This window comes from Peribacillus acanthi (assembly GCF_003073175.1).
GTDB classification, from domain to species: domain Bacteria; phylum Bacillota; class Bacilli; order Bacillales; family DSM-1321; genus Bacillus_BN; species Bacillus_BN acanthi.
In genome coordinates this window covers 183,048-225,827 of sequence record NZ_QBBX01000007.1, presented here as the reverse complement: position 1 = coordinate 225,827, position 42,780 = coordinate 183,048, and the positions used below count along the sequence as shown (strand labels likewise).

The following is a 42,780-nucleotide window of genomic DNA, read 5'->3' as shown; positions in this document are numbered from 1 at the left end:
ACTTGCTCATAAAATGTCTTATTTAAAAGACTTAAATTTAAACGTTGACGTATTGTTTTGTTTAGTTTTCAAAGAGCAATTTTATCGTTTCGCCCGTAAGCGACTTTATTAATATAACATTTACTCTAACTTATAGTCAACACTTTTTTTAAAAGTTTTAACTAACAACCTTCAATAAATGTTATCTTTTTTATCACTTGTATCAGCGACGTTTATTAATATATCACCTTTTCCAACTAAAGGTCAACCCTTAAATTGATTTTTCAGGATAATAATTTTATTATTCTTTATTTACTTTATAATATCTATGGAAAACTTCATGACCTTTCGTTTCCTCTTTTACAACCGTAACTAGTTTCTTTTCGATTAGATATTCTAAAAGAACACCTAAATCTATTGAATAATATTTTAACTCTTCCTCATTTATTAAATCATGTATTGTCCATTTCTCTTTTTTTGTTTCTAAAACGTCCCTAAAATGTTGGGTTCCGCTATCCGTTCTTGAGAAGATTAAAAATTCACTTGCAAGGAACAACAATTCCAATCTTTTTTCGAGTGTTTCATCACTAGTTATGAGTTCTTCATACAACTTAAAGATTTGAGGTTCTATATGTTTTACTTGATTCCAAACTGTTACTTCCGGGAAAAAACCTTGTTCAATGATTTCCAATCTAGCTAAGTGGTGCAAAGAATGTACTATATGATTATAGGCATCTAAAAAATGACCATTTTCAAAAAATGCCTTACCATCCACATATCTTCGAATAAGCTTAGCGAATTCCATCCCCATTTTTATTTTACGCCCATAAAAAGGGAATTCTCTTAGTTCTTGTTTTAATTCAGAAAGATATTCATTTCGATCAAACAATACTTTCCCATTATAAATCCATTCAATAATTTTTCTATTTGTGCCTAGCAGGAGCCATTCCTGCAATTGCTCTTCTTCTACTATATGAAGCGCGGCTTTTTTATCTTTGTATGTATAATGTTTAATAAACACTGGTTGATTTGCATCCTTTGTAATTACAAGTAACACGTAATCAAAGGTATCTGTTAAAGTGCTTGGCTTTGCACCCTTTTCAATTAAAAGAATTCCGAGTGTGGAAGGTGAGCTTGCTCGTTCTTGATAAATTGGACGTAGAATATCTTCCATTTTAATTCCTCCAAATCGTCGTTGTGCTATAACTTTCGACATTAAGTTTATTTTTCCTTCTAATACAGGCAACAATTTTCGACATTGTTCCTCCCATATTATATATTTATTTTGATGTTTAATGTTATTATATAGTTAGAATCAGGAGGTAGGACATGGCTAAATACTCAAATAAAATTAATAAAATACGTACTTTTGCTCTAAGTTTGATATTTATCGGATTCCTTGTTATGTATGGAGGTATCTTCTTTAGAAGTTCCCCTATTCTTATGACAATCTTCATGGTATTAGGTCTTTTATGTATTCTTGCTAGTACAGGGGTTTATTTCTGGATTGGAATGCTATCCACTAAAACCGTCCAAGTAGTTTGTCCGAATTGCGGAAAGTCAACAAAAATACTTGGTCGAGTTGATATGTGCATGCACTGTAACGAACCTCTTACACTTGACAAAGATCTTGAAGGTAAAGAATTCGACGAAAAATATAATAAGAAAGCAAAAAATTAAAAGCCTTGCCTCCGCAAGGTTTTTTTCTATGAAAATTTGATTTTCGCCAAGTCTAAGCTGCACCCTCTGCTCATTTGGCATTACAGTTTATCCCTAAAGTTTGCCACTACGTCAATTCGTATCCTTACTACCAATTTTTACTCTCTTAAAACACAAAAAACTGGTTTATATCAACCAGTTTTAATGAGCAGCTTTAGCTACGCAGGATGGACATTCTCCGTATACTTCCATCCGGTGTTGATGGACTTTGAATCCAGTAACATGTGAAGCTAGGTGTTCGACTTCATCTAGGCCAGGATAATGGAAGTCAACGATCGCCCCACATTTTTGGCAAATCACGTGATAATGGTCAGTCGTGACATAATCAAATCGACTAGATGAGTCTCCGTATGTCAATTCTTTTACTAGACCTACTTCCTTGAAGACCCTTAAGTTATTGTACACTGTGGCCACGCTCATATTTGGAAATTTACCTTCCAAAGCTTTATATATTTCATCAGCAGTTGGATGAGACATTGCATTAATTAGGTATTCCAAAATTGCATGACGTTGCGGTGTAATTCTCACTCCTGTTTCTTTAAGGGAATCTAAAGCCTCTTTAAGCTGATCATGAGCCACCGTCATGCACCTCTTTTCCAATTATTATTTAGAATGAATTATTACTTTATAATATTTATAAATAGTGTAAGCTGTACACTATTTATTTGTCAATTAAGTATCATTTATTCACGTATTAGGAATGAAGATTTTTTTCTGGCACACCACTTAGATGATTAATGTATCTTGCAGCAACAAACAGAAAATCTGATAGACGGTTTAAATAAGATAAAACTAAAGGATTTACTTCATCTACCATTTCACTTGCGCATCTTTCCGCTCTACGGACAATAGTACGTGCAGTATGGAGAGCAGCACCAGCTGGATGTCCGCCTGGTAAAATGAAATTAGTAAGAGGAGGAAGGTGTTTTTCCCATTGATCGATCGTCTCTTCCAACACGGTTACATCCTCCGGTTTGACCTTCCATTTAACTTCCTTACCAGAAGGAGTAGCTAATTCTGCTCCAACATGAAATAGTTCTGTTTGTATTTTATGAAAAATGTGATCGATAGATTCCTTTTCTTTCAAGTCGTTGTTTATGTAACTCAATGCTAAACCAATCATAGAATTTGCTTCATCACATGTACCATAAGCTTCTACTCTAATATCAGACTTCTTAACTCGTTGTCCGTATATAAGGGAAGTCGTACCCTTGTCCCCTGTTTTTGTATAAATTTTCATATTAATACCCCCTGATCACATCAATTAAGTTGATAAAATCCTTTTCCTTTTTTATATAGGTATGAAGATTATGAGAAAAAATTTCAATTGACTTTGGTAGGTAATTTTTTGTCACACTTGAAGTATGTGGTGTTATTGTTATATTTTTCATCTTCCAGAAAGGATGATTCATTGGTAATGGCTCCTTATGGAAAACATCAAGAATCGCATGTGCGATTTGTCCTTCTTCTAACGCATTCAGTAAAACAGAATCCTTAAATAAATCCCCTCTACCAATATTCATGAAAACAGCAGAAGACTTCATCAACTGAAAATGTTCGTTATTTAAAAGGTTTTTCGTATCTTTCGTACTAGGTAGGATTGAGACAATATAATCAGCAGTCGGCAGGACAGCATTTAATTCATTAAGTTTATGCATGCTATCAAAGTACTGAACGTCATTTCCAGATGTATTAACCCCAAATGTCCTCATTCCAAATGCTTTTGATAGGCGCGCGATTTCACTACCAATGGCACCTGCACCTAAAATGATTATCTCCTTTCCATTCAGTTCACCCATTTTTATTCTTCGATCCCAAGTTGAATTCTTTGCATTTTCATAAAACTGGATAAGATTCTTTTCATACTGAAGAAGCATCCCTATCGAATATTCAGCCATAGGAATTTTATGTATACCCTTAGCGTTTGTGAGCAAAATGCCTTTTTCTCCAATTAGCTCTAATGGCATTTTCTCCAAACCCGCTGAAACAACCATAATCCATTTTAAAGATTTAGATGCGTAGATGATTTCCTCGGTTACATCTTCCCCGTATGTGACTAGTATTTCCGCTGTCATTAATTCACTTTCTTCAATATGTATCCCTTTACGATAACTAAATCGAATGGACGGAAACTCATTAGATAACTGATCTTGCAGTTCAGTTGATGGTACAAATGAAAAATACGCCTCCATATTACGAACCCCTCTTTCGGTGCTTTGTCCTAAAACCATCATACCATCACCGTTCAATAATTTACATGAAAATGGATATCCTTTCATGATGATACCGGGTAAAGACACCCTTAAAATACTCCCCTTCAAATAACCTAAAGATTAGAAAACTCGGCTTGGCAACTCCCCAGTTCTACATAAACTTTATTTCTAAAATTGGACACTACTTCTTTACTGCCAATCCTTTCTTAAAATGCAAAAAAATACGGGTATCCATTTCTGGTTACCCGCTTCCATTTCGGAAAACATCTGAGGAGGTATTCTCTATATAATAGTATTCAAAACGTCAATTTCTGAATTGGACAAAAGCCTTTTAGTTCTAAAATAGGCTTATTCTTCAAGGCAATTTAGTTCTAAATTATGACAATTCTTCTTTAATATAAGTAAGTGCTTCTTCTACATGACCTTTGACTTTTACTTTTCTCCATACTTTCACTAGATTACCTTCTTTATCAATAATAAAAGTAGAGCGCTCAATCCCCATATATTCCTTACCAAAGTTCTTTTTTAAGGTCCACACCCCATATGCCTCTGCCACTTGATGGTCTTCATCTGTTAAAAGTAAGAATGGCAAACCATATTTCTCAATAAATTTCCCGTGACGTTCAAGCGGATCAGGACTAACCCCCAGGATAACAGCATCAAGCTCAGCAAAGGATTCATGAAATTCCTTGAAATCACACGCTTGAGTCGTACATCCCGGTGTCATATCTTTTGGGTAAAAGTAAAGAACTACATGCTTTCCTTTAAAGTCAGTCAAACTAACATTTTTCCCATTGCTTGCTGGTAAAGTAAAATCAGGTGCTTTCGAGCCTGTTACTGCATTCATTGAAAATCCTCCATTCTAAAAAGTCATATGGTAAGCGTACCCAAAACTCTTTTGTAATACAACTTTTTAGAAATTCACTTTATTTCTGAATTTGATCGTAATCAATGACTGTTCTTACTACAAATGCCGCTGGCAATGTGTAACCTATGAAAGCCTGAATGGCGGAGATTGGCCTACCTATTCCTATTGGAACTAAATCTCCATATCCAACAGAAAACATGGTCATTCCACTGAAATATAAAGTTGATTCTAGCTTATAAGAAAAGGAACCTTGGAGTCTCTGTCCATTTTCTAACACTACTGTGATGTCCTTTAATTCAAACAGAAGGTATAACGCACCAAAGCCAACACAAATGGTACCGTACAAAAAGGCAAGCCAAAGTAAATCGTTTAATGAGATTTTTTGATTCGTCATGTCAGAGGGAGCAAAAAGAGCTCTAATACTCATAAACATGCAGAAAATAATCGCTGCAACTAATAGATAAAATCCCATTCCACACCTTCTCCTTTATGACTACTTCTACCAATGTACTCCTTGTCCTTGGGGCTTATGAATAGTTTTTAAACTCTTCATTGGTGAGGTCTGAAAAACAGAAAAGGTATTCAAAAGGTTTGTGAACACAAAACCCTTTGAATACCTATTTGTTTTTATTTTTTATGCACCCTTGTGCGGTCACCCGAGAGCTTTTTCCACTTTGATTTTTCCTCTAATTGGCTACGTTTATTATTCTTTCGTTCTAAGAAAGCTAGTTCCTTTTGAAATTTGACATAATTATCATAGCGCTTTTGATCCAACGCTCCTTCTTCAATAGCAAGTTTCACTTGGCAAGAAGGCTCATTTTTATGTTGACAATCATTAAATAAACACTGCTGTGCCAATTCTTCAATATCTGAGAAACTATGGCCCATACCCCCATCAACTTCCCAAAGTTGTAACTCTCTCATTCCAGGAGTATCAATCAAAATCCCCCCACCTGGCATTAACATTAATTCACGATGAGTGGTAGTATGTTTTCCTTTATCATCACCTTCACGCACTTCTTTCACCTGCTGTTTCACTTGGCCGAGCAGCGTATTGCACAGAGTGGATTTTCCCGCACCAGACGAACCGAGTAGAGCAACGGTTTGACCTTCAGATAGATATTTATCAAGTTGATTCATACCTATTCCTTTTGTGGCACTAATTGCATAGATTGGTACTCCAAATGCCACAGATTCAACCTCTGCCATTTTACCTGGGATATCATCACATAGATCACATTTACTCAATATGACGACTGGATTTGCCCCACTATCCCAAGCTGTTACTAAATATCTTTCTATTCGTCTAACATTAAAATCATTATTTAAACCAGTTACTAGAAATACCGTATTTATATTAGTAGCAACTAGTTGTTCTTCTGTTACTACACCTGCCGAGTTTCGGGAAAATTTACTGAATCGAGGCAATACTTTATGAATAGTCGCTTTTTTCTCAGCTAACCTCGCAGAAATGACCACCCAATCTCCCACCGCAGGATATTGGCTTTTCCCAAATGATTCATGTCTAAACTTTCCAGATACTTCACCTAACAATTCGCCTTCTTCTGTTAGAACACGGTACATATGCTTATGTTCTAAGGCGATTCTTCCCACTGAATAACCACTTTCTTTATATGGAGCAAATTCTTCTTCTAAGTGATTATTCCAACCTAATTGTACTAGATTCAATCAATCTTCCTCCTATTGAATACAATCAAAAACGAAATTTAAAGGATTCATATTTTTGAATAAGAACCCTACTAATATTTTAACAGAAAATTTAGAAAAGTATACAAAACCATGACTTTATAAATAAAGGAGGATATTAAAAATTGCCTAATTATAAAAAACACCTCTCAATTCAAAAAATTGAAAGGTGTATCTTATTGGTATAACTTATGCTGTAGCTTTCGTTTTAAATAATTTAATTCCCATTGCGATAAATACGATTCCAGTAAGCTTATTTAATATATATTGAATATGATTACTATCTCTTAATCCTTTTGTCGCTAAAGAAGAAAAAATGGCGATCATTACACACCACAATCCTCCTGTCATGGTAAAAGTAAGGCCTAAAATAAGAAATGGAATCGGACTTGAACTACCTGTATTGATAAATTGTGGGATGAAAGCTAGGAAAAATAAAGCTACTTTTGGATTCGTAACATTTGTAATTAATCCTTGCAAGAATATTTTTTTTTTAGACAGTTTATCCAAGTTATCTTGATGACGTACTGTGTTTTTCTTTTCTAATAGCATTCTAATCCCTAAATAAATTAGATATCCAGCACCAACTATTTTAATTACAGTAAAGAGCCAGACCGACTTCATTAGAATCACCGACAAACCAAATGCAGCTAGTATTGTGTGAACTAATGCCCCTGAACTGATGCCAAGCGCTGAGTAAATACCAGCTCTTCTTCCTTGAGAAACGCTTCTACTTACAATGTACATTGTGTCCGCACCAGGTGTGATATTCAGTAAGATACTAGAAATTAAAAACCATTCAAAATTAGTTATTCCAAGCATTCCAAGCTTCTCCCCTTCCATTATCTACCTATTTTATTACGACTAAATGAATCTGTACATAAAAAAATTTACGCATAAACAGACTTTAAACGCATTTACTCAAAGGTTTCTTATAACTCCTATGAAAGCTATTCAACCATGATAAACATTCATACATTAGAAAATATGGGAGTAAAAGAATGTCTATACTTTAATCTTTAAATAGGTAACTACGTCGACTTTTAATCCCACCACCAAATTACACCAAACACAAAAAACCTCTTGAACTAATCAAGAGGTTAAAACTTTTAGTTTCCTGCCCCACGGTATTTCTTAACCCCCTGGTTCCAAAGCCAAACTGCTAAAGAAAAAAATACAATGCCTACAACCGGAGTAGCAAAAGAATACGAATACCATTCTGTTTTACCTAGAAAGTATGCTGAGGGATACACACCAACAAATGCGAATGGAAGTACCCAAGTTAGAACAAAACGGATAGCTTTATTATAAATGTCGACTGGGTATCTCCCATAGTTACCTATGTTATACATCATCGGCATTATGGAAGTACGGGAATCCGAGAAAAAACCTATGGTGGCTAATCCTATGAAAATAGATGCGTACACCAAGGCTCCCCCAATTGAAAATAGGATAAATAATATTGGATCATACCATGCTATATCTAGATTCAAACGACTCCCTGAGTAATAAATAATAATAAATCCTGTAATCAAACCAAGCAGCGATTCTAACTCCATACGTTCTAAAATTATTTGAAACAGGCTATGAATCGGTCGAGTTAATATACGGTCCATTTCACCATTCACGATGTATTGTTCGTTAAAGTTCCAAATATTAAAGAAAGCAGAAAACAAGGTAAATGGTATCATGAAGAATCCATAAATAAAGATGATTTCTTCTCGATTCCACCCATTCAGTAAGTCCGTATGACCGAATACCAATAGGATGAAAATCAAATTTACCGCTTGAAATAACAAATCTGATAGGAATTTCACTAGTAGGTCTGTCCGGTATTGCAAACGTGTTTTTAAATATTGACTAACATATTGAAAAAACATGGATACATAAAACATAGTTAACCTCCCTGGATGACAAGCTGTTTTTTTGCATAAATCCAGAGCACTTGTATCGGAATCCAGAGCACGACTGTCCATATCCCTTGTTGAAGTAAAGCTTGAGTCATTTCGTTCCCAGAAAACCCCTCCGTAAAAATCATGCTTGGAATATAGGAAATCCCTTGGAATGGAAGGTATTTCATGATGTCTTGAGCCCATAAGGGAAACAGACTAAGTGGCAATAATAGACCTGAAAACAAATCTATTAATACACGCTTTGCACGTATGATGCCATCGTTATTAAAAAAGAAGAATGTTGTTATTCCCATTAGTAAGTTGATTTCTGTATTAATCAAAAAGCTTAATGTAATAGATATCGCGAATAATCCCCAAGTAGAAGGATTGGCTGAAATCTGCACAGGAAATAACAATGACACGATCACCATACCAGGAACCGAGAAGAATAATAATCGGAAAATCCCTTCGCCTAAACCTTGCATCGTTTTCATACCTAAATAGCTATAAGGTCTAATTAATTCAATAGCGACCTTTCCTTGCTTAATTTCAGCCGCCATTTCTCGGTCTATATTGTTAAAGTAAAAGGCACGTGCCATCCAACCGAGCGCTACATAGGTAGTCATTTGTACAGCCGTCAATCCTTGAATCGTTTCTTTCCCCCCATAAATGGCATTCCAAAGAAAATAATATGCCCCAATATTTATGCTATAAATGAGGATGCCAGTGTAATAATTTGTCCGATATGCCAGCATCATCAAAAAACGAATCCGGACCATTTCCATATATTTATCCATCTTCTAACTCATCCCTTTTTCATAGATGTTACGAATAATTTCTTCAGTAGCTGTTTCCTGAATCTTGATATCCTTTATTTTATGAGCAGCAACAAGTGCAGAAATGAATGTTGAAATTTGGTCTTCCTGATCAGCCATATAAGCAATAAAACCTTGATTCTTTTCATCTACTTCCCAACGGACCTTAAAGGGAAGAGAAATGTTTTGAAGCTGTTGAATAGTGGTAGTTTTAATAAATTGCACGTGTATTTCCTTTTCATCAGCCCAATGGCTTTTAAGACTTTGTAGGCTGCCATCATAGATAATTTTCCCTTCATCCAGCATGATTACACGCTCACATAAAGCCTCAATGTCCCCTAAATCATGAGTAGTCAAAAGGATGGTTGTCTGATATTTCTCATTGATTTCCTTTAAGAATTGTCGAATTTTCATTTTCACCAATACATCGAGACCTATTGTCGGCTCATCCAAAAATAACAATGGAGGATTATGAATTAAAGCAGCAGCTAACTCACAGCGCATTCTTTGACCTAGCGAAAGCTTCCGAACAGGCTTGTCCAAAAGTGGTGCAAGGTCTAGTGTGTCAATAATATAGTTCATATGCTCCTCATATTGTTCATCCGGTACTTTATAAACTTTTTTTAGTAGCCTAAAAGATTCTTGTACCGCAATATCCCACCATAACTGAGAACGTTGACCAAACACTACTCCAATGGTATTGGTGAATTTTTCTCGTTCCTTATGGGGGTTCATTCCATTCACCACGACATGACCTTCAGTTGGAGTTAGAATTCCTGTAAGCATTTTTATAGTAGTTGATTTACCAGCTCCATTTTCTCCGATATAAGCAACCATCTCACCTTTTTTTACTGTAAAGCTAATATCATTAACAGCGGGAACGATTTTATAGTTACGAGTAAACAAGTCACGAAATGCACCTTTTAGTCCAGATCGGCTTGAAAACGCCTTAAATTCTTTCTTCAGATGTTGAACTTCTATTGCAGTTGTTTCCAAGTAATAACCCCTCTTTCTCTAAACTGTCCAAACAAATAGTGTATCCTTTCCATTCCATCAAAACAACAGAAAAGGCATCTACCTTTAACTCTGATATTCCCGGAAATGTACAAGCCGATAGCATTTTAGTTAGTTTGCATGATTTGTGAACAATCTATTTCTTTCTAGACTACCCTTTTATATTTTTTAGTTTTAGTGGTTTAATGCTAGAATAGATGCAGTTAAAGCAACACATTTTAGGAGGCAATTACATATGAACTTTTCTAAATCAGAAGCTTTGCACACAGAAGCTCTTGAACATATTGTCGGTGGCGTGAACAGCCCTTCGCGTTCTTATAAAGCAGTAGGTGGTGGCGCTCCTGTTACGATGGAACGTGCGAAAGGAGCATATTTCTGGGATGTTGATGGCAATAAATACATAGACTATCTAGCCGCATACGGTCCAATCATCACAGGACATGCTCATCCACACATTACGGAAGCGATCACAACGGCTGCCGAAAACGGAGTTCTTTATGGAACTCCTACTCCACACGAAGTGAAATTTGCCAAAATGTTAAAAGAGGCCATTCACTCATTAGATAAAGTTCGATTCGTCAATTCAGGAACAGAAGCAGTTATGACAACCATTCGTGTTGCACGTGCCTATACAGGACGTGACAAAATCATCAAGTTCGCAGGATGCTACCATGGTCATTCTGATTTAGTGTTAGTAGCTGCGGGATCTGGTCCTTCTACACTTGGTATTCCTGATTCTGCAGGTGTTCCAAAGAGCATTGCAAATGAAGTGATTACCGTTCCATTTAATGACATTGAGCCTTTTAAAGAAGCATTAGAAAAATGGGGCCATGAGGTCGCAGCTGTTCTAGTGGAACCTATTGTCGGGAACTTCGGAATCGTTGAACCAAAGCCTGGTTTCCTTGAAGCAATCAATGAATTAACGCATCAAGCGGGAGCATTAGTCATTTACGATGAGGTTATCACAGCGTTCCGTTTTATGTATGGCGGTGCTCAAGATTTACTCGGCGTCACTCCTGATTTGACCGCCCTAGGAAAAATCATCGGTGGCGGACTACCGATTGGGGCATACGGCGGAAAAAAAGAAATCATGGAAAAAGTGGCACCGCTTGGTCCTGCCTATCAGGCTGGAACAATGGCAGGAAACCCTGCATCGATTTTATCCGGCATTGCGTGCCTGGAGGTATTGAAACAAGAAGGAGTTTATGAGGAACTCAATCGTTTAGGTGCTATTCTAGAAAAAGGGATTCTTGAATCGGCTAAGAAATACAATATGCCAATATCGATCAATCGCTTAAAAGGTGCATTAACCCTTTATTTCACGACAGAGAAAGTCGAAAACTATGAACAAGCTGAAAATACAGATGGTGAAATGTTCGCTAAGTTCTTTAAATTGATGCTTCATCAAGGGATAAATTTAGCTCCTTCCAAATACGAAGCATGGTTTTTAACGGTTTCTCATACCGAAGAGGATATCAAGGAAACTCTAACAGCTGTAGATTTTGCTTTTTCACAACTTCAAAAATAGTATTTTTATACATTTTCCATTCACTCCCGAGATCAATTTTCGGGGGTTTTTCTTTATATAATCGCATAAAAACGCTTTCAATAAAGCTTTTTAACTCATTCACATCTGGTTCTTTTTATCCATATTACCGTATAAATAATTGATTTCTGAATTTTTTGATGATAATATAAATTCATTAGTCAAATAATTATAATTATTTCAATTTGTCCACCCCTTTTTTATTTTTAGGGATTCTTATATCCTTACCCTTTATTTCTTCACAGCGTTACTATGTTGCACGATACATGAGTTGCCTATCTCACTCCCAATGACGACTCTTAAATTATTTTAAAATCCACATTAGAATTAGAAAACTTGGCTAGCGCCAAGCCTAAGAGCAGGCGATTTCCTAGCTGCACTCATACTTTATTCCTGAAATTGGCCACTTCGTCGAGTTATATCATCGCTGCCAATTTATTCTTGCTTAAAGTACAAGTAATATTTTCATTTCTTCATAATGATATTTTCCTAGGAGGTGAAGGCAGTTATAGGTTTATTCCTATCATGCCGAAACAATGAGTCCACAATGGAGTCCAAGTCTATTTAAAGAGTTCCACAGACAAGAACATGATGCTTGCGGCATTGTCGCTTGCATTGAAAAGAAGAAAATACCTACTCGTGAAAACATTTATTCCTGCATTGATGCCCTTGTGAAGATGAACCATCGCGCAGGTTTCATTAATGGTGAGGGAGATGGAGTTGGAATTCATATTGATATACCAAGAAATCTGTGGAAAAAGAAACTACATGAAAAAGGGATCAATCCTGAACAAGCAGAGCATTCACAATTTGTCGTTGGCCATTTTTTCTTAAGTAAAAAAGAGGAGCCTGAGAAGTTACAAACTTACATTAAAGACATTCTTCAGCAAAATGGATTCTCACTAATTTACGAAAACGACTCTGTTCATCAATCAACGGCACTTGGTCCAATAGCATTTCAAGAGAATCCTCTATTCTGGCAAATCGCCTTTTTAGGTAATGAACCAAGTCAAGGTTCCTTGTCAAAAAGAGTTTTTGAGTCGCTCCATAAAATTGAAGAAAATGACTATATCCATGTTGCTTCTTTAAGCCAACACCATGCTGTTTACAAAGTTATGGGTGCAGGTGATATTTTACCTAAATACTATCAGGACCTTGCTGATCCACTTGTGGCTTCTACCATGACACTTGGTCATAATCGTTATTCAACGAATACCCTTTCTTCTTTTTTCCGTGTTCAACCATTTAGTGTTCTTGGACATAATGGAGAAATTAACACTATTTCAAAACTACGGGATGAAGCAAAGTTAATTGGGGTACCTCTTGTAAAAGACGGAAGTGACTCTCAGGATTTAAGCAGAACTATTGAAACATTAATATGCCGACATGGATTTTCACTTTTCGAGGCAATGGATGTGGTTTTTCCACCTATTATTAATGAAATAAAGCTTTATCCAAATCACTTAAAAGATGTTTATACTTTGATTCGTGAAGCTTGGGGCCATTTCTCTCAAGGTCCTGCTGGTATCGTTTCACGGTTTGGGGAAGAGGCAGTATTTTCTGTCGATGCCTTGGGCCTGCGTCCATTATGGAAATTAGACATTGAAACGTCCTATATATTCTCCTCCGAACCGGGCATCATCCCTTCCTCTGAATATACTGGAGATCCAAAACCACTTGGTCCTGGAGAAAAAATAGGATTGAAATGGAACGGAGATGAAATTGAACTATACGATTATCATCAATACCAAGAAATAGTTTATAGCCGTTTTAATGATCGATTTGATCTTGAGCAAATCCATAACAGATTAAATCCACTTACGTTAGAAAAAATGATTACCGTCACCCATCCTGCTAAGATACACACCGGTCAATATAAAGCATTCGGTTGGGAAAGAGACCATGTTCAACTAGTGGAGCAAATGGCTGAAAAAGGGATTGAGCCTATTCGCTCCCTTGGACATGATGCTCCGCTTGCGGCACTGAATCCAGAACGAAAGAACATTGCCGATTTCATAAAAGAAAGTGTAGCAGTCGTTACGAATCCAGCAATCGATCGCGATCGAGAAACCGAACATTTTTCAACAAGGGTCATCATCGGAAAAAGACCATCGCTTATACAAAGAGAAAAACATTCGGTAGTGACCGAACTTTTATCACCGATATTAGTAGAAGGTCAGGTTGGGTATGAGTGTTCGAAATCTCTGAATCAAGTAAGCTATGACCAACTTATTCATCATTATCAAGAAAAACAGTTAGTTCATTTTATTGATACAACATTTAGAGATGAGGAAACTATCAAGGATGCACTTGCAAGATTATCAATTGAAGCAGTAAATGCTATCCAAAAAGGCAAAACCCTACTTGTTCTTGATGATGCAAAGGCTCATCAAGATAACCACCTTTGGTTAGATCCACATGTAGTTGTATCTTCAATCGATCAAGCTTTAGTAGAAGCCGGAGTACGTCGTGAAGGCTCCCTCCTACTTCGTTCAGCAGCCATTCGTTCATTGCACGATTTCATTACGGCCTATGGCCTTGGTGCAGATATAATCAGTCCATATTATATGTTTTTATCTGTATCGGACAAATCTATCAGTCCCGTTCTAAATCTTTATAACGCCTTAACTAAAGGATTAGAAAAAGTCATATCGACAATCGGGATACATGAATTAAGAGGTTATGGGCGATTATTTTCCAGCATCGGATTGAACGAAGAAGTTGCATCCTATTTAAAAATTGTGAATTTCTTCGGTTCAGAAAAATTAGCAAATGGGTTTGACGCAATGAAGGAAGATGCCAAACAACGTGCTATAGATTTTTATAATGAACAGGAACGCGTCGGAAAGACATTTCATCTGTTTCCACGCATTTGGAAAGCCATTGGTGAAGTCGCTACAACTGGAGACTACACTGCCTATAAAGATAAAATTTCAGAGCAGGAACAAGCTAATCCAACAACAATTCGTCATTTAACTTCATTGAAAACAGCAAACCATCCTCTTTCACCTAATGATGTTTCTATTGGTGTTGGCGAGCACGACCTTCCATTCGTTATCGCTTCCATGTCTTTTGGATCACAGAACGAAATAGCATTTCGGGCATATGCAGAGGCAGCTGATCAGTTGAATATGATAAGCCTAAATGGAGAAGGTGGAGAAATCAAAGATATGCTCGGAAAGTACCCCCGCACTCGAGGACAACAGGTGGCTTCCGGACGTTTCGGGGTGAACGCTGAGCTATTGAATTCTTCTAATCTATTAGAAATCAAAATTGGCCAAGGAGCAAAACCAGGAGAAGGTGGACATTTACCAGGATCTAAAGTAACTGCCAAAATAGCAGAGGCTCGTAACGCTACGAAAGGCTCTGACTTAATTTCTCCTTCAAATAATCATGATATCTATTCAATAGAAGATTTAGCTCAAATGATTCATGAGCTAAAGACAGCAAATGACAAAGCTAAAGTAGCGGTAAAAGTTCCAATCGTTCCGAATATTGGAACGATTGCAGTTGGAATCGCTAAAGCAGGCGCTGACATGATCACACTATCCGGTTTTGACGGAGGCACTGGTGCTGCTAGAATACATGCTCTGCAACATGTAGGACTTCCTGCAGAAATAGGTGTGAAAGCAGCCCACAATGCATTACTTGAAGCTGGTCTTCGTGATGGAGTAGAATTATGGGCTGACGGTGGGATCAAGAGTGCCCTCGATGTCATGAAGATTATGCTATTAGGAGCCAATCGAGTTGGATTCGGTACATTATCCATGATTGCTGTCGGCTGTACAACTTGTCGCGGCTGTCATTTAGATACTTGTCATGTCGGAATTGCTACCCAAATCGAAACAGAAGCACAAGCAAAAGAACATGGACTGCGCCGTTTTGTTCCTAGGAAATTCGATTCTGCCGTGCTAGGACTTAAAAATCTATTTACATCTTTCGGGAATGAACTAAAAGCCTTAACTGCATCATTAGGGGCAAAGAATTTGCAAGATTTAGTTGGCCGATCTGATTTACTTCAGCAAGTAAAAGGCAAAGATCAGCTAGATTTAACCTACTTGCTCAAAACCTTAGAAATTGGACAATTCACTCATAAAGAAGCCGCAGCAACCCTGGATAACACTTCCTTGCAAGTTGCAGTTGGTGCCGAGTATTTAGATTCCAGAGTGGATGAACTACAATCGTCAAGGGAATATAGCTCCATCACTTCAGAACAGCGAGTGCTTGGAAGTCGAGTGTCGTGCCATAGGGTAAGAGGACGTCTTGATGGTTCTTATACCTCTCTTGCCCCTGTTAAGCTAACTTATAAGAATGGCTCAATCCCTGGTAATGGGTTGGGGGCATATAATAGTAGCGGTATTGATATTGAAGTAAATGGCGGAGCTCAGGATGGAATCGGAAAAACTTCCTTTGGTGGGCAAATCCTGATTTTAAAATCAAAAGGGAAAGATGGGCATTTTTATAACGGCTCTGTAGGGAAAGGTTTCGGATATGGTGCACAAAAGGGATTACTCGTTGCACAAGGAGATGCAGATGCACGTGCCGGTATACGATTATCTGGTGCGGATATGATTATTGGCGGAAAACTGAAACGCCCTATTCCTAAAACAGAACCTGGAAATCTAGGTATCCAATCTAATATTAAAGGGTTTGCTTTTGAATATATGACAAATGGAAGAGGGTTGGTACTTGGAGATATCGGACCTTGGGCATGCGCAGGAATGACTGGCGGCGTTATCTATGTGCGTCAACAACCCGAACTCGGATACACGAAAGAAGCCATCATTAAACGCATAGCAAAGGGTGCAAAGGTTTCTGTCCAGCCACTATCTGAACAAGGAATACACGATGTTCAAGAGCTTCTAGGAAAGTATACAGAACTATTAAAGGTGCAGCAAAAAGAGGAAGCAATGGAACTCGAAGCTCTCTTAAGTAATGTAAAAGAACATTTTGTTCAAATTGTTCCAGTTAAAGAACAAGCTGATCCAGCTGTTTCTACAGAATAATCTAAAGCGAAAACCATTTTTAAAAAGAAGAATCATTCAATTCTCGAGAAAGGGTAACTCAATTTGAACATTGAGTTACCCTTTTTTCGTGCTATTGTAAAAAGATAAAAACAGCAAAATAGTATGCAATCATAACAAATAGTCCAAATGGGACACCAATGAATGCCCATTCTTTACTTGTGATTCGTAATTTACCAGCTGCTATTATATTCGGGATATTTCCAGGTATCAACATCCCGCCACTAATCAGCAATCCTAAAAGAATAGAACGAATCGTAAAATTATCCATAATCGGGCTTATCTCTGCCGAAGCAAGTGTGGCATTGTCCAGTATTGCTGAAATGATATTAATCCAGTATAAAAATGAAGGTGATAATCCAAGAAAATATAGGTTAATTACCGGTTCAAATGCCCCCCCTAGAAATGTTAATCCCATTACGAAGAAATATATCTTTAAAGCTCTGACTAGTATGTCTTCATAACTTTCACTGCTTGTCTCTTTAAGGATGACCTCTTTTCCACGGTTGGGGTGTTTTACAAGTATTGCTGCAAAAAAACCAAAAATAATTAGAGCTATCATTACTTCTTTGCCAATTAACCTCAATAGATAGAAAAAGTCTTTATCCAGTTTACTTATCGCAATTGTCGAAAGTGGTTCCCCTATTGGAGTTAACGCCGCTCCAAGTCCAATTGAAAAGCAGGTTAAAACTACAAAACGGATCTCAGATATTCGATCCAATTTTAGAGCTGAAACCACGACTACTAAAACAAGCGCTGCAATAATTGCCGTTATCAAACTAGAAATTAACCCTATAAACATGACAGTAAAGGCAATAAATAATTTAAAAGGTATAACTCTACTAAAACCCGTAATCGTTCTCTCCAATGGGTCCTGCAACCATTTAAACAATAGTCCTGCCACAAATACAGCGACCGTAATTTTAATAGGATCAATTGCAGCTCTAACAAATAATGAACTGCTAAACACCCCACTTATCACAGCTGCAAATAATCCCATTACAAACAAGAACAATTCAAGATTTCTCTCTACCACTCTTACTGTCAATGGCAATATTAAGACAAGAATAAAGATTACCAATAAACCTATTATCATTTTTACCTGCCCCAAATTATTTTTATTCAGCAATGACTTGATAGATTTATATATATGCTGATGAATAGACAATCTTGCATGGAATATTTGCAAAAAATGGATGAACGATTAATAGCCGAGTTTCATAGTCTAATTGTGGCATTTCAGAATTAGATTTAGAGATTACCTTGCACTAACTTCATAAACCATGTATATTACAATATTGTTTAACAAAAAACGGAATGGTGTAAATTAAACTAAATGCAAAAACTTTTTATTCAGAAAGGACTTATTTTCTCATGAAGCTTGGTGCCCGCATATTAAAAACGGGAATCGCCATTATATTGGCTTTATTTTTATCGCAACTGTTGAACTTACCTGCCCCAGTTTTTGCAGGGATTGCAGCAATATTTGCTATTCAACCTACCATTTATCGCTCTTACCTTTCCATTCTGGAGCAATTACAAGCAAACTTGATTGGAGCAGCGGTCGCAATTATATTTGTGCTAGTGTTTGGCAATCAGATTTTCATCGTCGGTCTTGCGGCTGTAATTGTTATTATTATTAATCTAAAGCTGAATTCAGGAAACACTATAATCCTATCATTAGTAACCGTCATAGCGATTATGGAGAACCAGGATGGTGAATTTCTGCAATTCGCCTTAATTAGATTTTTCACCATTATGTTAGGGATACTGTCTGCATTTATCGTTAATTTGGTATTTCTACCTCCAAAATACGAAACCAAGCTATATCATAAAATCTCTACAGTCGCTGAAGATGTTTTTAAATGGATTCGCATCAGCACGCGCCATGCATCTGACCATTCTTTATTGAAAAATGATGTGATTCGACTTAAAGAACAAGTCATTAAACTAGAACAACTATATTTAATGTTTAAAGAAGAACGAGAGTACTTTAAGAAGGACAGCTATGCAAAATCCAGAAAACTGGTTGTATATCGCCAAATGATTTCCACTTTAAAGCGATCATTGGATGTTTTAAGACGATTGAATCGATTCGAAAACGAATTTCATCTTATGCCTTCGGAGTTTCAAATGCAAATACAAGAACAGTTGGATTGTCTCGTATTTCAACATGAACAATTATTACTAAAGTTTATCGGAAAAATAAAAACAACTGTCGACTATCACGAGAGCACTACTGTAAGTAAAAAAGAATTGTTAGATATGTTCTTAAAACAACAAGATTGTTTAAACGAAGAACATGAAGCCTGCTTGTATCATATGATGCCTTTAGTTGCCGCAATTATAGAGTATGAGGAGGATATAGAGCATTTATATAAACTTGTAAATAGCTTCCAAAACTATCATAAAGACGAAAATGAGGTATCCATTCCTACATCTAGGGTGGATGAATAATAAAGAAAGGTTCAATTCAGTAATGAATTGAACCTTTCTTTACATAAAAAAACAGCTGAATCAGCTGTTTTTTTTTTAACTCTTCATACGTGGGTCTAATGCATCGCGTAATCCGTCTCCCATTAAGTTGAAACCAAGTACTGTTAGCATAATGGCTAGACCAGGAAATACCATTGTCCAAGGAGCTTGAATCAAGAATTGTTTCGCATCGGAAAGCATTTTACCCCATTCTGGGAATGGTACCTCTGCGCCGAGACCCAAGAAACCAAGTGCAGCACATTCAATGATTGCAGTAGCAATCGCTAATGTCCCTTGAACTATAATCGGTGCCATACTATTTGGTAAAACATGGTGGAAAAGTATCCTAGCATTACTCATCCCAATTGCTTTTGCAGCAACGATATATTCTTCCTCTTTAATACTCAAAACACGCGAACGTATTAAGCGCCCGAAGGTTGGTATATTGATGATGGCGATTGCGATCAAAGCATTTTTTAAGGAAGGTCCTAATACAGCAACAATGGCGATTGCAAGCAAAATACTTGGAAATGCAAGCATGATGTCAAATACACGAGAAATTAGTGCATCTGCCCATTTTCCATAATAACCGGCAATTATCCCTAATAAACATCCGACTACAATAGAACCAACTACGGAGAATGTCCCTACCCATAATGAAATTCTAGCTCCATAAATGATACGTGACAATACATCACGACCAAAATCGTCCGTTCCAAACCAATGCTGACTAGATGGCGGTTGTAATATTTTGTCTGGTTGATTCATTTTTTGATCATTCATTCCTTCTGGAGCAATCACTGGTGCAAAGACCGCTAATAGAACGAAAAATAACACGATAAGTGTACCTACTAGGGCCAACTTATTTTTCCGAAAGCTTCTCCAAGCCTCTACCCATGGAGAAACCACTTTTTCTTCTTTTTCTATAATCGGAGCTTGAAATTTAGGATTTGTTGATAATTCCATAGTTTGAAAGACCTCCTTTCCTAACGGTATTTAATTCTTGGATCAATGGCTGCATACAGTAAATCCACTACTAGATTGATCAAAACAAATATGAGAGCAATAATGAGAACTCCTGATTGGATTACAGGATAATCGCGATAATTGATAGCTTCATAAATGTAGCGACCGATTCCTGGCCAACTGAATATTGTTTCAGTCAAAATCGCTCCACCAAGCAGTAGACCCATTTGCAAACCGATTACCGTTAATACAGGAATGACTGCATTTTTTAATGAGTGTTTATATACTACCCAGAACATTCTTAATCCTTTTGCGCGAGCTGTACGAATAAAATCAGAGCGCATAACTTCTAACATCGTAGAACGTGTAATACGAGCGATGATCGCCATCGGAATAGTCGCTAAAGCTACACTTGGTAAGACCAGATGTTTTACGACTTCCCAAAATTGATCCATTCTACCTTGTAATAACGTATCGATAATGTAAAGATTTGTGATCGCCTCTACTGGATTCCTAACTTCATCACGTCCAGATGTCGGCAGCCAATCAAGGTTAATGGCAAAAATCCACTGCTCCATTAGTCCAAGCCAAAAGATTGGCATAGATACCCCAACTAACGCAAAAATCATTGCAACGTAATCAAACCAGGAATTTTGGAACCAAGCACTGATGATTCCTGCATTTACCCCAATGAAAATGGCGATTAACATGGCACATAATGATAACTCAAGTGTAGCTGCTAAATATGGCCAGATTTCTCCACTGATAGGAGATGATGTACGAAGAGAATTTCCTAAGTCTCCACTTAGCAATCCACCGACATATTTTATGTATTGTGTATACCATGGCTGATCAAGTCCAAGCGCTTTCGTCATGTCAGCAATCGCTTCTTTTGTCGCAAGCTGCCCTAGAATGATTTGGGCAGGGTCACCGGGGATTGCACGAATCATAAAAAATACGATCAATGAAAGACCAACCAAAACAGGTACTAAATGTAATAATCTTCTGATTGTATATGCGAGCATGTTTTCCACCTACCTTAAATGCTTGTACACTTTCATTTGAATGGAAAGGGAAGTCAAGATTGACCTCCCTTTCCAAATCTTTATTATTCTAGATTTAATTCAACTGTTGCGAAAATATCAGAGCCAGTTGGATGCGGAAGGAAGTTTTTAACTTTTGAACTTCCAGCCAATGCTGGTTCAGAGTGAACAAGTGGAATCCAAGGAGCATCGTCCTTGATGATAAGTTGAGCTTCTTTGTAAAGCTTCTCACGCTCAGCTTCATCAACTGTTGCTTGAGCTTTTACTAACAAATCGTGTACTTCTTGGTTTTTGTAGTATGCATAGTTATTGCTTTCAATGCTATCTTGGTCAAGAAGAACGTATAAGAAGTTGTCAGCATCCCCATTGTCACCTGTCCAACCAAGTAAGAACGAATCTGCTTCTCCCATACGAGCTTTATCTAGGTAAGTACCCCACTCATAAGTTACGATTTTAGCTTTTACGCCAATAGCTTCGAAGTTAGCTTGAAGTGCTTCAGCCACTTTTTTACCATCTGGCATATACGGTCTAGCAACAGGCATTGCCCATAATTCCATTTCAAAGCCATTCGGGTAACCAGCTTGTGCTAGCAATTCTTTAGCTTTTTCTGGATTGTAGTCGTAATCTTGAACATCATCATTGTATCCAGCAATTACAGGAGGCATTGGGTTTTTAGCCGGAGTTGCTTTTCCTGCATAGAAATTATCTACTAGAGATTGCTTATCAACTGCATGGTTTAATGCTTGACGTACTAATTTGTCCTTAAGTGGACCACGTGTATTTGTTAACCCTAAATATCCAACGTTCATTGATGGACGGTTAAATACTTGAAGATTAGCATTTGATTCAATTCCTGGAAGATCGCTGAAGTTTACTCCGTCGATTAAATCAACTTCTCCAGCGTTTAATGCGTTTAGACGAGCTGAGTTTTCAGGAATAACTGTGAAAATTAAGCCATCTAACTTAGGAAGACCTTCTTCCCAATAGTTTTTGTTTTTCTCAAGTACCACTTTCTCGTTACGTTTCCATTCTTTAAATACGAATGGACCAGTTCCAACTGGGTTTTCAGCAAATTTGTCACCATGCTTTTCAACTGCAGCAGGGCTTGCAATCGCAAATGGAGACATAGCTAGGTTTTTGAAGAATGGTGCAAGTGGTGTGTTAAGCTTGATTTCTACTGTTTTTGCATCAACTGCAGTTACAGAATCAATGCGATCTCCGAATTGAGAGTTATAGTAGTAGAATTGCTCTTTGTTTCCAGCTTTCCAACGCTCGAAGTTGAATACAACAGCATCAGCATTGAAATCAGTACCATCGTGGAATTTTACCCCTTCACGAAGTGTAAGAGTATACGTTAAACCGTCTTCGCTTGCTTTCCACTCAGTAGCCAAACCTGGGTGTAATTCTGTATCTTGTGGACCAAACTCGATAAGAGTTTCATAGATGTTTTTAGTAACTTTAAATGCTTCCCCTTCAGTAGTAGCAGCAGGATCTAGTGAAGTAGAATCCCCACCACGCCCATATACTAATGTACCGCCTGAAGCTTCTTCTTTTTCTTCTGATTTTTTACCATCAGTTTTTTCTCCTGCTGTGTCTTTGCTACAGCCTACCAAAGCAAGTGATAGGACCATAACAATGGACATCAGCAACATCCAAGTGCGTTTTTTCATGCTTATCCCCCTTTATCTGTTTTCGGCAAATTATTGCCAACTATATTGTCAATACTGGCTTACCCTGTTCTAGGTGAGGATTATGTATACAAATGGCAAGCAGCATAATGACCTGGTTCAACTTCTTTAAGCTCTGGTCTTGTTGTTTTACAAATTTCCATACAAGACTTACAACGCGTGTGGAACGCGCATCCAAGTGGCGGATTGGCCGGACTTGGTATATCACCTGTTAACAGCTGTCTTTCCTTCTTAATGGTTGGGTCTGGAATAGGAACAGCTGCTAGAAGTGCTTCTGTATATGGATGTAGTGGTTTTTCATAAAGCTTTTCTGCATCTGTGATTTCTACTAGTCGCCCTAAGTACATGACCCCTACTCTATCACTTATATGCCTGACTACCCCTAAATCATGTGCGATAAATAAATAGGTTAGCCCAAATTCCTTCTGCAAATCTTCCAATAGATTAAGAACCTGAGATTGGATGGATACATCAAGTGCAGAAACTGGTTCATCAGCAATAATTAATTTCGGCTTGGTCATAAGCGCACGCGCTATCCCAATCCTTTGACGTTGGCCTCCACTGAACTGATGAGGATATCGTTTCGCATGATAGCTACTAAGACCTACAGTCTCTAACATCTCTCTGACCATTTTCTTTCTTTCTTGCGCATTACCAATTCCATGAACAATCAATGGCTCTTCTAAAATTTTCTCAACGGTATGTCTTGGATTGAGTGATGCATAAGGATCTTGGAAAACCATTTGAACATCCTTACGTACTTTTCTCATTTCCCCACTAGAAAGAGAAGTTAAGACTTTTCCTTCAAATTCAACCTGTCCTTCAGTTGGTTCTATCAATCTCATTAACATCCGGCCTGTTGTGGATTTACCGCACCCCGATTCTCCCACTAAACCAAGAGTCTCTCCTTTTTTGACGAAGAAACTGACATCATCAACTGCTTTTACATCACCGACTTTTTTTCCTAATACACCAGCGTTAATTGGGAAGTATTTTTTTAGATTATCTACCTTCAACAATACTTCTGTCATACGACCGCCTCCTTCTTTTGATGCAAGAAGCAACGGACAGAATGTCCTTCTTCACCACTTTGGTAAAGATCAGGACTTTCACTTAAGCAACGTTCATGCACATGTTCACAACGGGCAGCGAATCTACAACCTGTTTGAATGGAACCTGGCTTTGGAACATTTCCTGGTATGGAATAGAGTCTTTCTTTCTTGTCACGGATGTCAGGTACTGAACGAAGTAGGCCAACAGTGTATGGATGTTTAGGATCTTTAAATAGAGTTTCAACAGTTGCTTCTTCTACCACTTTACCTGCATACATGACGATTACTCGTTGACATAGTTCTGCTACTACCCCCAGGTCATGAGTAATCATAATAATAGCGGTATCAAGTTTTTCATTCAGTTCCTTCATTAAAGAAAGGATTTGCGCTTGAATGGTTACGTCCAAAGCTGTTGTTGGCTCGTCTGCAATTAACAGTTTCGGATGGCAAGATAATGCCATAGCAATCATGACACGTTGCCTCATTCCACCGGACAATTGGTGGGGATATTCCTTCATGATTGCTTCTGCTCTTGGAAGACCCACGAGCTTTAGCATTTCAACCGCTTGTTGGAATACTTCTTTTTTTGACATTTTTTTATGTATGAGAATCGCTTCGGTCAATTGATCACCGATTGTAAAGAGTGGATTTAATGAAGTCATTGGCTCTTGGAAAATCATAGCGACTTCATTCCCGCGAATTTGCCTCATTCTCTTTTCCGATGCATCTACAAGATTTTCCCCATTGAGTAAAATCTCTCCACCTGCAATTTTTCCAGGTGGCTGCGGAATCAATTTCATGATGGATAGTGAAGTGACACTCTTTCCACACCCTGACTCCCCAACGATTCCAAGAATTTCTCCTTTATTTACGGAAAAACTAACTTCGTCAACCGCTGGAATATCTCCATCTGATGAGATAAAAGTAGTTTTTAATTCTTTAACATCTAATACCGGAGTTTGACTCAATCTCTTTACTCCTTTCATTCTGTATCTATGTATGACTATTTGATGATAAATTTATTTGTTATCTATCACCTTTAACTTGTACACGTTGTCATTACTATTTTTTAATAGTTTTATATTGTATGATACGAGATTAAAGAACTTGAATAATATCTTTTCATTATTCTATAAAAAACTATGAAAGAAGTCTACTTATTTTTCTGAATTATTTAAAGATAACGAAGATTCTTAGAATAATTAGTGTTTTAAAGGTTTTCTTTACCATTTTTCTTTTCTAACATAATAAGTATATGAATGGATTTTTATTTTTTGATTATGATAATTTGCTCATAATGCTTTAGTTACGTGAATTAATATTATTTTCATAATGTTTTCATAAATCTAAAGCCTCGAAAGAATTAGGCTTTTTTACCTACTTTATCCCTTTTAGGTCTATTAATTAGAATTGTGATAAAACGTTTTATTAAAGAATGAACTCTAATAGGTTGATTAAAATTCAAAAGGGTTCAAGACATTATCCGTCTCGAACCCTTTTTTCATTAACTTTCTAGTTGTTGTACTTGAAATAACCTATAATAGTGGCCTTGTTTTTTCATCAATTCTTCATGTGAACCAATTTCGGTAATTTCTCCATTTTCTATATGAACGATGCGGTCTGCATGTGTGATTGTTGATAGTCGATGGGCAACAATAAAGGTCGTTCGCTCCTTCGCTAATTTTTCCAGTGCTTCTTGAATAAGATGTTCACTTTCTAAATCCAAAGCAGACGTTGCTTCGTCCAAAACAAGGATTGGAGGATTCTTTAAAAACACTCTTGCGATTGCAACACGTTGCTTTTGACCGCCTGAGAGTTTAACTCCCCTCTCCCCAACTTTTGTATCATATCCATCTGGCAAATTCATGATAAAATCGTGTGCATTTGCTGCTTCTGCGGCAGCACGTACTTCTTCCATACTTGCTTCTGGTTTTCCTAGCAGAATATTTTCTTTAACAGAATCACTGAACAAAATATTATCTTGTAGGACCATGCCAATTTTGTCTCGAAGTGAGCGAACCTTGAAATCGCGGATATCCGTCCCATCCAACAGGATTTTCCCGCTGGTCACATCATAAAATCGAGGAATCAAACTGACAAGCGAGGATTTACCTCCCCCACTCATACCGACTAAAGCAATGGTTTCCCCTTGTTTTACATCGAGATAGAGATTTTTTAGTACTTTCTCTTCTCCTTCATTGTAGGAAAAGCTAATATGATCAAAAGTGATATCTCCTTTGACTTCTTTGCATTCCTTCGCATTTGGTTTATCTTCAATATCATACTTTTCATCAATAAATTCAAACACTCGGTCCATAGAAGCAATTGATTGTGTCATCGTAGTCGAAGAATTAACCAATCTCCGTAACGGATTATAAAGTCGATCTATATATGCGATGAAAGCAATCATTGTTCCGACTGTCATGTTCCCTTCAATCACCAAGAATGCTGAATACCCGATTACAAGCAAAGGGGCAATATCTGTAATGGTGTTCACGACTGCAAATGATTTCGCATTCCAACGTGTATGTTCCAATGCTTTAGTAAGAAAATTTTTATTTTGCTGATCGAAACGCTGCTGCTCATGATGTTCAATGGCAAAGCTCTTAATAACAGGCATGCCCTGTACTCTTTCGTGTAAATAGCTTTGAACTTCCGCTAATGCTTGGGATCTTCCTCTAGTTAACGTTCGAAGCTTCCCGAAAAAATAGCGGACAGAAAAAGCATAAAATGGGAAAAGAATTAACGAAACGATGGTAAGCTTTACATTCATTGTTGCCATGACAACAATTGCAATAATTATCGTCGCTATATCAAGCCAGAGGTTCATCAATCCAGAAATCACAAAGTTTTTTGTTTGTTCTACATCATTAATAACTCTAGAAATCACTTCACCTGCTCTAGTATTGGCATAGTACCGGAAACTAAGCTTTTGAATATGAGAAAATAGCTGATCACGAATATCATAAAGAATTTTACTGCCCGTCCATTGAGCATAATACTGACGATAATATTCTATTGGTGGTCGTAAAATGACAAACACTACTAACATAATTGCCATGACCTGCACTAGTTTTTCTTTTTTATCACCGGAGGTTAAATTATCATTGCCCACTACATCATCAATTACATATTTTATTAATAACGGAATTAGGAGTGGAATGGCAAACTTGATAACACCAATGATAACGGTGCCTATGATCTGCCATTTATAAGGTTTGACGAATGTCATATAACGTTTAATACTACTCACTATTTCGCCTCGAATCTACATTCAGAATAAATTATGTGTTTTACTCATACAAAAACCTGTTGTGAAAACAACAGGCCTTCATTTCAATTTCATCTTCGATACGTTAAGTATCGTTCATACCAAGAATCAATAAACTCCGCAGAAAAGGGTCCTTTACGTTGTCGAATCCAGAAAATCAACTTGTCCACATTTTTTTGAAGTATTTTATCAATGACTTCTGGATAATTCATCTCTTTCCGATGCCTTTCATATTCATCTTCATCCAATAAGGTAAAAGTCATATCTGGATATACCTTGATATCGAGGTCGTAATCAATATACTTTAACGCCTCACCATCATACACAAATGGAGAACTAATATTACAGTAATAATAGACTCCATCCTCACGTAACATACCGATAATATTAAACCAATACTGTGAATGAAAATAACAAATGGCAGGTTCTCTTGTAATCCAAGTTCTTCCATCGGACTCGGTTACCATCGTTCGATCATTGGCTGCAATTACAAGGTTTTGGGTTCCTTTTAATACGGTGGTTTCTTCCCAGATTCGATGGATATGACCATTATGCTTATAACTATGGATTTGTATTCTTTCTCCTTCGATGGGAATACCCATTCTTCTCCCCTACTTTCAACGAAAAGCGTATCCTCCTATTCATAGACCTGACAGACATAAGATGACTACCAAGTAGACTACTGACTACATAGCGGGTTGCTTATACATTGGACCGACCAAGTTTATGTTCTATAAGAACGTTGGTAAAAATATATCCTATGCATCTGGGCTAGGTGTAGAAGCTATACACTGTTCAAAGTACAGATGAGGTTATTTAATACCACACCTGTCAAGTTCACCATTTTTTTATTAGCTTTTGTTTGTATATTACCTTATTATAGCGATTAAAAAGAAAATTTAAAACAAAAGAGATGGAAAATCATAGCTTTCTCAGAAATTCTAGCGCTATTAATAACAATCCGTGTAAAAAGAGTCATTAGAAAACGTGGATAACACCTAGCCTTAGGCTAGAAATGGCCATGTTGCACTAATATTTCATTCCTAAAATTGTCCACTACTTAGACTTATTTCTTTTCTACCAATATGTAATTTTTTTAAGTAAGGCTCTTTTAAATTTTTCTGTTGATTTTCGTTTCAGTCTCTTGCTTTCCGGGGGCGTTCGCCTGTAACGCTAATCCCCAAGGAGTCAAGCATCTTCCACTTCAATCAACAATTAGCTAAAAATCAAGGATTTTAACACACCCAAAGTATAAAAAAAAGACCCTCATGAGAGCGCCTTAAAAAATCGTTTATTTTACTTTCATTTCAACAACGTGTTTCCGGATGAAACATAAAGAATATATAGTCTAACTATGTACATTATACGGTAGCAGGAAGTTGCGACTGATACGAACGAATTACTTCTTCAGTCTGTTTCTCGAATAATCGTTGGATATCCAATAGTTCATCTTTCATTTTAGATATTTCTTCTTGGACAGAAAGCAATTCGCTTTGTTCTTTCAATGCATTTAATTGACTCTCTACTTCTTGGCAACGTTCAATTTCGGATTGTATAAATAAGAGCTTGTCCATCGTTTTTAATTGTTCTCCAACAAGCAGATTGAATTCGTTCATAGAAATGCCTCCTCCGATTATGTTCATTATACTATTCAAATTCGCGTTTCCATTTCTTTATCCTTTGACTAATAATGTAGACTTAATAGAAGTTTTGTCGAATCCTATGAAAAGTAAAAGACGCCCTATTCGCGAAATGGGCGCCTTTTACTTTAAGATATTATTGTTGTTGGTTGTTTTGAGCACCGTATTGTCCAGAAGCTTGTGCTTTACGAGCCTCTGCCTGTTGGTTAGCTTGTTTCACTGCTTGTACGTCTGTTTCACTTGCGAACTCAGTGCCATATTGACCTTGAGCTGAAGCAGCATTTTGTTGCTTCACTTTTTGAACGTTTGTACCAGCTTGTGGTGTTTTGTTGTAGTTGTTGTTTGCCATTGTAATCACCTCCACGAATATTAATTTAACCAGGAGGTGTTTTTACTATCCGATAAGTTTTTAAGAAATTTTTACCAGAGAACTAACTTTATACTAGCAAAGAGATTCCACCATCAACGATAATCGTTTGTCCCCGGATCATACTTGACTGCTCTGAAATTAAGAACATGATGGTATTTACCATATCTTCGATTTCAACCATTCTTCCTGCAGGAGTTTGACTTGCAGCACTCGCCAGTAATTCTTCTCTATTTGGAAAATGCTTTAATGCATCGGTATCAATAGCTCCACCAGAAACTGCATTGACTGTGATGTTTTTAGGTGCCAGTTCCACTGCCAGATAACGAGTCAAGGACTCCAAAGCTGCTTTTGACACTCCTACTGTTGTGTAATTTTCTAGGTAACGAATTGAACCAAGGGAACTAATACTTACCATTTTGCCTCCACCAGAAACTTCCATTAACTTTGCAGCTTCTTGAGCACAAAATAAGAAAGCTTTGCTATTGATTCCCATCGTCCACTCCCAATGAGATTCCTCAAGCTCCATAGCGGGACGTAGAACACCGGACGCAGCATTGCTAACAAAAACATCTAAACGACCATAGTGTTCCTTTATTTGTTCGAACATTGATTTTATTTTACTTACATCTCCTACATTGGCTTTGACAAGTAATACTTTTCGGCCTAAAGCTTCTATTTCAGCAGCAACCTCAGCAGCCGCTGATCTGCTCCTTGCATAGTTAATTACTAGATCGTATCCTTCTTTTGCTAAGCGTATTGCCGTTGCTCGTCCTATTCCTCTACTGCTTCCTGTTACTAAAGCTACTTTTTGACTCATATTCTTTACTTCCTTTCTCTGTATGAATAAGGTTTTGATTCTAAAAGAAAAATAATAAAGTGAGACTTCTATCAGTGGAGTTTTTTCTCTTTAACTGATGGTTAGTCCCGTTCTACTGTCGTAATATCTCTGATAACGCTTTGAACAATCGCCAGTACAAACACGATTGATTCAACTATACCTCCCGAAATCCCTAGGAGGTAAGTTTCACTGCATCTCAACAATCGGGCTTTTACGGAAAGGATCCCCCTGTTCTTGAAACTTCTGAAGTAGGGAACTTATTGTCCGCTCATGTGGGATAAGTAAGCTGGTCACTTTGATGGTACCCATTCCATAAGGAGGTTTTAGTATGTATGTAGGTAGAGACATGACTGAGCTTTCCATGACGCCAAAGAATAAATGGAAAGATAGCGAATTAGCTTTCTTCCACCACTCTCTTCAACAAATGGTACCTTATTTGAATTCAGAAGGACAGTCCATCCACCAAGAAATCATTGAAGAAATTGAAAATCGTGGCGGATTGAAGAGAAATGAAGCAGATTATACTCATGGTACAGAAATAAGCTACGACTAAATGATAATATGTCAAAAGGATGACCCATTTCATTCGGTCATCCTTACTTATTTTCCAAGTATGCAGCGTACATTTTTTGGAACGGGACCGGAAATGCTAATCCTTTTATTTCTTCTTGATCGACCCATTTCAATCTATTGGTATCTAACACTTCACTACTAATTTTGTCCACGACAATCCCAACATATAAGTCGACCTTCCATACAAGATGAGAAAAAACATGTTCTATTTTAGTAATGGGTACACCCAGTTCAAGTTCAGCCTCATATACTTTTCTGAACTCATCCTTAAAAAAGTCCCTATTGGAAACTATTTTTGTACTGTACGAAAAAGTTGGGAACTCCCACAGATTCGCCAATAATCCTGTAGAAGGTCTTTTTCTAACAAGAACCTTTCCTTCTTTATTGGTTAAAATAGCCGCTACCATATTAACAGTTTTAGATGATTTTTTCTGATTTTTAACGGGTAGCTCTGACTGCACACCTTCTTTAAAAGCAGTACAATGCTCTCTAACTGGACATAATAGACAAGAAGGCGTACCTGGTGTACAAATCAAAGCTCCTAATTCCATTAATGCTTGATTAAAATGGGAGGTATTATGTTTAGCAATTAGTTCTCGAACAGCGTATTCAAAGATCTTCCTCGTTTTAGGCTTGGCAATGTCTTCTTTAATTAATAGAATTCTTGACAGCACCCTCATTACATTTCCGTCGACTGCTGGTTCTGGCTTTCCATAAGCAATGCTCAATATAGCACCAGCAGTATAAGGTCCCACACCTTTTAATTTTGAAATCTCTTCCAGTGTGTCAGGAACTTTCCCACCGTAACTTTCTTGAACTTCTTTTACAGCTGCGTGTAGGTTTCGCACTCTTGAATAATACCCAAGTCCTTCCCATGCTTTTAAAATCTTATCTTCTTCCGCTTTAGAAAAATCCTCCATTGTAGGGAACCACGTCAGAAATCTTTCAAAATACGGAATTACAGTATCAACACGGGTTTGTTGGAGCATGATTTCGGATACCCATACTTTATATGGATCTCGATCTTTTCTCCAAGGTAAATCTCGGTGTTCCTTTTCAAACCAATCCAATAAATCGTTTTGAAATAAGGTTTTATCTATTGCATTTAAAGCATCTATTTTATTTTTTTCCAATGTTGTGCCTCCAAGATGTTAATTAACCTTTCTTTTAGGGAATATAGTATTATGATTGTTTGCTTTGCACAAGTGCACGGCACGAAATTTGATCAGCGCCACCACTTACAATCCGATGTAATTTACCGAAAACTGTATGATTTTTATTTTTGTGGATTCTTTTTATTGCATGAAAATGAGATTCAGTAGGAACAGTAAAAATTTCCATAAATTGATCTTGTTTTTCTGTTTTATAACATTCAATGGATTGTGCTTCAAAATGTTCTAAAGCTTCAACAATTTGCTTAATCAGCATTTGATATTGTGGAATTGCAGACTCTTCAATTGTATACTCCACATAAATTTTAATTTGTTTATTCATGGTTTTCCTCCATTGTAATCTGTGTAAATGGAAAAGCAAAATAAAGAATTCAAAGCTATAGTTCTTTTGGGCACACTAAAAACAAAATACTTCTTATCATGTTATAAGAAAGGAGGTGGAGCGTTGGATACTGGGACACATTTAGTTATGGGGATAGGTCTAGGCGCATTGGCGACCTTGGATCCTGTTGTTGTTCAAAGTCCAGTAACAGCACAGGCTGTAATGCTTGGAACAATCATTGGCTCACAAGCACCAGATATCGATACCGTATTAAAATTAAGGAATAATGCGGTTTACATCCGACATCATAGAGGAATAACTCATTCCATCCCAGCTGTGTTACTCTGGCCTATTTTCATTACTGCAGTTCTTTTTGTTTTCCATCAGGAATCAAATATCCTACATTTATGGATTTGGACATTTCTTGCAGTATTCCTCCATGTATTTGTCGACATTTTCAATGCATATGGGACACAGGCATTACGTCCGATTTCCCCGAAATGGGTCGCATTAGGGGTTATTAACACGTTTGATGCGTTTATTTTTGGGATTCATGTCGCAGGTTTGATTCTTTGGGGATTCGGCGCACCACCAGGTTATACCTTTGTTGGAGTGTATATTACAATGTTCTTCTATTATTTAATACGCTTTAGAGAACGAAGGTTGGTTAAAGAAGCCGTCTTAAGAGAAATTCCCGATGCTAGAAAAATCATTCTTTCCCCTACCATGAAGTTCGATAAATGGAGGATTGCGGTTACAACCGAAAACTTTTTCTATGTGGCTAGAGCAGCTGGTCATTATATTACCATCTTAGATAAATTCGAACGAGTGCCGCTTCCAGATAACGAAGTATTAGACATTGCTAAGCATGATAAAAATCTTGCAGCTTTTCTATCTTTCTCTCCTGTATACAGATGGGAAATCGCGGAAAATGAAGAGCATTATGAAGTGAGATTTATCGATTTGCGTTACCGTAGTAATGGATATTATCCATTTGTAGCGGTAGTCCATCTTGATTCCGATTTAAACATTACTTCTTCTTATACCGGATGGATTTTCAGCGAAGATAAATTGAAGAAAAAACTAAAACTCATTAATGTTTAAAGTGAAATTTCCATCATAGGGGTTTCATGATGGTTAGTTGATCCATTAGGGCTTTTACGAAAATGATTCCCACCTAAATGACTCGTGACTCGTTTCCTTAAAACTTAGAGGTGGGGGGCTTACTGCAGGCATATTCGGGATAAATAAAAAAGGAAGTGGGATGACCCCATTTCCTTTTCACTTTTTTGTACCCTCATTTAGAAAATGTTGATATTTAGGGTTATTCCCTGCGAATTCATGTAGGTATGGACCATAATTTTCTATCCATTGCCTTACTACCCTTTCAGTACGTTCTTTGCCACCATATTCATAACCTGCTTTTGCATAGGTTGACTCAAAATCTTCCCAGAGCAATTCAACCCAGGTAAGTGCTTTTTCATTTGTAATATTCTTATTTTTTTCAGCTAGAAGCCGTGCTAGTGGTTCAAAAATTTCTTTCATGAAATCCACCTTCCTTGCCATTATTTGAACTAATTAGTCTTGTGTGTTTTGAGCCATAATAAAAGTACGCGACTTACCGCGTAAACAATCATTTCGTTTGAGGAGGAGATTATTTTGGCAGACAAAATTCCTAAGCAGCACGGAAATAAATTCGAGGGTGAACCAAGAGCGAAAGCAGAATATGCTTCAAAGCGCGCTAATGGTACCATCAATACTCATCCACAAGAACGAATGAGAGCCTCCAGCCAACGGGAATCAGATAGCCTATAATATACTTCTCGTGAAGGGACTCGGGTAAATCCCGAGTCTATTTCTGTTCTTTTACTTGAAGCATTGAAATAGGAAGGGCTTCTTCAGAACCATCTCCACCAAGTCTATAACCCCAAGCAAATACACCGTTTAAATAGTCAACCTTAAAATATGAACCTGGGGCACCTTCTATTGGATAAATTTCGCCTTTTTTAAAATTATCTGGATTGAGTAAATATGCTTTTGCCATGATAGCTTTACGCTCTAAAACAGCAAATTCATTTACCATCCCCATCTGCTCTGCCTTACGTGCTTTTTCGTGAAGAGCAGCAATTTCTTGTTGTAATTCATATGAACTCATTTGACTATATCTTTTTTCCATTCTTTACTGCACCTCGACTTTATGTGTACGATTAATAGCATAACAAAATTTTTGGCAGATTAACATCTAGAGGAGGTTGAATATGAAAGCAGTACTCATTACAGGTGGCGGATCTGGCCTTGGGAAAGAGGTAGCCTTTCTGTTTGCTAAACAAGGATATCATATAATTCTAACTGGCAGAAACGAGGATAAACTGGAAAATGTCAAATCGGAAATTTCAGCATCTGGTGGAAAGTCTTCCATCCATATTCTTGATATTAGGAAATCAAATGACATTGTCTCTCTTAAGAACCACATTCAAAAGGATTATGATTTAGAAATATTGATAAATAATGCTGGTATTGGTTTTTTTGGTCCAATCGAAGAAATAGATGACAAGCAAATTATCGCAATGTTAGAAACAAATGTATTAGGGACTATCTTAATGACAAAGACCTTTCTTCCACTATTAAAAAAGCAGCAATCCACCATTATTCAAATTATCTCAACTGCTGGATTGCGAGGAAAAGTAAATGAAACAGTTTATTGCGCCAGTAAATTTGCAGTTCGTGGATTTTCAGAGGGCTTACAACAAGAATTGGATGGCACAAGTGTAAAGATAGTCAATGTATACATGGGAGGAATGGATACTCCATTTTGGGATGAATCAGACCATATTGCAGATAAAACGAGACTACGATCTCCAAAAGAAATTGCGGAATTGATATCAAATCAATACAAAACTACAAAGGAAATCATCATTGAAAGCAAAAAATGACAGAAGGATTTTTCCTCTGTCATTTTCAATCCTCATTTAAGTATTTTTGTATGATATCTATAGAAAATCCTTTACGATACAAAGCAGCTTTCATTTTTTGCATATAGTCGTACCCTTCGTACTTTGAATATTTCTTTTTTAATTTTTCACCTTGAGACACAAGATTTTGCCACTCAAGATCTTCATTTTCTTTAGGGAAACTCTCTTCTAATGCCTTTTGGATAATTATTCTTTGATAGCCCTTCACGGTTAGTTGTTGCTCTACCTTCATTCGATATTGAACCATTGATTGCTTGTTAGGTTTTTTATTCAATTTTTCCAAAAGGTCAATAGCATGCTGTAATTGAAGGTCTGGTGAATATTGATCTAATGCTTGTTCGAGCATTTCCCCTTTAATGCCTTTTTCCTGCAATTCATTTTTAATAACAATAGGTCCTTTTTTAGTGGTATTTATTTGTGTCCGAACATAAGCTAATGCAAATTCAAGGTCATTTAAATAACCCTGTCCTGCTAGTTTATGGATGACCTCTTGAATAACAGGAGATTCAACTTCCTTTTCAAGAAGATGCTGACGAATTTCCTGTTCAGAACGCATTCGAACAGATAAATAATGTATAGCTTTGGAATAAGCTTTTTGAATACTTTCTCGATATCCAAGCTCACTTAACTCAAATTCATCAACTTCCATGCCCTTTTTTAAGCCAAGTTGAATTAATGTATCTTCACTTACACTAAAGCCATATTCTTCTCCATTGCCTTTATCAATATATATATTGTATCGATCTTTTAATTTTTTCTGGACAGCTATCTTAGTGATGATTGCCAATAGTCTCACCTCACTATATAATGTAGCACATTTTAAAAAAGGGTTCTTTCCTAACGATATAGAACTAGGTAAATAATATGGATTCAAGGAGGATGACTTCCAATGAAAGTAGCCATAGCTGGTGGTAGTGGATTTGTTGGTAAAAAGTTAACAGAGCATCTTATTTCTCAAAACCATGAAGTAATCATATTAACGCGGCAGGAAAAAAAGTCTAATGAAGCTAATGTTACATTTGTGAAATGGCTAAGTTCCGATTCCTTCCCTGCAGAACAACTTGAAGGGGTAGATGTTTTCATAAACTTAGCTGGGGAGTCGATTAACAGTGGTAGATGGACTGAAGAGAGGAAAAAAAGAATCCTCGATAGTAGAATTACAGCAACTGCCGAAATTAACAACATCATTATCTCTCTTAAAAAGAAACCCGAAGTGTTGATTAACGCAAGCGCGATTGGGTGGTATGGAACGTCTACAACTGAGGTATTTACCGAATCACATCTCCATTCAGGAGACGATTTTCTTGCCAATACCGTAAAACGATGGGAAGAGGAAGCAATAATAGCTGAAACGTATGGAGTTCGCGTTGCCTTCATGCGTTTTGGAATCATTTTAGGAAAAGAAGAAGGTGCCCTACCGAAAATGGTACTTCCATATAGATTGTTTGCCGGTGGTCCAATAGGGCAAGGGGATCAATGGATGAGTTGGATTCATATAGAAGATGTAGCTCGAGCTATCGAGTTTATTATTCTCACTAAAGATATCAATGGACCTGTGAATATAACTGCTCCTACCCCCGTCAAGATGGATGAATTTGGTCGAGTATTAGGAAATGTACTTCATAGACCTCATTGGTTGCCTACGCCTGGTTTGTTATTAAAGGCAATTCTTGGTGAGATGAGCATTCTCGTTTTAGAAGGACAGAAGGTATATCCAAAAAAGCTTATAAACCATTCTTTCGAATACAAATATCCAATATTAAAAGATGCATTAACTGATCTTTTAATCTAATTAAAACTTTTAAGTATGTTTTTTATCCTCCTGGAAAAAATGGATAGTAGTTCTGATGAAGGAGTGATAAATTTGGAAAAGAAAAAAGCTGAAAAAATGAAACGAACGCTAACAAGTACTCAAGAGGTCACTTATCAACATGAATTTAAAATGGCAGATCGTGCTGGTGGATATACTAAAAAGACCATACGATAAGATTTACTCTTTCCATACATAGCACTTTCCCTCTCAGTAGAAACTATATGAGGAAGCCTTCTTCCAAATATTCTACCGGGGTGAGTACAGTGGAAAAAAATAAAATATCTAAGACACATGCTGCAGAGAACTTCAAAAGTGACGGTATTGATGTAGAGTATTCAGCAGAATTAGCTGATCAAGACGATTTAGAAGCACAAGCCCGTTCAAAAGCAGCAGACGAAAGAGCTAAAAGACGTAAATAACTACTAGAGGGTGACTCATTAATATGAGCCACCCTCTTTTTCGTACATCATGCCACTCGTTTTGAGTTAATTTCATTTTTTCCGATATGATTTTTCAAATATGGCACTATCCATCTATCTAATCCGAATCGATAAGCTCCTGCCCCTACAAATAATAATATAATAGCAACAGTGTATAGCATAGGATTCGTACTAGTCGTACCAGCTAATAAGAAATTTAAATTCATGAAAGCACCGGCAAGTAATGCTGGAATCGTAGCAGCTCCTAAGATTAGTCCAATACCGACTAGAACTTCACCCCATGCAACCAAGAAACTAAACAATTCCGCGTTAGGTAAAGCAAAATTTTCTAGAAACGCTGCATACCATCCTTGTACTGCCGGATGTTCACCAGTTGCTTTAGCAATCGCACCTTTCATAAATCCACCTGAGTCGAATTCCCCAGTCACTTTGCCCCATCCTGCTTTTAACCATTCAATCCCTAGCCAAACTCTTAATATAGTCCAAATTGTTGTAGCCAACGGTCCATTCTTCCAGTTTGTACTCATAACACTCATCTCCTAAGTTAAAAATAGATTAATGAAGTTTGTGATTGTTTTCACAATTTCAAGTAAAAAAATTTCTAATGATTTTTGAAGATTGCCATCTGTGTTAGTGAAGATAGAGTGAACTGTACTAGTACGATAATTATGGATAAATTTTCTATATCTTCTACAATTTCATCATACTCTTATAAAATGCTTATTGCAACGGACTTCACAATATCTTCACAATATTCCTCCCGATTAATTGGAGCATAAGCTTGTCTCATTTCACCTTTCATTTAAAGGAATACAGTTATTCATATCCACATACTAGACTTTTTTCATATAAGTTATCAACAGATTTTATCCACAATTATGTGAATTATGTGAATAATTTAGATAAATTGAGTCGTATGAACTAATTTTTATCCACAAGTTAAGTTAATGAGTTATCCACAATTTCTAGTCAAATTGTTAATAAACTTCCAAATTTCTTATTTATTAATACTTGATATGTGGATAAACCTGTTGATAACCACACTGACTTTCAAAAAAAATACACACCTTTAAAGTGTGTATGGACAAATCAAGATTTATTATGGATTATCGGGGAGATCGACTCTACTTGAACCCACTGGGGCTTAATCCGATATTCTTGCGCTTTTTGTGAAATAAGCTTTTGAATGGCTTCCTTTTCAGTTTTTGCTTGAAGTAAACTTCTTCCTGTAAGTGTACTACCGTCTTCTACTGTTGCATACCAAACAATTCGATATTCTATACCCACAGATTAGTTCACCTCTAACTTTATATTCTCATTAGTAAACTTTAAATGAATATTAGTCAAATTAGAACGTGTATTTTATACCAATTTATTAATGTCTTGGCTCTGTTGATCTTGCCTTTTCTTTTCCGTTCCAGACGCTTGCTTTTTCGGTGGCCGTTAGTCGAGCATCCTCGTCGATTGCGCTCCTTAGGGGTCTTGCCTATAACGCTAATCCCCAGGAGTTAAGCGTCTTTCACCCCAATCAACAAACTACTAAAAATCAACAATGAACTTTAATACAACCAATGCTTTAAAGATTCTTATGATAGGTTATGTTAAATATTAATGCCCTTTACTTTCAATAAATCTAAATAAATCATTCAGATAAAAATAGTTAATAAAAATCTTCTGATTAACCATATCTTTAATTTCCTGGATGCTAGCCCATCTCAATTCACTAACTTCTTCAACCTGCATAGTACAATCATTAATTTCAAAATCCTGCTTTATCAACCATACATCACAAATATTGTCCTTTCTAGTAACAGTAAAAGCCACTTCTGCATTTTCCATATCTGCTTGAATACCAATCTCTTCATACATTTCTCGAGTACATGCGGTATAGCTATCATCACCTGCTACTGCAGATCCTCCAGTCATTGCCCACATATTAGGACGCAATTGCATAGTAGCTGCTCGCTTTTGAATCAATAAATTCCCCTTACTATTTAAAATCCAAATATGGACGACAAGATGATATTCTCCCTCCTCTAGCTTTTCTCCCCTCACAATCGTCTTACCTGTCTTTTCTCGATTCATATTATAAATATCCCAAATCTCCATTTTTACCTCCTAACCAATACTCAAATTATTGTGGTTATTTTATTCATAAGAGTAAAGTTAAATTACACTAAAAACAAGAAAGTTTACGGTAATTACAAAATACTAAAAACACTACCTCACTAGGAGAGGTAGTGCCATTTTTGTCTATTAATTTATATCAGTTTTCTGTACTGCTTCTTTCCATTTACTCAGATGAATGGCACCTAACTTAGGTTTTGGCACTCCATTTAGAGCGGTAATATATTCTAAGGAATTCCCATCAATATCCTTAAAGTAATAACTAGCAGAAGGCATCCAAGTATGAACAATCGGCTCGCTAGTGTCCAGACCAAAATCAGGTCTTAATTCAATTCCCTTTTTCATTAAGTAATCAGGAACATTTAATAATTCTTCATAAGACACGTAAAAAGCGAAATGTGAAGGGACAAATTTATCTTCAGGAACCTCCCATACTCCCAACATCTGTTCTTTTATTGCGGGATCCCCTAGCCAAAAGAAAGCAGCTCGACGTTCTTTGAGAAAGTATGCTAATTCTAAATCTAGATTTTGATAAAATGCCACTGCTTCCTCAAGGTTCTTCGTTTTCACATGAGTTTCAAAAAGTTTAGCGTTTTTCATTTTTTAATTCTCCTCAATTGTTTATTGTTCTTATCCTAATTTTATTTCAAGATTAGAATTACTAAATCAGAACGTTGACCGAATTGAGAGTACGCCATTAGTCGTAGAATTTTAAAATTGTTCACTTAGTAAAGGAAAATTGAACTTTTCTATCGAATGGCATATACAGGTTATTTTAAGGAGGAAGTTTTTTTGCAAACTTTAGAGAGAATTACAGATAGATTTTGGTATCAAACACCAGTATCAGAAACCGATCGTCCCATTCTTGGGGTTGTAATAGGGGATAATCAAACATTAATGATTGATGCTGGGAATTCAGAAGCTCATGCAAATTACTTTTTAGATGAACTTTCAAATCATAACCTTCCTAAGCCAACTTTAGTTGCCATCACTCATTGGCATTGGGATCATATATTTGGAATGTCAGCTTTACAATTCCCATCGATTTCATCTATACATACAAAAGTAGAAATGGAGAAAATGCTCCAATATTCATGGACTGATGAGGCTATAGAAGAGAGGGTTAGAGAAGGAGTAGAAATTGAATTTTGTGCGAATGCGATTAAGGAGGAATTTGAGAATAATCGTAACATTTCAATCTCATTACCTACCATCACATTTAGTGACCGTATAGAAATTGATCTAGGTGGAGTAACCTGTATTTTGCAACATGTAGGTGGCGACCACTCAACAGATTCTATAGTTGTTTATGTGAAAGAGGAAAAAATCCTTTTTTTAGCTGATAGCATTTATCCTAATATATATATGAAAAAGAGAAACTATACGATTAAAAACGTCCTTTTATTGTTAGACATACTAGAGATCTTTGATGCGGAAACCTACATCTTATCTCATTGGAAACCCATTTCTAAAGAAGAATATGATGCAGAAGCCCATTTATTAAGAACGTCAGCAACATTGACTGAATCATTCCAAGGAGAATTTAAACAAATGAAAGAAGCTTTAGAATCAAAAGTTGCACGTTCATTAACTGAAGATGAAATAGAGACGCTGGAATACTTTGCTAATGGATTTGAATTGCAAGTGAAATAACTCTTTCATTAGGTACCTGAAATTTTGGGTACCTTTTTTTGTTTGATTAAATACTGCAATAAATTAAGAAGCCTTCAACTCTTCTTTTTCAAAATATAACTTAGTAACTTCCTAGCTTTTTTCAGCATAAGAAAGGCATTCAAGTATGGAGTTCTGCCCGTTTTTCACATCCTTTTCATTTCTCCTCCCTTTTTACAAGCAGCTTCGAACAACAAGAGATTTATCAACCACGAATATTTTTAAAACAGGAGCTTATCCTAATCATGTTTAGGTTCAAATCTACAAATGTAAATGCATGAAGAATTTCATCAATATTTTTTTACTAAGGAGGGCATCATGAAAAAATCAATTTTAGCAACTGCTTTTGCCACGACTCTAACTATTGGATCATTGGCCGGTATTAGTATTGGTAAAGCAGAATTAGCAAAAAGTACCCAAGAGCATCTTGTTGCGTCAACCAACTGGTTCCAAACGTCTGCGGAAAACAAAGCATTACAAATCCAAATTTACAATCAAGCAAAAGAAGAGTTGGCTGAAATAATTGCTGATAAGAAAAAGAAGGATAAGCAAGCTAAAAAGAAGGGTTTACATCCTGCAGTTGTACTTGATCTCGATGAAACTGTATTAGACAATTCCCCCCACACAGCTTGGGCGATTAAGAATAATGCTGCTTATCCAGCAGGATGGGCGGATTGGGTCAAAATGGCCAAAGCTGACCTCATTCCAGGCGCAAAAGATTTCTTACTTGCAGCTGATAAGATGGGCGTAGAAATTTTCTATGTTTCAAATCGAACCGTAGAAGAGAAGGAAGATACAATGAAAAATTTAAAACTTCATGGCCTTCCTAATGTTGATGATAAACATTTATTATTGAAAGCTACAACTTCGCAAAAAGGACCTAGACAAGCCGAAATCTCCAAGACGAATGAAATTGTGATGCTTATTGGGGATAATGCAAATGACCTTTCTGATATTTTCTACAAAGCTGACCTTAAAACACGATTTGAAAATGTGGATAAAATTGCTGGAGAACTAGGTACAAAATATATTCAGCTGCCAAACCCGATGTATGGAGATTGGGAAGGAGCTATTTACAATTATAAATTCGATAAAACAGACGACCAAAAAACGATGGATCGCTATAATGTTTTAAAACCAATGAAATAAAATTATCCACGCCTAAAGTATACATCAAATAAAAAACCTCCTTATATTTGGAGGTTTTTTATTTCAAATTGTCGACAAAAGACATCGAGAGGCCTCCCTCTCGATGTCTTTTGTCATTTTTGGATAGGATTCCGGTTAAAATACGTTGATTTCCGCTCCAGGCACTTGCTTTCCGGGGGGCAGGCGGTGAGCTTCCTCGTCGCTAACGCTCCTGCGGGATCTCACCTGTCCTGCTAATCCCCCAGGAGTCAAGCGTCTTCCACTCCAATCAACTAGTTTGGCTCACACTCAACAGGTTGCCAAGTCCAAGTTGTCATTTTCTTTACATTCATGGCATCAAACGTAAGCATCGCCTGCATAGACAATTTTTGAGACCTCGAAAGGTTGTCTATCGCATACCATGCTTTTCTTTCGCATCTAC

44 protein-coding genes are annotated in these 42,780 nt (G+C 36.9%); 13 read left to right on the top strand and 31 right to left on the bottom strand.

Annotated features, from left to right (window positions below; translation table 11 throughout):
- Nucleotides 1–280: 280 nt before the first annotated feature.
- Nucleotides 281–1,153, bottom strand: a complete 873-nt coding sequence (locus tag DBX25_RS09610) for a nucleotidyltransferase-like protein (RefSeq protein ID WP_108670563.1) — start codon at nucleotides 1,151–1,153, stop codon at nucleotides 281–283.
- A gap of 155 nt (nucleotides 1,154–1,308) precedes the next feature.
- On the opposite strand from DBX25_RS09610, the gene DBX25_RS09605 reads away from it, so the two are divergent.
- Complete coding sequence (locus DBX25_RS09605; protein WP_108670562.1) at nucleotides 1,309–1,659, top strand: YgzB family protein; 351 nt, start codon at nucleotides 1,309–1,311, stop codon at nucleotides 1,657–1,659.
- Nucleotides 1,660–1,839: 180 nt separating this feature from the next.
- Here DBX25_RS09605 and perR read toward each other — a convergent pair whose 3' ends face one another.
- From perR to DBX25_RS09555, 10 genes are all read right to left on the bottom strand, one after another.
- Nucleotides 1,840–2,277, bottom strand: a complete 438-nt coding sequence (perR, locus tag DBX25_RS09600; protein ID WP_170110129.1) for a peroxide-responsive transcriptional repressor PerR — start codon at nucleotides 2,275–2,277, stop codon at nucleotides 1,840–1,842.
- A 115-nt stretch (nucleotides 2,278–2,392) separates the two neighbouring features.
- Nucleotides 2,393–2,938, bottom strand: coding sequence for a cob(I)yrinic acid a,c-diamide adenosyltransferase (locus tag DBX25_RS09595; RefSeq protein ID WP_108670560.1), 546 nt, complete (start codon nucleotides 2,936–2,938; stop codon nucleotides 2,393–2,395).
- Between the two features lies 1 nt (nucleotide 2,939).
- Complete coding sequence (locus tag DBX25_RS09590; RefSeq protein WP_338066676.1) at nucleotides 2,940–3,998, bottom strand: D-2-hydroxyacid dehydrogenase; 1,059 nt, start codon at nucleotides 3,996–3,998, stop codon at nucleotides 2,940–2,942.
- Nucleotides 3,999–4,287: 289 nt separating this feature from the next.
- A complete protein-coding gene (bcp, locus tag DBX25_RS09585; RefSeq protein WP_108670559.1) occupies nucleotides 4,288–4,758 on the bottom strand; it encodes a thioredoxin-dependent thiol peroxidase in 471 nt (156 codons plus the stop codon).
- 79 nt (nucleotides 4,759–4,837) lie between these two features.
- Entirely contained in the window at nucleotides 4,838–5,251 is a 414-nt protein-coding gene (locus DBX25_RS09580; protein ID WP_108670558.1) for an ion channel, read from the bottom strand.
- A gap of 155 nt (nucleotides 5,252–5,406) precedes the next feature.
- Nucleotides 5,407–6,468 carry a ribosome small subunit-dependent GTPase A gene (gene rsgA, locus DBX25_RS09575; RefSeq protein ID WP_170110128.1) on the bottom strand — a complete coding sequence of 354 codons (1,062 nt, stop codon included), beginning with the start codon at nucleotides 6,466–6,468 and terminating at the stop codon, nucleotides 5,407–5,409.
- A 207-nt stretch (nucleotides 6,469–6,675) separates the two neighbouring features.
- On the bottom strand, nucleotides 6,676–7,308 hold the full coding sequence (locus DBX25_RS09570; protein WP_108670582.1) for a LysE family translocator: 633 nt from the start codon (nucleotides 7,306–7,308) through the stop codon (nucleotides 6,676–6,678).
- A 287-nt stretch (nucleotides 7,309–7,595) separates the two neighbouring features.
- Entirely contained in the window at nucleotides 7,596–8,381 is a 786-nt protein-coding gene (locus DBX25_RS09565; RefSeq protein WP_108670557.1) for an ABC transporter permease, read from the bottom strand.
- A gap of 2 nt (nucleotides 8,382–8,383) precedes the next feature.
- Nucleotides 8,384–9,175 carry an ABC transporter permease gene (locus tag DBX25_RS09560; RefSeq protein ID WP_108670556.1) on the bottom strand — a complete coding sequence of 264 codons (792 nt, stop codon included), beginning with the start codon at nucleotides 9,173–9,175 and terminating at the stop codon, nucleotides 8,384–8,386.
- Nucleotides 9,176–9,178: 3 nt separating this feature from the next.
- Nucleotides 9,179–10,189 (bottom strand): ABC transporter ATP-binding protein, encoded by a 1,011-nt coding sequence (locus tag DBX25_RS09555; RefSeq protein ID WP_108670555.1) that lies wholly within the window; start codon nucleotides 10,187–10,189, stop codon nucleotides 9,179–9,181.
- A 253-nt stretch (nucleotides 10,190–10,442) separates the two neighbouring features.
- Here DBX25_RS09555 and DBX25_RS09550 point away from each other — a divergent pair, with 253 nt between their 5' ends.
- Both DBX25_RS09550 and DBX25_RS09545 read left to right on the top strand, forming a co-directional pair.
- Nucleotides 10,443–11,735 carry a glutamate-1-semialdehyde 2,1-aminomutase gene (locus DBX25_RS09550; protein ID WP_108670554.1) on the top strand — a complete coding sequence of 431 codons (1,293 nt, stop codon included), beginning with the start codon at nucleotides 10,443–10,445 and terminating at the stop codon, nucleotides 11,733–11,735.
- 554 nt (nucleotides 11,736–12,289) lie between these two features.
- Nucleotides 12,290–16,759 carry a glutamate synthase-related protein gene (locus DBX25_RS09545; RefSeq protein ID WP_108670553.1) on the top strand — a complete coding sequence of 1,490 codons (4,470 nt, stop codon included), beginning with the start codon at nucleotides 12,290–12,292 and terminating at the stop codon, nucleotides 16,757–16,759.
- Nucleotides 16,760–16,850: 91 nt separating this feature from the next.
- Here the strand turns inward: DBX25_RS09545 and DBX25_RS09540 are convergent, their stop codons facing one another.
- On the bottom strand, nucleotides 16,851–17,873 hold the full coding sequence (locus DBX25_RS09540; RefSeq protein WP_108670552.1) for a DUF1646 family protein: 1,023 nt from the start codon (nucleotides 17,871–17,873) through the stop codon (nucleotides 16,851–16,853).
- A 278-nt stretch (nucleotides 17,874–18,151) separates the two neighbouring features.
- Here DBX25_RS09540 and DBX25_RS09535 point away from each other — a divergent pair, with 278 nt between their 5' ends.
- Complete coding sequence (locus DBX25_RS09535) at nucleotides 18,152–19,234, top strand: FUSC family protein (RefSeq protein ID WP_108670551.1); 1,083 nt, start codon at nucleotides 18,152–18,154, stop codon at nucleotides 19,232–19,234.
- A gap of 75 nt (nucleotides 19,235–19,309) precedes the next feature.
- Here DBX25_RS09535 and DBX25_RS09530 read toward each other — a convergent pair whose 3' ends face one another.
- The 10 genes from DBX25_RS09530 to fabL all read right to left on the bottom strand — a co-directional run bounded on the left by DBX25_RS09530 (nucleotide 19,310) and on the right by fabL (nucleotide 30,099).
- A complete protein-coding gene (locus tag DBX25_RS09530; protein WP_108670550.1) occupies nucleotides 19,310–20,218 on the bottom strand; it encodes an ABC transporter permease in 909 nt (302 codons plus the stop codon).
- Between the two features lie 20 nt (nucleotides 20,219–20,238).
- Nucleotides 20,239–21,243, bottom strand: coding sequence for an ABC transporter permease (locus DBX25_RS09525; RefSeq protein WP_108670549.1), 1,005 nt, complete (start codon nucleotides 21,241–21,243; stop codon nucleotides 20,239–20,241).
- Between the two features lie 83 nt (nucleotides 21,244–21,326).
- Nucleotides 21,327–22,931 (bottom strand): ABC transporter substrate-binding protein, encoded by a 1,605-nt coding sequence (locus DBX25_RS09520; RefSeq protein WP_108670548.1) that lies wholly within the window; start codon nucleotides 22,929–22,931, stop codon nucleotides 21,327–21,329.
- Nucleotides 22,932–23,011: 80 nt separating this feature from the next.
- Complete coding sequence (locus tag DBX25_RS09515) at nucleotides 23,012–23,980, bottom strand: ABC transporter ATP-binding protein (protein WP_108670547.1); 969 nt, start codon at nucleotides 23,978–23,980, stop codon at nucleotides 23,012–23,014.
- Nucleotides 23,977–24,969 (bottom strand): ABC transporter ATP-binding protein, encoded by a 993-nt coding sequence (locus DBX25_RS09510; RefSeq protein ID WP_108670546.1) that lies wholly within the window; start codon nucleotides 24,967–24,969, stop codon nucleotides 23,977–23,979. The genes DBX25_RS09515 and DBX25_RS09510 overlap by 4 nt, the downstream gene beginning before the upstream one ends.
- 536 nt (nucleotides 24,970–25,505) lie before the next feature.
- The gene (locus DBX25_RS09505; protein ID WP_108670545.1) at nucleotides 25,506–27,254 is read right to left on the bottom strand and encodes an ABC transporter ATP-binding protein; all 1,749 of its coding nucleotides are present in this window, start codon (nucleotides 27,252–27,254) and stop codon (nucleotides 25,506–25,508) included.
- 89 nt (nucleotides 27,255–27,343) lie between these two features.
- Nucleotides 27,344–27,874 (bottom strand): nucleoside tri-diphosphate phosphatase, encoded by a 531-nt coding sequence (ntdP, locus tag DBX25_RS09500; RefSeq protein WP_108670544.1) that lies wholly within the window; start codon nucleotides 27,872–27,874, stop codon nucleotides 27,344–27,346.
- Between the two features lie 759 nt (nucleotides 27,875–28,633).
- Nucleotides 28,634–28,888, bottom strand: coding sequence for a YgaB family protein (locus DBX25_RS09495; RefSeq protein WP_108670543.1), 255 nt, complete (start codon nucleotides 28,886–28,888; stop codon nucleotides 28,634–28,636).
- A gap of 160 nt (nucleotides 28,889–29,048) precedes the next feature.
- Entirely contained in the window at nucleotides 29,049–29,261 is a 213-nt protein-coding gene (locus DBX25_RS09490; protein WP_108670542.1) for a gamma-type small acid-soluble spore protein, read from the bottom strand.
- Nucleotides 29,262–29,349: 88 nt separating this feature from the next.
- Complete coding sequence (fabL, locus tag DBX25_RS09485; protein ID WP_108670541.1) at nucleotides 29,350–30,099, bottom strand: enoyl-[acyl-carrier-protein] reductase FabL; 750 nt, start codon at nucleotides 30,097–30,099, stop codon at nucleotides 29,350–29,352.
- A 349-nt stretch (nucleotides 30,100–30,448) separates the two neighbouring features.
- On the opposite strand from fabL, the gene DBX25_RS09480 reads away from it, so the two are divergent.
- Nucleotides 30,449–30,673 (top strand): hypothetical protein, encoded by a 225-nt coding sequence (locus DBX25_RS09480; protein WP_108670540.1) that lies wholly within the window; start codon nucleotides 30,449–30,451, stop codon nucleotides 30,671–30,673.
- Nucleotides 30,674–30,716: 43 nt separating this feature from the next.
- Here the strand turns inward: DBX25_RS09480 and mutY are convergent, their stop codons facing one another.
- Both mutY and DBX25_RS09470 read right to left on the bottom strand, forming a co-directional pair.
- Nucleotides 30,717–31,826: an A/G-specific adenine glycosylase gene (gene mutY, locus DBX25_RS09475; RefSeq protein ID WP_108670539.1), complete on the bottom strand. Its 1,110-nt coding sequence runs from the start codon at nucleotides 31,824–31,826 to the stop codon at nucleotides 30,717–30,719.
- Between the two features lie 49 nt (nucleotides 31,827–31,875).
- Complete coding sequence (locus tag DBX25_RS09470) at nucleotides 31,876–32,187, bottom strand: hypothetical protein (RefSeq protein WP_108670538.1); 312 nt, start codon at nucleotides 32,185–32,187, stop codon at nucleotides 31,876–31,878.
- 123 nt (nucleotides 32,188–32,310) lie between these two features.
- Between DBX25_RS09470 and DBX25_RS09465 the strand changes: the two genes are divergently transcribed.
- Nucleotides 32,311–33,291: a metal-dependent hydrolase gene (locus DBX25_RS09465; protein ID WP_108670537.1), complete on the top strand. Its 981-nt coding sequence runs from the start codon at nucleotides 32,311–32,313 to the stop codon at nucleotides 33,289–33,291.
- Between the two features lie 177 nt (nucleotides 33,292–33,468).
- On the opposite strand, the gene DBX25_RS09460 is transcribed toward DBX25_RS09465, so the two are convergent.
- The gene (locus DBX25_RS09460; RefSeq protein ID WP_108670536.1) at nucleotides 33,469–33,732 is read right to left on the bottom strand and encodes a YfhJ family protein; all 264 of its coding nucleotides are present in this window, start codon (nucleotides 33,730–33,732) and stop codon (nucleotides 33,469–33,471) included.
- 114 nt (nucleotides 33,733–33,846) lie between these two features.
- Between DBX25_RS09460 and DBX25_RS09455 the strand changes: the two genes are divergently transcribed.
- Nucleotides 33,847–34,002 (top strand): small, acid-soluble spore protein K, encoded by a 156-nt coding sequence (locus tag DBX25_RS09455; protein WP_275898301.1) that lies wholly within the window; start codon nucleotides 33,847–33,849, stop codon nucleotides 34,000–34,002.
- Between the two features lie 37 nt (nucleotides 34,003–34,039).
- Here DBX25_RS09455 and DBX25_RS09450 read toward each other — a convergent pair whose 3' ends face one another.
- A complete protein-coding gene (locus DBX25_RS09450; protein ID WP_108670534.1) occupies nucleotides 34,040–34,363 on the bottom strand; it encodes a YfhH family protein in 324 nt (107 codons plus the stop codon).
- 82 nt (nucleotides 34,364–34,445) lie between these two features.
- Here DBX25_RS09450 and DBX25_RS09445 point away from each other — a divergent pair, with 82 nt between their 5' ends.
- Nucleotides 34,446–35,120, top strand: coding sequence for an SDR family NAD(P)-dependent oxidoreductase (locus DBX25_RS09445; protein WP_108670533.1), 675 nt, complete (start codon nucleotides 34,446–34,448; stop codon nucleotides 35,118–35,120).
- Between the two features lie 25 nt (nucleotides 35,121–35,145).
- Here DBX25_RS09445 and recX read toward each other — a convergent pair whose 3' ends face one another.
- Nucleotides 35,146–35,955 carry a recombination regulator RecX gene (recX, locus tag DBX25_RS09440; protein WP_338066677.1) on the bottom strand — a complete coding sequence of 270 codons (810 nt, stop codon included), beginning with the start codon at nucleotides 35,953–35,955 and terminating at the stop codon, nucleotides 35,146–35,148.
- Between the two features lie 93 nt (nucleotides 35,956–36,048).
- Here recX and DBX25_RS09435 point away from each other — a divergent pair, with 93 nt between their 5' ends.
- The 3 genes from DBX25_RS09435 to DBX25_RS09425 all read left to right on the top strand — a co-directional run bounded on the left by DBX25_RS09435 (nucleotide 36,049) and on the right by DBX25_RS09425 (nucleotide 37,391).
- Entirely contained in the window at nucleotides 36,049–36,951 is a 903-nt protein-coding gene (locus DBX25_RS09435) for a TIGR01777 family oxidoreductase (RefSeq protein WP_108670531.1), read from the top strand.
- Between the two features lie 63 nt (nucleotides 36,952–37,014).
- Nucleotides 37,015–37,146, top strand: coding sequence for a YfhE family protein (locus DBX25_RS21290; RefSeq protein ID WP_420812936.1), 132 nt, complete (start codon nucleotides 37,015–37,017; stop codon nucleotides 37,144–37,146).
- Between the two features lie 47 nt (nucleotides 37,147–37,193).
- Entirely contained in the window at nucleotides 37,194–37,391 is a 198-nt protein-coding gene (locus DBX25_RS09425; RefSeq protein WP_108670529.1) for a YfhD family protein, read from the top strand.
- A 47-nt stretch (nucleotides 37,392–37,438) separates the two neighbouring features.
- On the opposite strand, the gene DBX25_RS09420 is transcribed toward DBX25_RS09425, so the two are convergent.
- The 4 genes from DBX25_RS09420 to DBX25_RS09405 all read right to left on the bottom strand — a co-directional run bounded on the left by DBX25_RS09420 (nucleotide 37,439) and on the right by DBX25_RS09405 (nucleotide 40,139).
- Nucleotides 37,439–37,939, bottom strand: a complete 501-nt coding sequence (locus DBX25_RS09420; RefSeq protein ID WP_108670528.1) for a DoxX family protein — start codon at nucleotides 37,937–37,939, stop codon at nucleotides 37,439–37,441.
- A 562-nt stretch (nucleotides 37,940–38,501) separates the two neighbouring features.
- Nucleotides 38,502–38,699: a hypothetical protein gene (locus DBX25_RS09415; protein ID WP_108670527.1), complete on the bottom strand. Its 198-nt coding sequence runs from the start codon at nucleotides 38,697–38,699 to the stop codon at nucleotides 38,502–38,504.
- 321 nt (nucleotides 38,700–39,020) lie between these two features.
- A complete protein-coding gene (locus DBX25_RS09410; protein WP_108670526.1) occupies nucleotides 39,021–39,521 on the bottom strand; it encodes an NUDIX hydrolase in 501 nt (166 codons plus the stop codon).
- Nucleotides 39,522–39,668: 147 nt separating this feature from the next.
- Nucleotides 39,669–40,139, bottom strand: a complete 471-nt coding sequence (locus tag DBX25_RS09405) for a VOC family protein (RefSeq protein WP_108670525.1) — start codon at nucleotides 40,137–40,139, stop codon at nucleotides 39,669–39,671.
- Nucleotides 40,140–40,331: 192 nt separating this feature from the next.
- Here DBX25_RS09405 and DBX25_RS09400 point away from each other — a divergent pair, with 192 nt between their 5' ends.
- Complete coding sequence (locus DBX25_RS09400) at nucleotides 40,332–41,192, top strand: MBL fold metallo-hydrolase (RefSeq protein ID WP_108670524.1); 861 nt, start codon at nucleotides 40,332–40,334, stop codon at nucleotides 41,190–41,192.
- A 336-nt stretch (nucleotides 41,193–41,528) separates the two neighbouring features.
- Nucleotides 41,529–42,359: a 5'-nucleotidase, lipoprotein e(P4) family gene (locus tag DBX25_RS09395; protein WP_157950929.1), complete on the top strand. Its 831-nt coding sequence runs from the start codon at nucleotides 41,529–41,531 to the stop codon at nucleotides 42,357–42,359.
- Nucleotides 42,360–42,780: the final 421 nt, after the last annotated feature.

Coding starts and splice junctions, on each gene's coding strand:
- DBX25_RS09445 (WP_108670533.1), top strand. CDS start 34,446: ATGAAAGCAGTACTCATTACAGGTGGCGGATCTGGCCTTGGGAAAGAG.
- fabL (WP_108670541.1), bottom strand. CDS start 30,099: ATGAGTCAAAAAGTAGCTTTAGTAACAGGAAGCAGTAGAGGAATAGGA.
- DBX25_RS09410 (WP_108670526.1), bottom strand. CDS start 39,521: ATGGAGATTTGGGATATTTATAATATGAATCGAGAAAAGACAGGTAAG.
- DBX25_RS09425 (WP_108670529.1), top strand. CDS start 37,194: ATGAGGAAGCCTTCTTCCAAATATTCTACCGGGGTGAGTACAGTGGAA.
- DBX25_RS09405 (WP_108670525.1), bottom strand. CDS start 40,139: ATGAAAAACGCTAAACTTTTTGAAACTCATGTGAAAACGAAGAACCTT.
- DBX25_RS09605 (WP_108670562.1), top strand. CDS start 1,309: ATGGCTAAATACTCAAATAAAATTAATAAAATACGTACTTTTGCTCTA.
- DBX25_RS09490 (WP_108670542.1), bottom strand. CDS start 29,261: ATGGCAAACAACAACTACAACAAAACACCACAAGCTGGTACAAACGTT.
- DBX25_RS09560 (WP_108670556.1), bottom strand. CDS start 9,175: ATGGATAAATATATGGAAATGGTCCGGATTCGTTTTTTGATGATGCTG.
- DBX25_RS09570 (WP_108670582.1), bottom strand. CDS start 7,308: ATGCTTGGAATAACTAATTTTGAATGGTTTTTAATTTCTAGTATCTTA.
- DBX25_RS09480 (WP_108670540.1), top strand. CDS start 30,449: ATGTATGTAGGTAGAGACATGACTGAGCTTTCCATGACGCCAAAGAAT.
- DBX25_RS09545 (WP_108670553.1), top strand. CDS start 12,290: ATGAGTCCACAATGGAGTCCAAGTCTATTTAAAGAGTTCCACAGACAA.
- DBX25_RS09580 (WP_108670558.1), bottom strand. CDS start 5,251: ATGGGATTTTATCTATTAGTTGCAGCGATTATTTTCTGCATGTTTATG.
- DBX25_RS09470 (WP_108670538.1), bottom strand. CDS start 32,187: ATGAATAAACAAATTAAAATTTATGTGGAGTATACAATTGAAGAGTCT.
- DBX25_RS09610 (WP_108670563.1), bottom strand. CDS start 1,153: ATGGAAGATATTCTACGTCCAATTTATCAAGAACGAGCAAGCTCACCT.
- DBX25_RS09420 (WP_108670528.1), bottom strand. CDS start 37,939: ATGAGTACAAACTGGAAGAATGGACCGTTGGCTACAACAATTTGGACT.
- DBX25_RS09435 (WP_108670531.1), top strand. CDS start 36,049: ATGAAAGTAGCCATAGCTGGTGGTAGTGGATTTGTTGGTAAAAAGTTA.
- DBX25_RS09595 (WP_108670560.1), bottom strand. CDS start 2,938: ATGAAAATTTATACAAAAACAGGGGACAAGGGTACGACTTCCCTTATA.
- DBX25_RS09550 (WP_108670554.1), top strand. CDS start 10,443: ATGAACTTTTCTAAATCAGAAGCTTTGCACACAGAAGCTCTTGAACAT.
- DBX25_RS09530 (WP_108670550.1), bottom strand. CDS start 20,218: ATGGAATTATCAACAAATCCTAAATTTCAAGCTCCGATTATAGAAAAA.
- DBX25_RS09395 (WP_157950929.1), top strand. CDS start 41,529: ATGAAAAAATCAATTTTAGCAACTGCTTTTGCCACGACTCTAACTATT.
- DBX25_RS09495 (WP_108670543.1), bottom strand. CDS start 28,888: ATGAACGAATTCAATCTGCTTGTTGGAGAACAATTAAAAACGATGGAC.
- DBX25_RS09460 (WP_108670536.1), bottom strand. CDS start 33,732: ATGAAAGAAATTTTTGAACCACTAGCACGGCTTCTAGCTGAAAAAAAT.
- ntdP (WP_108670544.1), bottom strand. CDS start 27,874: ATGGGTATTCCCATCGAAGGAGAAAGAATACAAATCCATAGTTATAAG.
- DBX25_RS09520 (WP_108670548.1), bottom strand. CDS start 22,931: ATGAAAAAACGCACTTGGATGTTGCTGATGTCCATTGTTATGGTCCTA.
- DBX25_RS09515 (WP_108670547.1), bottom strand. CDS start 23,980: ATGACAGAAGTATTGTTGAAGGTAGATAATCTAAAAAAATACTTCCCA.
- bcp (WP_108670559.1), bottom strand. CDS start 4,758: ATGAATGCAGTAACAGGCTCGAAAGCACCTGATTTTACTTTACCAGCA.
- DBX25_RS09565 (WP_108670557.1), bottom strand. CDS start 8,381: ATGTTTTATGTATCCATGTTTTTTCAATATGTTAGTCAATATTTAAAA.
- DBX25_RS09450 (WP_108670534.1), bottom strand. CDS start 34,363: ATGGAAAAAAGATATAGTCAAATGAGTTCATATGAATTACAACAAGAA.
- DBX25_RS09535 (WP_108670551.1), top strand. CDS start 18,152: ATGAAGCTTGGTGCCCGCATATTAAAAACGGGAATCGCCATTATATTG.
- DBX25_RS09525 (WP_108670549.1), bottom strand. CDS start 21,243: ATGCTCGCATATACAATCAGAAGATTATTACATTTAGTACCTGTTTTG.
- DBX25_RS09540 (WP_108670552.1), bottom strand. CDS start 17,873: ATGATAATAGGTTTATTGGTAATCTTTATTCTTGTCTTAATATTGCCA.